Here is a 57,671-nt window from a genome sequence, read left to right as displayed (position 1 = left end):
TTTGAACGGTAGATCACTTGGAAAAGATAAACCAGGTACGGTTTGGAATGAAATGCAGTGCGAATGGCTAGTCCCCTATGAAGAAGGAAAGCTCGAAGCTATAGCTTACCAAGGCGGGCGCCAAGTAGCAAAAGATGAAATGGTCACAGCAGGAGCACCTTCTCAACTAAGAAATTCATACGAAAGGTTAATAGGAGAAGGAGGTTTTGAAGATTATTTCATTATTACTACCGAAGGTGTAGACAGTAATCACAATTTATATCCTTATGCCGAGAACAGGATATATTACCACTTTGATGATAGCATTCGATTGGTTTCACTAGAAAATGGAGATCCCGTAGACTCCGTGAACCAAGTAAAGTCCAAATATCGCAAAATGTTCATGGGTAAATCTCGAGCTTTTCTTCAATCAACAAATAAACCTGAAAACGCAATGGTCACTATGGCCGCAATTTTGGGTGACAAGTCCCTCTTTAAATCTAATAAAATTGCAATCGTTGCGGAACGAATTAACTTAAATGGTGAAAAAGTTGCCAATAGATTAAATATTAAGTATACCATTTCTGGAAAAGACCCAATAACGGAAGGACAAAACTACATCAAGCCTTTTGAGGTAACCGATAAAACTACGGTAAGGGCCGTAATTATTGAAAATGGCAAGGTATTATTATCTCTGACGGAAACTTTTGGGAAGGAAGAAGGTTTTTTCATTGGTGATGAAAAAACCGTAAATCCATGGAAAGGTCGGGGTTATGCACTTCAGGCTGAGGACGCTACATTTGATGGCGCAATTAAACAGACCATTGGCAAAGATTACAGAGGTGAAGGTTTTTTAGATTTTAATGGAAATGAAGGGTATGTAAAATGGTTTCAGGAAAATGATGGTGATGCGGAGGAATACATTCTAACGTTCAGATATGCTCATAATTTTGAAAACAGTAAATGCCCGATGACTTTAAAGGTCAACGATAAAATGATCAAAGTAATTGAATTTGAACCCACAGGTTCATTAAATGAAGTGTGGAATAGTATCACGGTAAAAGTACCTTTTCAGGTGGGTTCAAACTATATTGAACTAAAATCAACTGGTTCCAAATCACCAAATATTGACTTAGTAACGATAGAATAAGTAGTATCTAAAAGTAATATTCGCGATTAAAGTGGGCAATGGAAAGTCAGTATTTTCTTCAGTAGAATTATGCTAGGATTTAAGCATCGAACGAGTACCATCCTATTAAGACAAAGTCTATTAAACTATATGGAGAGTGAAGCCTTCGATCCAGTTTCGACTATAACTGCCAACCAGCTAGGAACTTTGAAATTGGAGTAATATCAACTCGCATTATGTAGAAAAGGTTAAATTATATACAAGAAGCTAAGTTTATCACATTATAATTATTAATTTAAGTACAATGGCCGCCAATATTGGTCCTGAGCGTTGGATTGGGATTTAAAAAAGTTTGGTTAACAGCATCGTATATAAAAACAAGGTTAGACCAAAACACTATACGACCATTGGTGATTTTTTTAAGCGGAACACCTATAAATTACTCCGATTTCAAAACTGCTTATTTACCAAATTAACGCAGTATTTTACATATATAATGCAAAATAGTCCATAGCTTTATATTATAATTCTTATTATTATTGGTCTTCTATTCAAAAAAATGAAAAAGCATGAAAAATAAAGCATATTTATTCCTATTGATAATGGGGGCACTTGTGCTTGTTAGTGCCGTTTGGATGATGCTAAAACCTTCGGATACCGTAGATTTTAGTGCCGATATAAAACCCATCTTAAACAAGAACTGTATTACCTGCCACGGTGGGGTTAAAAAAAGTGGTGGTTTTAGCCTATTATTCGAAGAGGAAGCCTTTGCCAACACCGAATCCGGAGAGCCCGCCATTATTCCCGGCAATGCTGCCAAAAGTCCTTTTATACAGCGCCTTACCGAGAGCGACCCGGAGCTGCGCATGCCCTATAAAAAGTCTAAACTTTCGGAGGAGGAAATAGAGCTGTTGACCAAGTGGGTAGACCAGGGAGCCAAATGGGGCAAACATTGGGCCTATACCTTACCAGAAAATGTAGACATTCCGGAAGCTACCCAATCGGCAGGTATATCTTCCGATGATTCCGGAGGGTTTATTAAAAATGATATAGACCACTTTATCCTAAGAACCTTAGAAAATAACGACTTGGAACCAAGTCCGCCAGCCGATTTAAACGTTTTGGCAAGAAGAGTGTCCATGGACCTCACTGGAATTCCACCGGACGATTCCTTATTTAATGATTTTATCACGGGCAAAATTACCTACGAAAATATGGTGGACGAGCTCTTGTCCCGTGATGCATACGGTGAAAAGTGGGCCAGTTGGTGGTTGGACCATGCGCGTTATGCGGACACCAAAGGCTATGAAAAAGATCTGGGTAGGACCATGTGGCAATATAGGGACTGGGTCATAAAATCCTTGAACCAGGATATGCCCTACGACCAGTTCACCATAGAGCAATTGGCCGGTGACCTTTTACCCGACCCTTCTGTCGATCAGTTGATAGCTACCGCTTTCCATAGAAATACGATGAACAATGACGAAGGAGGTACCGAGGATGAAGAATTTAGGGTTGCTTCCGTAATCGATAGGGTGAACACCACCTTTGAAGTATGGCAGAGCACCACCATTGGGTGCGTACAATGCCATAGCCACACCTACGACCCCTTTAAAAACAAAGAGTACTACAACCTCATGGCATTCTTTAACAATACCAGGGACGAAGACACCTCTGAGGACGAACCCAATTTAAGGTTTTACTCCGAGGAACAACAGGGGGAAGTGGACAAAATATACCAATGGATCTCCAAAAACGAGAATAAGGAGGTTGCCAAGGCCTATAACAATTTCCTACAATATTCGGAACCCATTTACCATGCCCATTTGGCCAAGAATTACACCAACGGAAATTTGGCGGACACAAAATGGCTGGCCTTAAGGGACAATGGCTCCTGCTACCTTCCAGATGTTTATACCCAAGGTGCCGATTATATGTACCTAAAGTATTCCTCTGGAATAGATGGCACCAAAGTAACCATTAGAAAAGACAATGCGGATGGAGAGATATTGGCCCAATTTATTACGAACAAAACCAAGGGCAGGGAAATACAAAAGATCCCTTTCCAAAAGACCAACGAGAAACTAAACCTCTATATTGAGGCCAATAACGACAAGATTTCTCCAAAAAGCCCAACCAGTTACATCTCATGGTTTGCATTTCTTCCAGAAATAAAGGCCAAGAAAAATTCTGGATATGCCCAAATTGATGACAGTTTTATGAAGCTGTTGAATACCAATACCCCTACACTGCCTATTATTATAGAAAACCCTGAATACCTAAAAAGAACCACCCAAGTTTTTGAACGGGGCAATTGGCTAATGAAAACAGACACCGTTGAACCTGCTACCCCACAAAGCCTCAATGCATGGAACGATGCCTGGCCAAAAAATAGACTGGGACTATCCAAATGGCTGGTCAGCAAGGAAAATCCGCTAACAGCTCGTACGTTGGTCAATAGGGTATGGCAGCAGATCTATGGCCGTGGTATTGTAGCCTCTTTGGAAGACATGGGATCACAATCCGACCCGCCTACCCACCCCGAATTATTGGACTGGCTGGCCTTAAGATTCATGAACGAACACAATTGGAGCATAAAAGCATTAATAAAGGATATGGTAATGAGTGGCACCTACAGGCAGAGTTCAAAAAACAATGCCAAACTATACAATTTGGATCCTGAAAACCGACTCTATGCCCGTGGCCCTAGAATTCGATTGAGCGCAGAACAAATTCGCGATCAGGCCCTGGCCGTATCCGGACTTTTAAGCACTAAAATGTACGGTCCAAGTGTTATGCCGCCACAACCAGATGGTATTTGGCAAACGGTATATAACGGTGGCAATTGGGTGGAAAGCCAAGGGGAAGATAAATACCGAAAGGCAGTATACACTTATTTAAAAAGAACCAGCCCCTACCCCTCCTTTCTCACTTTTGACGCAGGGAGTAGGGAAGTATCAACGGTACGTAGAACGGTGACCAATACCCCACTACAAGCCTTGGTTACCCTTAACGATCCCGTATATCTGGAAACTGCCTATCATTTGGCCAAAATTATGAGGCAGGGCAAGAATGTGGACTCGAGCATACGGACAGGATATAAAAAAGCTGTTTTGGCGGACATTAGCGAGGAAAAATTAAGCGCCTTAAAAGAATTGTACAACAGTTCCCTTTCCGATTTTCAAGAAAAACCAAAGAATATTAAGGAATTTATTCCATTTGAAACCGACACAGATGCCAATTTAGCAGCATTGACCGTAGTGGCCAATGCGATCATGAACTTGGATGAGTTTTTAACAAAATCGTAGTTATGAACAGTTTGGACCGATTAATAAAAGAAAAGTTACAACGGGAAATACAGGCCAAGACCCGCAGGCACTTCATTAAGGATTGTGTTGCGGGCATGGGCGGTTTGGCCCTAGGCTCATTTTTTATGTCCTGTAATTCCTTTTTGGGAAACAAGGACAACGCAAAGATCGCCTTAACCGAAAGGGACATCAACCCCTTGGCTTCCATGGCACCTCCTTTTCCTGCCAAGGTTAAATCCGTTATTTATTTGCATATGGCGGGCGCTCCTTCCCAACTGGAAATGTTCGACTATAAGCCTACCCTACATAAACTGAACAATCAGGCCTGTCCCCAATCCCTATTGGAAGGTAAAAAATTTGCATTCATCAGGGGAGTTCCAAAACTTTTGGGACCACAGGCGGAATTTAAGCAGCATGGGGAATCCGGTAATTGGGTCTCCAACTTTCTGCCGCACTTTTCCAAAGTCGTGGATGAAGTGGCTTTCCTTAAGGCTGTAAATACGGACCAATTCAATCACGGGCCCGCCCAATTGTTCATGCATACGGGAAGCCCTAGGTTGGGCAGACCTAGTATAGGCTCCTGGGTCACCTATGGCTTGGGGTCCGAAAATCAGAATTTGCCAGGATTTGTGGTACTTACCTCTGGAGGAAAAACACCGGACGCCGGAAAAAGTGTTTGGGGAAGCGGTTTTTTACCCTCGGTCTACCAAGGGGTCCAATGCAGATCCAAAGGAGATCCGGTACTATATATAGATGACCCTAAGGGCATCACCAGAAATCTTAAGAAAAGTACCATAGATGCTATAAACAACATCAACAAAAAAGAGTTTGACGAATATTCCGATCCCGAGATCCTGGCCAGGATCAATCAGTACGAAATGGCCTACCGTATGCAGACCGCAGTACCGGAGGTAATGAACATCAACAATGAACCGGAACATATCAAGGAAATGTATGGCGTACAACCCGGAAAGGAATCCTTTGCCAACAATTGTCTCTTGGCCAGAAAACTCGTTGAGGATGGGGTACGCTTTGTGCAATTGTTCGATTGGGGATGGGACAGTCACGGAACTGGTCACGATACGGCGGTAGATTTGGGCCTCAGGAATAAATGTACCGAAATAGACAGACCCATGTCCGCCCTTCTACTTGATCTTAAACAAAGGGGATTATTGGACGAGACCTTGGTAGTTTGGGGTGGCGAGTTCGGCCGTACCCCGATGCAGGAAAATAGGGAGGGTCAGGAAATGGCCTACAAGGGAAGGGACCACCACGGAGATGCCTTTACTATGTGGATGGCCGGAGGCGGCATAAAAAAAGGTGCCAGCTGGGGGCTCACGGATGAAATTGGGTTTTCTGCCTTGGAGGGCCAAGTCTCAGTACACGATGTTCACGCCACTATGATGCACCTTCTAGGTTTTGACCACGAACAATTTACTTTTGACTTTCAAGGAAGGCCTTTCCGTCTTACGGATGTAGAAGGGCATGTAATACACGAAATTCTGGCCTAAATCACAAATCAACCAAACCAATAAAATGCGATTATTTATCATACTTTTTGGATCCTTACTATTTTCCTATGGTCAAGATAAGGTTCTATTTTTTCAAACCGATTGGGGAAACCAATTGTCCTTGGATGCCTTTTGCGAACGGGCCAAGACCTCGGGATATGACGGAGTGGAATTATGGCTGCCCACGACATCCGATAAACAGGAAGCCTTAAAGGGCGCCTTGAAAAAACATGGCCTACTTTTAAATCTGTTACATGGCACCAATAAGGGATTGCCATTCAAGGAGAGTTTGGAACAGTACAAAAGTGTTCTGGAGACCTTAATGTTATGGAAACCGGTACTGATCAATAGTCAGACCGGCAGTGATTTTTTTACAATGGAAGAGAACAGGGCGTTCATTGATGCGGCCAATACCATAAGCGCCAAACACAACATTCCCGTTTATCACGAAACCCATAGGGGTCGTTTTAGTTACAATCTACCGGACACCAACAAATATTTGAACCTAATTCCTGATCTTAAACTTACGCTGGACATTAGCCATTGGATGGTAGTACATGAATCCCTCCTACAGGGCAAAGACGAATTGTTGGGGGAGGTCATAAAAAAATCCAACCATATCCACGCCCGTATCGGTTATGCCGAAGGACCTCAGGTAAATGACCCAAGGGCCCCTGAATGGACCAATGCCTTGGAGAGACATTTGGGCATATGGGAACAAGTAATCCGCAAAGGCTGGAAGGAAAATAATGGCGTTGTAACAGTGACTACAGAATTCGGGCCTGCAGATTATATGCCTACCCTGCCCTATACCCGTGTACCGGTTTCCGATCAATGGCAGGCCAATGTTTTTATGATGGAGTCCTTAAAGGAACGCCTAAAATTGAACAAATAATTTATGGAAGTTATTCAACAATTGATAGGGCGCTTACACCCCCTTGTAGTGCATTTACCAATAGGATTTATTATTGCCGCCCTATTATTGCAATGGTATGATAGAAAGAATAAGGAATGGTCCAAAATAATTGGACTCCTGTTTCAATGGGCATTTATTTTCGCCACCATAGCCTGTATAAGTGGCTATCTGCTTTATAAAGGCGAAGGATATTCCTTTGATACGGTAAAATTTCATTTATGGCTGGGCATTCTAACCGCCTTATTTTCTTTGTTGATGTACCTTCGATTGACAGCCTCTTCAAAAATCGAATTCATAAAGCGGGTACCAGTGGTCCTTTTGTCGTTCTCATTGCTATTTCTGATATCGTTCACCGGGCACCTTGGGGGAAACATTACACATGGATCGGATTACCTCATTGAACCTCTACCCAACAGTATAAAATCGCTATTGGGTGTTGGACCGGAAGTTTATGAACCCCCTACACTGCAAGAAGAAAATTGGGAAGAGGCCATACTTTATACAGACCTTGTGCAACCTATCCTCAATAATAGATGTGTAAGCTGCCACAATGAGAAAAAAGAAAAAGGGGAATTGCGTTTGGAGGAAGAAAATGGCATTCTTAAAGGCGGGGAGAGCGGACTTATAATAGAGCCGAATGATCCGGAAAAAAGCTCACTGTACGCAAGATTGATATTGCCGTTGGAACATGAAGACCACATGCCTCCAAAAGACAAGGATCAGCCCTCCAAGGAAGAATTGGATATTATAAAAATCTGGATAGCCAATGGCAATTCCTTCAACAAGAGCATTGGGGAAATAGGCTTAAAAAAAGAAGCAATTCAATCTTTCTTTCCAAAAGCAAAAGACGATACTTACCCGGATGTAGAAGTTGCCGAAATTTCACAGGATACTATTGCTGTTTTAAAGAAAAAGGGCTTTCACGTGGAACGGATAAGTGGGGAAAGCAATTTTATAAAAATCTCCTGTATCAATAAACCTTCCTTTTCAGACAAGGATTTTGATTTGCTATCCTCGGTTAAGAACCAAGTAGTTTACCTTGATCTAGGTGAAACCCAGATTACCGATGCCATATTTGAAAAAATAAGCACCTTGCCCCACCTAACGGTATTAAAATTGGACAATACTCCAATAACAGGAAAGAATATAGAAACCTTGGAAAAACTGGAGTATCTTAAAAACCTGAACCTGATGGGGACAAATTTTGAAGAGGCACATCTCCAAAAATTAAAAAAGTTCAAAAAATTACAGATAGTGTATCTGTTCAATACCCCTGTTAAAAAACCAGATCAAATAATCAACCCACAAGAAGGCGAATTGCATATAGATTACGGAGGTTACGACCTTCCTAAAATAGCCACGGATTCCATAGTTTATTAGTTTGGCCAACAACTTGCTACAATCAGCGTTAAAAGATTGATTTACATCGAAATACTGAAATAAGAACGTCCTTTCTACGTTAATACTAATAGATCCCAAATCTATTTAGTATGAAGCACTTCTACGCCATTATTTTCATGTCAATATTTGCGCTTTCCTGTACCAAGGAGGACGATAAGGAGGGCAACATTCCCGAAGAGGAAATAGACTTGACGGCCTGTTTTACGGTAAGCACGGATACCATAGCCCTTGGAGAAACTTTACAATTGACCAATTGTTCCGAAAATGCCGTTATTTTTTCCTATGATTTTGGCAATAATGAAATAAGCAACCAAGAAAGCCCTTCCGTAACCTATCAGCAGGGAGGCAGTTATACCATTACCCTTGTTGTCTACGATGACCAAAAACATAGTAAAACCTTTACCAAAACAATTTTTGTGGAAACCCCAGTCGAATCCTATTACAGGTTTCCAGAAATTCCCCTTGGATACAATGGGATACCAATAGAGATGGGCATTGACCCTGTGAACGGCAATATATTCTATCTGGAAAAAACCGAGGATCTTGTAAACCTGACCATGTCCAAATTCTACTACAAAGAAATTGGCATGGATCTTATACCAACCTCCAATTTTATAGCCGACCAACAATTCAACACTGAAAATGCCTATGTCAACTTTCTGGGCAACGGTAATAAGAACATCCATTTTTCCCGTACGCTTCCAGAATTATACGGGTCTCAGGAAATTACCCTCAATAACAATTGGGCCCTAACATCTACCTTAAGTTCTGCTACCAAATACCTTTATGGTTATTTGAAGGAGGATGTAAATTATATATTCTATGGAACGCAAAAAGACAACGGCACCTATAAAGCAGTTATTGAAAAAAGGAATGCGAATGGTGATGCCTTCGATGTACAGTTTAAAACTGTTGGATCCAATAATGCCGTGCTGACAGACATGATCAAGACAACCAATGGATATATAGCTTTTGGAGCCACCTTCAACAAGAATAATACCCTACCCTTCATTAGTAATTATAGCCCAATTCTGGTTTTTTTCGACACTAATTTGGCCGTAACAAAAACGGTAGTCCTCAGTAATTCCGTATTGGGAACGCATATAACCGAAGCCAACCTTTTAAATGGCTCCTATCACCTCATACAATTGTCCAACGGCAACCTGGCCACCTATGGAAATGGCGAGCTCAACGTAATGGATTCGGACGGAAACCAACTTAAAACCCACTATTTCAATGTGGACAATAAAATACAAGCAATGATCTCCTTGGGAGATACCTTTGTAATCTCAACTGGTGATGGCTATTTGCGCAAATTCGACCCAACCGGTACTGAAATAAAGAAATTACAGTACAAGGGAACCTTTATTCCTGAAATACTGGAAATAAACAATAGATTATTTTTTGTGGCCGGTTACCGAACTACCGATACTATACTTACCATAGGTGAACTGGCCGTCATAAAAATATTTTATGGCGCGGTGGACAAGGACCTAAATTTGGTACACTTGGAGACGATTTTCAATTAACAAGAATCAAAGTCAAAAAAACTAAAGCAACTAATCAGTTTACATTTTTATAAATGGCAGAAATAACCTAGTTTAGAAGACCATAAACCTCCCATATGGATTTGAGCAAAAAATTAGGATTATTCTTAGGCCCCATCTTTTTTTTTATTCTTTTAAACTTACCCCATACCCTGGTCTCCGAAAAAGGCGATGCCGTAATGGCCGTGGCAGTTTGGATGGTAGTCTGGTGGATAACCGAAGCCGTTTCCATTTCAGTGGCGGCCTTGCTGCCCCTTATATTGTTTCCCCTATTAAAAATCATGCCCATCAACGAGGTAGGTGCCAACTATGGTAGTCCCATCATTTTTCTGTTTTTTGGAGGCTTCGTAATGGCTTTGGCCCTGGAAAAAGTAAACTTGCACAAACGTATTGCCCTCAATATCATAAAAATTACGGGTACCACACCGAACAAGGTAGTCCTGGGGTTTATGATCGCTACGGCAGCTTTAAGCATGTGGATCAGCAATACGGCAAGTACCGTGGTTATGCTTCCTATTGCCATGTCCGTCATTGGGCTTTTAATAAACGACGCCGATGGCTTTACCAAGGACGATCGTAATTTTGCCCTCAATGTAATGTTGGGGATTGCATTCTCTGCAAACGCAGGAGGTATTGCTACGGTTATTGGCACCCCTCCAAATTCAATTTTAATTGGTTTACTGGAAAACGAATACAATATTGAAATCTCCTTTCTTAAATGGATGGTTATTGGATTACCATTTTCAATCATCCTGGTAACCATATGTTATCTTGTCCTTGTAAAATGGTTTTTTCCCAATAAGCAATTAAAATTTACAGGCTCCAAGGAGATTATTCAGGAAGAATTAAAAAAATTGGGACCTACGAGCCGTAAAGAAAAAATGGTGCTTACCATCTTTGGAATAACGGTCTTCCTATGGATTTTTAGAACACTGATCAACAGTATATTTCCGTCCCTGGGACTATCGGACACAATCATAAGCATGATAGCCGCGGTTTCCCTTTTTGCAATTCCATTTAACCTTAAAAAAGGTGATTTTATCATTGGTTGGAGCGATACCGAAAAATTGGCCTGGGGAATTTTGATATTATTCGGTGGTGGACTGGCCCTGGCAGAGGGCATGTCTACAAGCGGTATTGTAGATATGGTGGCAAATGCTATTTCCACTAGCGAAATAAGCATACTATTTACGGCATCCCTGCTAATTCTATTAATGCTTTTCATGACAGAATTAATGAGCAATGTAGCCTTGGTTGCAGTGCTTGCCCCAGTAGTTGCAGGTATAGCTATAGGTCTTGGGGTTCCTGTACTCTATTTATTGATTCCGGTAACTATAGCGAGTAGCTGCGCCTTTATGCTGCCCATGGCCACCCCTCCCAATGCCATAGTTTTTGCCAGTGGGTATATAAAGGTATATCAAATGGCACGGGTAGGAATTGTACTTAACCTTATCTCTGTGTTATTGCTGATCCTATTGTTTCAATTCGTAATCCCCATGATTTTCTGAGTCAGAGGTTACATTACACTAAAAGTAACGGAAAAGTCATAACAAAAGTAAAGCCTTTGCTACCACAAAGACTTTACACATGCTAAATTCAATTAAACTATAAAAAGAAATTCTCTATTAAAATAGACTAGTAAAATCTAAAAATGTTACAGACTGTCGGTGATTTTTTTTCTTTTTACTGATATAATACAAGAATTGGTGTCCTTAGATTCAGAAAGACCCATAATTCCGTTAATTATTTTATAATTGGGCAATAATCCAAATCCACTTCCAGAATTTAAATTATTTTTAGTTCTTTGAAAGATTACAAGAATTCATAAAAATTGCCCGGAATATGATTAAAAATTTACTCGCGAAGGCGTTATTACCATTTTTGCTTATAGGATGCTACCATACTGCTGAAGCACAAATCTTTAAAAAGAAGAACACAAAAACCGAATCTTCCGACACCAAGGAAAAATCTAAAAAAGGAGAAATAGAATCCTATGAAAAGGTAATCACCAAAGATGCAAAAACGGATAAGGGCCTTTTTGATGTGCATATAGTAGAAGATAATCATTACTACGAAATACCGGACTCCCTTTTTAACAAGGAAATGCTCATGGTTAGCAGAATTTCCAAAACGGCTACCGGCATTGGCTTTGGAGGGGGAAAAATAAATACCAAAGTACTTAAATGGGAAAAGTTACCTAAAAAGGTCCTACTTAGGGTAGTAAGCTATGATATTGTTGCGGCCGATTCACTACCGGTAAGTGAAGCCGTGGTAAATTCCAATTTTGAACCTGTTCTGTATTCCTTCGATATAAAGGCATTTAAAAAAGATAGCTTGCATCCCGCCACAGTAATCCAAGTGAACGATCTTTTTGAGAAAGATGTAAATGCGCTAGGCATGCCGGAACATTACCGTAAAGAATATAAGGTCTCACGTTTGGATGACTCCAGAAGTTATATAAGCACCCTAAAAAGTTACCCCCTAAATATTGAGGCAAGACATGTAAAGACCTATGTGGCAAGTAATCCCCCTTCCAATGAAAGTTTGGGGTCCATTTCCATCGAAATAAACAATTCCATGATCTTACTCCCGGAAGAACCCATGAAACGCCGTTATTTTGATAAACGGGTAGGGTGGTTTGCCCGGGGCCAGGTAGATTATGGGCTGGATGCACAAGAGAGCAAAACCGTGCGTTTTCTAGACCGTTGGAGGCTAGAAGTGAAGGATGAGGATATTGAAAAATTTAAAAACGGCGAACTTGTAGAACCCAAAAAGCCCATTGTGTATTATGTAGATAGGGCTACACCTAAAAGTTGGGTTCCCTTTATAAAGCAGGGAATAGAGGACTGGCAAGTTGCTTTTGAAGCGGCCGGCTTCAAAAACGCCATTTTGGCCAAGGATCCCCCAACTCCCGAAGAAGACCCGGAATGGTCGCCAGAAGACGTGCGTTATTCCGTAGTTCGCTATTTGGCCTCTCCTATTCCCAACGCCAATGGACCGCATGTAAGCGACCCTAGAACTGGTGAAATATTGGAATCCGATATTAACTGGTACCATAATGTAATGACCTTGTTAAGAAATTGGTTTTTTGTACAAACAGCGGCCATTAACCCAGATGCCAGGGGTGTTGCCTTTAAGGATGAGGTTATGGGTCGTCTAATTAGATTTGTGTCAGCGCACGAGGTTGGCCATACACTTGGACTACCACACAATATGGGCAGTAGCGTAGCCTATCCTGTAGATTCTCTCCGCTCTGCTTCCTTTACCAAAAAGTATGGTACGGCACCTTCTATTATGGACTATGCCCGCTTTAACTATATTGCCCAACCCGGAGACGAGGGTGTGGCCCTAATGCCAGATATTGGAATATACGATAAGTATGCCATTGGTTGGGGATACCGACCTATATTGGACAAATCCGACAAGGAAGAAAAGGAAACCTTGGACAGTTGGATTCTAGAACATGCGGGCAATCCGCTATACCGCTTTGGACACCAGCAAGTGGGGGATGTAGTTGATCCCAGTTCACAGACAGAGGATTTGGGGGACGATGCTATTAAGGCAAGTGCGTATGGCATTGAAAATTTAAAGAGAATAACTCCAAAATTAATTGACTGGACGTCCGAAAAAGGTAAGGAGTATGATGATCTAGACACCATGTACGGCCAGGTAATTTCCCAATTCAATAGATATATGGGACATGTCAGCAACAATATTGGCGGTGTTTATGAGCATTATAAGACCTATGATCAGGAAGGAGCCGTATACACTCCTGTAGATAGGGAGCATCAAAAAAACTGCCTGCTATTTGTTCAGGAACAATTGTTCCAAACCCCGGAATGGCTGATCGTACCCAACATTTTTAATAAAATAGAGTATTCGGGTTCCGTAGAGCGCATAAGAAGCCTACAAGTTAAAACGCTGGATAATATTTTGAGTTTGGGAAAACTGGCCAGAATGATAGAGAACCAAACTCTCAACGGCACAGATGCGTATTCCCTATTGGAAATGATGGGCGACCTTAGAAAAGGACTATGGTCCGAAACCCGAAATGGGAAGAAAATTGACACCTATAGAAGAAATCTTCAGAAGGCACATATTGAAAGGCTGGCCTATTTGATGACCGCTGAAAACGAAAGCAAAAAGGGAGATTTCGGAGGATACCAAAAATCCACCCCAATCAATACTAGTCAGTCCGATATTCGATCCATTGCACGGGCGGAGTTGAATATTCTTAGAAGCGACCTTAAAAACGCAATCAACAGGACTGTAGATCCTATGAGCAAGTATCATTTACAGGATGCAGTGGAACGGATCGAATTGATTTTGGATCCCAACAGTTAAATGATCATAACTCAAGGAATACCTTAAAAGTAATAAAAGTAACTTTGAACATAAATGGATAGGGCTATCTTTAGGGATAGCCCTTTTTTAGGCCTAATTCACAGATTTTTCCGTTGAACGGATACCTTTTGACGATTAAATGTAAAATTTAACAATATTTATTTTCCGCCATTTAATATTTTTCCTACTTTCAGACCTTTATTAATACCCCCCAATCTATGTCTTATAAAATTAAAAGCTTATTGTATTTTGTTTGTTTTGTAGCGTCGGCTGTCTTGTACTATACCTTGGAGCCCGAAAATAACAATAAAAACAATAGGGATTCGGCCGAAATCATACAGTTACAATCCGATAATTTGGATCTTGACCATAAACTCGCAAAACTGGAAAAAATACAGGAATAAGCCCACCTGTACATTTCATTGAATTTCATGACCACAAATATTGGTCTTTTTACAACAGCTTTAAATAGGTTTCGCAACATTGGTCAATTTGGAGGCAATAGATTATATATCTTAGAGGTATAATAAAAAACCCCAAATCTATGTCCTACAAAATAAAAAGTCTCTTATATTTTATTTGTTTTTTGGTATCTGCATTGGTTTACAATAATCTTTCCGATAATACCGAAGTAAATAAAGACCTTATTTCCATCGAGAAATCAGAAGTGACCATCGAAGCTTTGGCCGATAACTCAGATAATCAATTCATAAACGTACAATAACAACAATCCAATAATTTGTTTTGAAAAAGGGCATAAACCTAGGTTTATGCCCTTTTTTATTGGCCAATACCTCTAATTGCAATCCAGAGGGATCCCATAATTTCTGTCGCTATAACAACTATACTTCCCATATTCACATAGGCCATCTGTTAAAATTGCCCTAAAACAAGCGTTTCCATTAAACCAATCCTATATCATATTGTCCTATATACAAAACAGTAAATAATAAATAATATGAAAAAATTAATTGTATTAGTGGTATTAATGGCCGGGATAACCGCCATGGCACAAAAACCAGAAAGGGAAAGAGGCGACAGAGGTCACAGAAGCGATATGAGAGATATGACTCCTGAACAAATTGCCACCCTGCAGACGAAGCAGATGACCTTGGCCCTAGACCTCACAGAAGCCCAACAAAAGGAAATTCAAAGTCTAAACTTGGAAAATGCCGTAAAGCGTTCAGAGAAAATGAATGAAATGAAGGCTAGAAAAGAAAGCGGTGAGGCCAAAAAATTAACTTCTGAGGAGCGTTATGCCATGAAAACAGCCATGCTGGATCATCAGATAGCCCAAAAAGAAAAGATGAAGAAAATATTGAGCAAAGAGCAATATATGAAATGGGAAAAGATGAAAGAAAACAGGGAAGGTCATAGAAAAGGCAGAGGAATGGACGGCAATGAGAAAAGGTCCGGAAAGAAATAAAACTTTTTTCCCTCCAGAATATGGAAGGCTAAATAGACAAAGTAGTGTCTATTTAGCCTTTTGTATTTTACCGATCAATGTAGATCTTTGGCAATATTGGAGAGTGCAGCAATGGTCTCATCCAAATCTTCATAACTTAGGGCATCGTTTAAGAAGTAACTCTCAAACGCACTTGGCGGCAAATATATTCCCTGATTTAACATACCGTGGAAATATTTCTTAAAAATGGCATTGTTCCCTTTGGCAGAGGATTCAAAATCCACCACTGGTTCTTCTGTAAAATGTATTGAGATCATGGATCCGAATCTATTCATCTGAAAAGGAATATTATTATCGGTCAATACCTGTGCCATTCCCTTCCCAAGGTATTTGGTCTTATCGGCCAAACTTCTAAAAACTTCAGGGTTATTGTTCAATTCGGTCAACATGGCCAATCCGGCACTCATTGCCAAGGGGTTTCCACTCAGTGTTCCTGCCTGATAAACCGGACCATCCGGAGCCAAATGCCCCATAATCTCTTCTCTGGCCGCAAAAGCACCAACAGGCAATCCACCTCCAATTACCTTTCCAAAAGTAACAATATCGGCATCTACGTCCAATACCTCCTGGGCACCCCCTTTTGCCAATCTGAATCCGGTCATAACCTCGTCAAAAATCAGCAATATATCCTCTTGGTCACAAAGTTCACGCAATCCCTTAATAAAATTTTCTTCCGGAATAATACACCCCATATTACCAGCTACGGGCTCAATTATAATGGCGGCAATTTCTCCTTTATTGGCAGCAGCCAAGGCTTTTACACTTTCAAGGTTATTATAAACCGCCAAAAGAGTATCCTTTGCAGTGCCCTGGGTAACCCCTGGACTATTGGGACTACCAAAGGTAACCGCTCCACTTCCGGCTTGAATTAAAAATGAATCCGAATGACCGTGATAGCATCCGGCGAACTTTATTATTTTGTCCTTTCCAGTAAATCCCCTGGCCAAACGAACGGCACTCATACAGGCTTCCGTACCACTGTTTACAAAACGAATCTTATCAATATTCGGAACCATGGAAACCGCAAGCTTTGCCAATTGGGTTTCTATTTCTGTTGGCATTCCGAAGGAGGTACCCTTTTTTGCCTTCTCAATAACGGCATCTATTACGGGAGCATAGGCATGACCCAAAATCAACGGACCCCAAGATGCAATGTAATCTATTAATCTGTTACCATCTTCATCGTACAAATATGCCCCTTTGGCTTCCTTTACAAATACAGGATTTCCCCCAACGGCCCTAAAGGCCCTAACAGGGGAATTTACCCCTCCAGGAATATAACGCTGTGCTTCAGCAAACAAAGCACTGCTTCTTCTATAAATCATAGATTATCTAATTTTTTCAGATTTTACCGTCAATTTTTGGCCTTCTGCCAAATTGCTATTGTTCATATTGTTCAACTTCATCAATTCCGGGATGGAGACAAAGTAGCGTTTGGAAATGGAATATAGGGTATCTCCCTTTTGCACTACATGAATTTTATGTTCGTACTGTTTCGGTTCCTTTTTTACAATGCCCCCTGACTTTACAACCGTCCTGTCATATTTATCCAATTCATAGCGCTCTATGAGTGCGATCAACTTATGGGGATATTTACGATCCGTTGCATAACCGGCCTCTTTTAAACCGTAGGCCCAGCCTTTATAGTCATCATGGTCCAAATTGAACAAAAAAGCATACCTGGCCCGGGAAGATAAGAATATACTGTGGTCCCTAAAGGAGTACATGGGATGATTATATTTCCTAAAACATTCCCCTTTTTCATCATCATCATGAAAATCATAATCCCCTTCCCAACCTGTATGGCATTTTATTCCGAAGTGATTATTGGTCTTGGCGCCCAGGACCCCTCTTCCCGCTCCACTTTCCAGGATGCCCTGTGCCAAGGTAATGCTTGCAGGTATCCCATAAGCTTTCATTTCAAATTGGGCGATTTCCGCAAAGGTCTCAATATATTCCTCGGTAGAATTGACCGTAAACTTTACAAATTTGCCATTGTCCTCTGGCAAGGCATAAGCATCCTCACTTTTGGATTCGCTTACGGGTTTGGTCTCCGGCCTAGTCGTAGTTGAAGTAGTCCGTGGATCTGGCTTTTTAGCATAGGTCGTTCTCTTTTTAACACCGCAACTCACTAGGAACAAACCCAAAATTGTAGTTATAGCTATTCTTTTTATCATACTTTTATTAATGGAAGATTCTTCTTTTTCAAAACTAAATTCATTCCTGTTATCCCCTGTAAACCACCACTGTGTATTGCCAAAATTTTGGTTCCTGGTATAAAATAATCATTTTTCACCAAATCCAAAATGCCGAACAAAAGCTTTCCCGTATAAATGGGATCTGTAGGAATATTGGTCTTTTCTTTAAAATAATTAATAAACTCTATAAGCGCTTCAGAAACTTTGGCATAACCCCCAAAATGATAATCGGTATTGATTTCCCAGTTTTCTTTGGCTGTAAAATTACGAATATCTTTCTTTAAAAAATCACCTTTCAGTGCGGGAAAGCCTATAATTCTCTGATAACTAAGGGATGAATTGATAATCCCGGCCAAGGTTCCACCTGTTCCTACACTAGAACAGAGCACATTAAAATCCCGGTCCTGTGGCGTCAATATTTCCTCACAACCCTTAACGGCAAGCACATTGGTACCTCCTTCGGGAATCAAGTAATAAGGGCCCAAATCCTTATCCAACAGCTTCAAAAATGTGGATTCCGATTTGCGCCTATAAGCCTCCCTAGAAATAAATCTAAAATCCATTCCATGCCGATGGGCCTCCGCCAAGGTTGGATTAAGCATCCAATTTTCACTTAATTCTTCCCCCCTAATTACACCTATGGTCTTAATACCGTATAAATTTCCAGCATAGGCAGTGGCGGCAATGTGGTTGGAATAGGCGCCACCAAAAGTTAAAATGGTATCCAAGCCCCTTTGCTTGGCCTCCAAAATATTGTATTTAAGTTTTCGGTATTTATTGCCAGAAATAAACGGGTGTAACAGGTCTTCCCTTTTTACCACCAAGGTAACCTGTTTTTTACTTAAAATAGAAAGGTCTACTTCCTGATTTATTCCCTGCACGCCTAAGGCTTTTGGCCCCAAAGATATTTAATAAAACTAAAAGTCCCTCTTTCCTGTAGATAATATAAATTGGTTTCATTATCGTAGGCCTCCCTTTCAAAGCTGATATTTTGATAGGCCTTATAAGCATCAAAATACATAAGATACCTAATAATACCTTCCAACAGATACAAAAAATAAAAGGGTACTATCAATAGTTCGCGTTGCTGTCTTAGGTGTATTTTTTCGTGATTAAGTAGCGTGGCGTCCTTTTTTAAAGAAGAGTTCTTCAAAATAATGAAGGGCCAAAAGGAGAGTCCCACATAGTTCTTGTAAAAAACATGTTTAAAAACTAAAATCATTCTATCGGATAAATATCACGCCTATCAAAGATAACAGGGAGCTTCATAAAATCTTTTCATAATCGACTTACTACGAACAAAATAGGTTCAAATACAAAAAGTATGCTAAACTCTGTTAAATTACCCCCACTTAACTGACCACCTTAAATTATTTGGCATAAATCCCATAAATTTACGTCAATGAAGAAAATTATACCATTGGAGGAAGGGGATTTTTACCTTTCAGAGGAAGGATACAAAGTTTTTACAAAACAATATCACCTAAAAAGGGGGTATTGTTGTGAAAGCGGCTGTAGACATTGCCCCTACGGCTACAATCAAAAAACTAATGCACAGCACCGAAACTAAGGTATTCGGCATGATTTTTGAGCTCAATTAGATTGAATATCACAAGTACTAATTCAAATATAATAGCTATGAAAAAAATTAAACTTTTAGTCGTTCCGATCTTGGTACTGCTCTTCGCCAGTTCCTGTACATCGGTACGTGTATTATCGGATTATGATAAAGAAGCAAATTTTAATTCGTTCAAAACCTATGCCTTTTATAAAACTGGGATAGACAAGGCCCAGATCTCCGATTTGGACAAAAAGAGAATATTAAAGGCCATTGATGCCGAAATGAGCTCAAAAGGTTTCGTGAAATCTGAAAATCCCGATATGTTATTAAGCATTTTCACCAAGGAAAGACAACAGGTAGATGTGTACAGCAACTATTGGGGCGCCGGCTTCTACGGATGGGGTTGGTCTCCATTTTATTGGGGATCTCCATATTACGGAGGAAACAATGTTAGCACAAGGACAGAAGGATCCCTATATATAGACATCATAGACGCCAAGAACAAGGAACTGGTCTGGCAAGGTAGGGGTGTTGGCACCTTGAACAACATTAGAAATATGGAAAAGAAAGAGAAAAGGATACAAGAATTCGTTTCTGAAATATTGGAAGCCTATCCTCCCGGATCAGCTATGAATTAAACATTTGCCCCTAAAAAACTCCCATTACTTAGAGTATATTTGGGTAAGTTTTTAGATTAAATTCTCCCAAATTCCCTTCATATTCAGAAGGGAATTTTTTTTAGCCACATTCCAAAAATTGATGCCGTAAAAACATTGGCTGCCATTAACATATTTTATTGGTCCATTACCTTGATTAGTCATATAATTACTCGAGTTGATACTTGGGGACCATGGGTGCATTTTGTATCTTTAAGAAGGATTAAAACACCATCTATGTCTTTTAAAAGCAACTACATTCTGGATAAGCTTCCCAAACATTTGAAGCAGTATATAAAACCGCAGAATTATGAGGATTATTCCCCTATAGATCAGGCGGTTTGGCGTTATGTAATGCGAAAAAATGTAGATTATTTAAGCAAGGTGGCCCATAAAAGCTATTTGGAGGGCCTAAACAAAACGGGGATTTCCATAGATTATATTCCCAATATGTACGGTATGAACCGTATTTTGAAGGAAATAGGATGGGCGGCCGTGGCCGTGGATGGCTTTATTCCCCCTTCTGCCTTTATGGAATTCCAAGCTTACAATGTTTTGGTAATAGCTTCGGATATTAGACAATTGGAACATATTGAATATACCCCCGCACCCGATATTATACACGAAGGAGCTGGGCATGCCCCAATCATTGCCAATCCGGAATACGCAGAATACCTGCGCAGGTTTGGGGAAATAGGATCAAAGGCCATTTCCAGTGCCAAGGATTACGAACTATACGAGGCCGTAAGACATTTGTCCATTATAAAGGAGGCCGAAGGCACCCCTCAAGAAGAAATAGATAAGGCCCAAAAGAAAATTGAAGACCTGCAATTGAATATGGGGGAACCCAGTGAAATGGCCCTGATTAGAAACCTTCATTGGTGGACCGTGGAATACGGGCTGATCGGCACTGTGGACCAACCAAGAATATATGGTGCGGGTTTACTTTCCTCTATTGGGGAAAGTGCTTGGTGTATGACCAATAAGGTTAAGAAGATTCCGTATTCCATAGAGGCAGCACATACTTCCTTCGACATAACCCAACCTCAGCCCCAGCTTTTTGTTACTCCGGATTTTGCCTATCTAAACCAAGTGCTGGAGGAATTTGCCAACACCATGTCCTTGAGACGCGGTGGCCTAAGTGGCCTGGAAAAACTTATCAACTCCAAGGAAATGGGTACCGTGGAGCTAAGCACAGGCCTGCAAATATCTGGGCATTTTGAAAGTGCCATTGCCCATGAAGGAAAACCGGTCTACCTACAGACCAAAGGCAATACAGCCCTTGCCTACCGTGAAAAGGAATTGATAGGGCACGGCATTAAACAACATCCCAAAGGTTTTGGTTCGCCCATAGGAAAATTGAAAGGTATAAATCTTGCTATAGAGGATATGAGTCCCCGAGATTTAAAGGCCTACAATATCTATGAAGGTGAAGTGGTAGAGCTCGAATTCATCGGAGACATTAAAGTTTCCGGGGAAATTATTACGGGCACCAGAAACCTAAAGGGAGAAATTATTCTGATTACCTTGACAAATTGCACGGTTACCCACAAAGAAAAAGTGCTCTTTAGACCAGATTGGGGACTTTATCATATGGCCGTAGGAGAAAACATTGTTTCCGTTTTCAATGGACCCGCGGATTTGCAGAGTTTCGATCTGGTTACGCACAAAGTAACCGACACCACCATAAAATCGGTCAAAACTGAAAAAAGGAAACAATTGGAACAGTTATACAAGCAGGTCAGGGAATTCAGGGAAGGTAAAAACGTAACTATCTCCAGAAACAAGGTTTTCCAGGAAATAAAAGCCAACCATCCAGAAGATTGGTTGCTTGCGGTTGAATTGTACGAATTGGCAAAAAATAATGACGATATAAGTTTTGCCAAAGAACTGAAAGCTCACTTGGAAGCCCTTAAACACCAAAAACCGCAATTGGGACATCTAATAGACGACGGATTTGGTCTGGTGGACAAAAACTTGGTAATTTAAAGAGCAATATTATTTTCAATTGTAATCCCTATATTTATGGTCCGACCATTAATCGACCTAAAATGAAGCTATTACCCTATTCCCTGTCCATATTTTTTTTCCTATCCATGTTCATAGGCAGTTCCCAAACCAATTATGAAGAAAGCAAGGTCCCTTCCTTTGAGGTGCTCGATCCGCTACTGACTTTTAGCGGTTATACAATTAATTCGGTAAAAAAATGGGAAAAAGTAAGAAGGCCAGAGCTACTTCGTTTTTTTGAGAACGACATATACGGTAAGTTACCCAAAAAACTTAAGATAAACTCCTATGCCATTTTAGAGGAGGACAACAATGCCCTTAACGGAAAAGCCAAGCGCAAGCAGGTAGAACTTACTTTTAAGAAGAAAGGCAAAACTTTGAGTTATACCATTTTACTCTATCTGCCGAAAAATAAAGTAAAGGCTCCCATTTTTTTGGGCTATAATTTTTATGGAAACCATACCATCACAGAGGATAAAGCTGTAATAATTTCATCGGCTTGGGCCAATAACAATGAATCATTCGGGATCGAAAACAACACCTTGACCGAGGCGTCTAGGGGAAAAAGAACCCATCGCTGGGCAGTGGAAAAAATATTGGATGCCGGTTATGGCCTGGCTACCATTTATTATGGTGAAGTAGACCCGGATAAAAATGATTTCTCTGACGGTATACATCCCCTCTTGTATCAACATGGCCAAAATCAGCCCAAACCTGCCGAATGGGGCAGTATTGCTGCTTGGAGCTGGGGCATGGTAAGAGCGTTGGATTATTTTGAAAAAGACGCTGATATAGACGCTTCCAAAGTGATTGCCTTCGGCCATTCGCGACTGGGAAAAACATCGCTTTGGGCCGGAGCCACGGACGAAAGGTTTGCCGGGGTAATTTCAAACAACTCTGGCTGCGGGGGCGCCGCCCTTTCCAAACGTAAATTTGGGGAGACCATAGCGGTCATAAACGATAGGTTTCCACACTGGTTTTGTGACAATTTCAATCAGTACGGTGACAATGAAGAGGCCTTGCCCGTGGATCAACACCAACTTTTGGCCCTTATTGCACCAAGGCCGCTCTATGTTGCCAGCGCAGAAGAGGATCAATGGGCCGACCCCAGGGGCGAATTCCTATCCTCACATTATGCCACGCAGGTTTACCACTTGTACGGGAAAAAAGGAATAGAAACCAAGGAAATGCCAATGCCAAATGAACCCATCCACAATACCGTCTCCTACCACATAAGAACAGGCAAGCACGATGTTACGGACTATGACTGGGAAAACTATATTAAATGGGCAAATGCCTTTGTGAAATAATGGCAATCCATTCCATTCAGAACCAATTTATTCCAACAACTTTAATTCCTCAAAATTTTGGATGTCCCTATCCCCATAAGTCAACGTCCAACCCATGGAATTGGTAAGCACCAGAAATTTGGACAGCTCGCTAAGGAGTCGGTTCTGTGCATTGGACCTTAATGTAGAGGCCTCTATTTTTTTCAGTAGGGATGCGTTAACATTGCGTTTTATTTTGTTGTAGTCTTCTGCATTGAACTGGTTTAGATAATCCGAAGTAACATCGTAGTATTCAAAATCTGGGTTAATCTTAATTTCCGGTTCCGGGATACTAATTATGCGCAACGTCTTGGTTTCCTCGTCAATGTCAAATTTTATCAGACTTAGGTCATAGGCAACGGTCACCTCGGCATTGACCACCACCAATGCTTTTTTATCGGCAGTAATCAAGGGACCAAATAATTGCTGGGAATCTTTATAGTTGTATACCTCGGCAAAGTGCCCTTCGGTAACGATCAATTTGGAAACGTTATTGATCTGTTCCTGAATAAGCATTGAATTCTCCTTTAAAATGGACTTCTTCTCTTTCTCCTCCGAACAGGAACGAAAAATAAGCACCGCTGCCAATGTCAGGATTACTCCTATCAATATTTTCTTCATGTACTAAAATTTCATAAAAGGATATTCCTTTTGAAGGTTCGCAATTTTTTTATCAAGTGTCTTAAGGAACTCCTTGTGTTTTTCCGATTCTTGGCTAAAAGGTCGGTGATGTAGTCCTTTTTGAACAGCCACCACTTCATCCATGGCGCTATAGGAATTTTCCAAAATCCATACGGTTTTAAATTTTTCCCAGATATAGTTAACCGCCAGATCATTAGGATGCACCATATCATTCCCGTAAAAGCGATAATCCCGAAGTTCGTCCATCATTAGTTCATAACTCGGAAAATACGAGGCATTCCCTGTTTTTATTATATGGTGAACCGCACTAATCAAATGTGCCTTACTTTGTTGATTTTCCACAAAACCATCCTTTAGGTGACGTACTGGGGAAACCGTAAAAACAATCTTGGCCTTTTCATTTACCACTCCAATTTGATGTATAATTGCCTCTAGACTTTGATTGATTTGTTCTATTGACAGTAGTTGTTTCTGAAAAGCTAACTGAGGAACCTTATGGCAATTGGCAACTTCCTTTCCACTCTCCTTCAATTGATAGGTCCAAGCTGTCCCTAAGGTTATAAATATATGGGAAGCTTTGGCTATCCATAATTTGGTTTCCAATAAGCCCGAATTTAGGCTACCGAGTAATTCCTCCTTTGTAACAGAGGACAAATCGGAATGTGCGTCATAACACTGCCAGCGCTCGTTCAAAAAAAACACCTCTTCCTCCGTGTATTGCTTCTGTTGAATAGCCCTAGAAATTAAATTTTCAATGGCCAAAGGATGAAATAAAATTCCGAACGGATTCTGTAATGCCCGAAATTTATAGTAAGCTAGCTTATCCCCTATATTGTTGGCAAAACAAGACCCCAACACTACAAGCTGACTACTATAATCAATTTGATTTGTAGCTTTATTAAGAGGTACTTGTGTTTGAAGTTTCATGATTCAATTTTAAGCATTGCCAACCTAAGGCAACTCCAGGCCACTTTAGGGTTATAAGACTATTGGGATTCCTATTATCGTCCTAAACAATATAGGCCTTGGCTTTCTCTAGCACCTCTGCTATACCAGCTGGATTCTTACCTCCGGCAGTAGCAAAAAACGGTTGTCCGCCCCCGCCACCTTGAATGTACTTTCCAAGCTCCCGCACTATGGTTCCGGCATTTAATTTCCTCTCGGCTACCAACTCTTTGGAGATATAGCAGGACAAAAGGGCTTTCCCATCGTTCTCCGAAGCGAAAAGTAAAAATAGGTCCTTCCTATTCTGGCCCATCTCAAAGGAAATGTCCTTTATTCCTGCGGCATCCAAATCCACCTTCTTGGCCAAGAATTGAATTCCGTTTACTTCAACAAGTTCATTGAGCAACTCTCCCTTCAAATTTTTAGCTTTCTCTTTTAAGAGGTTTTCCACCTCTTTCTTCAATCTTAAATTTTCCTCCTGCAATGCAGCCAAAGCCTTAACAGGTTCCTGGGAATTGTTCAAAAGCTCCTTAATCTCCATCAAGGTATTATTACTTTCGGAATAAAAGTCCTTGACAGCATCGGAGGTTATAGCCTCTATTCTGCGTATGCCTGCTGCCACGGCCCCTTCCGACCTAATTCTAAAATGCCAGATATCGGCCGTATTCCGTACATGGGTACCCCCACAAAGTTCTATGGATTGACCGAAGCGAATGGTTCTGACCGCATCGCCATATTTCTCCCCGAACAGCGCCATTGCCCCTTGCTCCAAGGCCTTTTCCATGGGCACATTTCGTTGTTCCTCCAAAGGTAGCGCATTGCTTATGCGCGCATTAACAAAACTTTCTATGGCTACCAATTCATCCGTAGTGAGTTTCGCGAAATGGGAAAAATCGAATCGCAGGTATTTGGAATGCACCGCCGAACCTTTTTGTTCCACATGCGTTCCCAATATTTCACGTAGGGCCTGGTGCAATAAATGCGTAGCCGTATGATTACATTCGGTTCTCCTACGCTGTTTTTCATCTACCACCGCCTTAAATTTATCCCCAGTATTCCTGGGTAAATTTTTTGCAAAATGAACAATCTCGTTGTTTTCCTTTTTGGTATCCAAAATGTAAACCACATCTCCATTGGGGGCTTCCAAATACCCCTTGTCCCCAACCTGTCCCCCACCTTCGGGATAAAACGGGGTTAGGTTGAATACGATCTGATATTGCTCCCCTTCTTTTTTGGAAGTTACTTTTCTATATTTTACAATTTTTACCGAAGTTTCCAAATTATCATAGCCCACAAATTCCTGCTGCGGATCTTCGGCAAGCACGATCCAATCTTCTTTGGACACTTCGGAAGCCGATCTGGAACGGTCCTTTTGCTCCTTCATGGCAGTTTCGAAACCTTTTTCATCCAGCTCATAACCCCTTTCACTTAAAATAAGTGCAGTAAGATCTATGGGGAATCCGAACGTATCGTATAGCTCAAAAGCTTTTCTGCCGTCTATTTTTTTGTCTTTATTCTCAGCTACAATATTATCCAACAATAATAATCCCTGGTCCAAAGTCTTTAAAAAGGAATGTTCCTCCTCCTTGACCACATTTTCTATCAACTGTCGTTGGTCCTTAAGTTCAGGAAAGGATTTCCCCATGGTTTCGGAAAGCACCTTTACCAATTGGAACATAAAAGGTTCCTTGGTGTTTAGAAAGGTAAATCCATAACGTATGGCCCTTCTTAAAATTCTGCGGATTACGTAGCCCGCGCCTGTATTACTGGGCAATTGTCCGTCTGCTATGGAAAAGGATACCGCCCTGATATGATCGGCAATTACCCTTATGGCAATATTAATATCTTCGTCCTTTCCATATTTGGTATTGGTGATGGTCTCTATCTCCCTTATAATAGGTGTAAAAACATCGGTATCGTAATTGGATTGCACCCCCTGCATTACCATACACAAACGCTCAAAGCCCATTCCTGTATCTACGTGCCTGGAAGGTAAGGCCTCCAATTGTCCGTTGGCCTTCCTATTGTACTGCATAAAAACCAAGTTCCAAATCTCCACGACCTGTGGATGATCTTGGTTTACAAGAGCAGCCCCAGACACCTTTGCCTTTTCCTCGGCGGAACGGATATCTACATGTATTTCGGAACAGGGCCCACAAGGTCCTTGGTCTCCCATTTCCCAAAAATTATCCTTCTTGTTCCCAAAAAGTATCCTGTCCTTGGCCACTATTTTACTCCAAAGCTCCAAGGCTTCCTTATCTTGCCCCAGTTGGTCGGCATCCTTACTTCCTTCAAAGACCGTTACGTAAAGGCTGTCCTTATCAATCTTACACACCTCGGTTAAAAACTCCCATGCCCAGGCAATGGCCTCGGCCTTAAAGTACCCGACTGCCGGACGGGCAGGATCCCCAAAACTCCAGTTCCCCAACATTTCGAACATCGTATGATGGTAGGTATCCTTCCCTACCTCTTCCAAGTCGTTATGCTTTCCACTTACCCTAAGACATTTTTGGGTATCGGCCACACGATTGTACTTGGGTACTGAGTTTCCCAGAAAAAACTCCTTAAACTGATTCATGCCCGCATTGGTAAACATCAAAGTTGGATCATCCTTGATAACCATTGGTGCAGAAGGAACAATTTTATGGGATTTTTCCTTAAAAAATTCTAAAAACTTGGCTCTAATTTCTTGGGATTTCATGTAAATTGGTAAGCTTTTTATATATTTAACGGTTGTTAGAAAACAATTTGCAAATTTGCAAGTTATCTATAAACATGACCACAAAAATAGGATAAATTAGATACATGTCTAAGGTAAAATATTATTACGACCCGGACACCCTATCTTACCGTAAGATAGAACCCAAAAAATCCAGAAGATTTAGAAATATTGCTCTATTTTTTCTAGGGTCGTTTCTATTTGGATTTTTAGGCCTAATATTACTTTTGAATACCAATTTGGTAAACACCCCGCGCGAACTTTCCTTGGCAAGGGAGGTAAAAAACTATGAACTTCAGTTCGAATTGCTGGGCAAAAAAATGGAGCAGATTGAAAATGTGCTGGCGAATATTGAAGACAGGGACAATAATATCTACCGATTATATTTTGAGGCCAACCCCATACCCGAAGAACAGAGAAGAGCTGGATTTGGAGGGGTAAACAGGTACAAATCCCTGGAAGGATTCAACAATTCCGAAATGATTATCGCCACCACCAAAAGGCTGGACATAATTCAAAAACAAATGGTGATACAATCCAAATCCTTGGATGAGATTACCAAACTGGCAGAGGAGAAAGAAAAATTATTGGCAGCAATCCCGGCCATACAGCCCATAAAAAATGAAGACCTTACACGGATGGCATCAGGATACGGTTGGCGTTCGGACCCATTTACCAAAGCTAGAAAAATGCACTGGGGTATGGATTTTACCTCACCAAAGGGAACGCCTATTTACGCTTCCGGTGATGGTACGGTTACCCGTGCGGACAATAATGCCTCAGGTTACGGCAAACATATAAGAATAGATCACGGTTATGGATATATGAGCCTTTACGGTCATTTAAGTCAGTATAACGTCAAGGCCCGCCAAAAGGTAAAAAGAGGGGACCTAATCGGTTTTGTGGGTAGTACCGGTAGATCGGAAGCGCCCCATTTACATTATGAGGTTTGGAAAGATGACGAACGCATTAACCCCATTAACTTCTACTACGGCAGTTTAACCGCGGAAGAATTCGAAAATATGTTGAAATACGCGAACCAAGAAAACCAATCCCTGGATTAATGCATATAGATCTTCCGGAAAAACGATATTATGGCATTGGTGAAGTGGCCGAAGCCTTTGATGTGAACACCTCGCTTATCCGTTTTTGGGAGAAGGAGTTCGATGTGCTTAAGCCTAAAAAAAACGCTAAGGGCAATAGAAAATTCACCCCCCAGGACATTAAAAACCTGCAACTTATCTATCATTTGGTAAAAGAACGGGGTTTTACCCTAGAAGGAGCCAAAATCCATTTAAAGGAGGATAAATTAAAGACCTTGTCTACCTTTGATGTAATTCAAAAATTGGAAAAGGTCAAGGCAGAACTGATCAAAATAAAGAACCAACTATAATTAACACTAAATACACCGATCATGAAAAAATGGTTAATTCCAGTAATTATTCTTGCTGTTTTAGGAATAGGCTTGTACCAATGGGCCGTGGGTTTTAACAACACAGCTGTTAAACTCAAAGAGACCTCTACCCAGGCATGGGCCAATGTTGAAAGCGCCTACCAAAGACGTAACGATCTTATTGGCAACCTCGTTAAGACGGTACAAGGTGCGGCAGATTTTGAAAAAGGCACCCTTACCGCTGTGATAGAGGCCAGGGCCAAAGCTACTTCGGTCAGCATAGACCCCACCAATATTACCCCTGAACAACTTGCAAAATTCAATGAGGTACAAGGCGGACTTAGCGGCGCCCTGAAAAGTCTTTTGGTAACCGTAGAGCGTTACCCAGACCTTAAGGCCAATCAAAATTTTCTGGAACTACAGTCCCAATTGGAAGGCACCGAAAACAGAATAAACATAGAACGAAATCGCTTTAACGAAAGCGTCTTGCCCTATAACAATCACATAAAAACCTTTCCAAATTCTGTATTGGCAGGTCTATTTAATTTTGATGAACTGGCGTACTTTAAATCGGAAGCAGGTGCGGAACAGGCTCCAGACGTGAATTTCGAATTCAACTAAAACAAGATGTCCAAAGTAGAAGATTTTTTAACGGCCAATGAGGAATTGGAAATAGTGAATGCTATTGTAGAGGCCGAAAAAAATACTTCCGGGGAAATAAGGGTACATATTGAGCCCATGTCCAATAAGCCCCATTTTGAACGTGCCCAAGAAGTATTCCACTATTTAAAAATGGACAATACCAAAGAAGAAAATGGGGTATTGATCTACATTGCCGTACACGACAAGAAGTTTGTGATTTATGGCGATAAGGGCATAAACCGGGTAGTACCCGATAATTTTTGGGACAACACCAAAACGATTCTAGAAAATCATTTTAAAAAAGGCGATTTTAAACAAGGTATCATTGAAGGTATACTCATGGCCGGCAAAGAATTGGAAACCCATTTTCCATGGCAACACAACAACACCAACGAATTAAGCAATGAAGTATCTAAAGGGTAGTCTTTTATTCCTGGTATTATGCAGCTTCTCCATAACTGTTGCCCAATTTAAAATTCCCGAAAAACCAAAACTTCAGGATCAAACCAGTGTTTATGATTATATAAATTTACTTTCTGCCGAACAAAAAACTAGCCTGGAACAAAAGTTGATCCGTTATTCGGACAGTACCTCCACCCAGATCGTAACCGCCATTATCTCCTCTACCCAAGGGGAAAACATCAACTTTCTAGGTGCTAACTGGGGACATGCCTGGGGAATAGGACAGGCCAAGGAGGATAACGGCATTTTAATTCTGCTGGCCAGGGACGACCGTAAGATTGCCATCAATACAGGTTATGGTATAGAACCGCTCTTAACGGACGCACTTTCCAAACGTATTATAGAAACCGTCATTATCCCAGAATTCAAGAAGGGCAGCTATTATGACGGACTCAACAAAGGAGCGGATGCCATTTTTAACGTGCTCAATGGAGAATTCAAGGAAGATCGCAGTTTTGACAAAAGTCCTGGATTCCCATTTCAGACCTTACTCCCATTCATCATTTTTATAGTGATTCTCATTATACTTTCCAACAAGGGGAGAAGAGGTGGTGGCAAAGGAGGCAATCGTAAGGGCATGGACCTTTGGGACATTATTGTACTCAGCAATATGGGCCGGGACGGCTATAGATCAGGGTCTTCGGGCGGTGGTTTTGGAAGTGGCGGCGGCTTTGGAGGAGGCTTCGGTGGCGGCGGCTTTGGTGGCGGTGGTTCTTCAGGGAGTTGGTAATGATTTAATGTACTAATATATCAAGGAATTAATGTAGCAATTACTTAATTTGAAAATGAGTTAATTTGAAAATTTGGTAATAAGCGATCGAGAGTTCGATGTAAAAACTTAAAAATCAAAAGCCGTCAAATTGAGTGGTTTTTCATAGTGAAACGAAGAAAAACTGTATCGAAATTAGGCTTTTGATCGAAAATTCACTTGTCTTCGATACGATTTTCTACCAAAAATCACTCTGACTGACGTAAATTTTCTAATAGACAACTCACGTTAAGTTAATTTGGTGATTTGAAAATAAACCTTCCAAACCAGAAACCTTTCAAACCAGAAACCCTTCAAACCAGAAAGTCTTCAAACAAAAGCATTAATTGTAATAACGCCTTCCCCTTGATCCCATATCGGGTTTTTTGCCCCCAAACTGATCAAACTTATAGGTAAAGCTTGCCATAAAATACTGCTGCAGCACAGTACCTTGATAGTCCTGAATAAAATCTTCCCCTGTAGTCCTACGGGTATTTATATTTTGATCCAACAAGTCATAGGCCAACACTTTAAGGGTTCCTTTATCTTCCAATATTTGAAGTCCCAGACTCATATTCCAAAAAAGGGCATCCTTTCTAAATCCTGGACCAACATTGCCATTATAACTATATTGAAGGTCATTGCCCCAAATTAAATTTTTAGGCCAGTAAGAGGTAACCCTAAGATTGGCATTTTGGGAAGTATATTCCACATCCTCTATATTATCCAGATTGTAGGTGGTATTGTTGAAAGAAATACCATAGCCTGGTTCAATTTCCAGAACCTCTTTATAATTATAGGTGGTAGATACATAAGGCGTTACATCAAACCTTTTGGCCTTAAGTTCCACTCCATTGGTAAAACTAACCTGCCTACCGTAACTTAATCGTGGCCTTACATTAAATTTTAAGGTATAAAGGCTATCCTTTTTGATCTGCTTGGAATAACCAACTCCACCGTATCCGCTGTAATTACCATCTATATTGGTATATCTGGTGGTCCTCAGAAAATTCTCATCGGTAGTTGATATGGCAGAAACCCTATCCTTTTGTATATCCAGCCCCGTATAGAAAAAGACCCCACTGCGTTCTTTCCAATTATAATTATTGTAGTTTAGATCTATTCCATGATTCACACTTGGCAATAAATTGGGATTACCAATCACTACGTTCAAAGGATTGTTTACGTTGGGCACTGGCTGCAACTGACTAACCGAAGGAAGACTAAGTCGGGAGTCATAGCGCAAATAAATCCGACTATTTTTCCCCAAAGAATACCTTAATCTACTCCTTAGCAACAAATTTTTGTACGATTTGGAAAAGGATGTCCCTTGCAGGAAGTCCTGATTATCCAGCTCGGTCATTACATAAGAGGCGTTAACCCTTAGGTTTAGCTTATCCCCGTTATGGCGCAAGCCCAAGAAAGGAGACTGTTGAATATTTACGAAGTTGAAATCGGAACTCAAAGCCTCGTTAAACTGGCTATACCTATTATCATCTACATCATAGTCCATGACATCCTTGGTATTGTCCCTGTGCTCATTCTTAAATTCGTAGCCAATATCCAGGAACAGCTTAGTAGTCAAAGGCTGTCTATAACGGGCTTCCAGTTCATAGGAATTGTTTTTGTTATTGATATCGGACAGCTGATCCACGTTCTCTACACTGGGATCGTCCCCAAATATTTCCCTAACGGAATTAAGGTTGGAAGTGCTTTTGTTTTCGGAATTATCATTGGAAAAGGTAAAAGTGATCAGTTTGCCAATCGTATCCAACTTTTTCATTACACTCAACCTATTGGAAAAATTTCTTTGAAAACCGTCATTGACCGTAATACGGTTATTGCTGTTGATCAAATCTCCCTCCTCATCCGTAGAAAATGTATTATTCCTGTTCACAGAATTGGTCCTATTGACACTCATGGAGGGCTGTAGGCTAACGCGAAGGGTTTCATCTACATCATATTCAATATTTGCAGCCCCTCGATTGGAATTGGTAGACCCCTCAAAATTAGATTCGTTTTCCGTAAAGTATCTGCTGTCCGGTAAAATATTCTCCCGGGATGTTTTTTGATCGTTGTAGGAATCACTGTATCCAAAAAAGTAATTGGCATCTATCTTGTACTCTCCCTTTTCCGCATTGGCATAACTGGTGCCTAAATTGGAAGAGGTGGTAATACCATTTCCAAAGTTATTGATCAAGCCAGATTCCTGCGCACCGGAATACCCTCCATTGGTATTCCCAACCATATCGTAAATCTCGTCATAGGAAAATCCGGAATTGTTAATATTATTGGAACTAGCAATAAAACTCAATCTTTTCTTATTACTAAAATAATTGAGCAGTCCGTTGAGCTGATACCTTTCATCAGTACCATAGCCTGCCGCCATTCTTCCCATATACCCTTTATTCTTATCTTCCTTTATGGTTAGGTTAATGGTTTTGGTTTCCCCTTCCCCTTCTTCTCCACTAAACTCCTGCTCTTTGGTCTTGGTGTCCGAAATCTGTATCTTACTTATGATATCCTTGGGCAAACTTTTGGTTGCCACCTTGGGGTCGTTACTAAAGAATACCTGGCCATTTACCAGGACCTGATCTACTTCCTTTCCGTTAACAGTAATCTTGCCATCACTATCCACTTCTACTCCGGGCAACTTCTTCAATACGTCCTCTACGTTAGCATCGGGCTTTGTCTTAAAGGAATCCGCATTAAATTCCAAGGTATCCTTTTTAATGGTAATCGGCACCCTATCGCCCACAATCAGGACTCCTTCCAACTCTTGCGCCTGCTCCTCCAATTGCACTTTTCCCAAATCTACCTGAGATTCCAGTTTAACCTTTATATAATGTGGCTTATACCCATTATAGGAGAAGAATACGTTTACCTCCTTAAGACTGGTATCCCCTTCCAATTCAAATACTCCTTTTTGATCGGATACGGTGTATGACACCAAAGCACTGTCCTTTACAGATTCAGCATAAATGGTCGAGGCCTCCAACGGGGCCTGGGTAATGGCATCTACAATCTTCCCGCTCAATACAAAATCTTGGGAAAAAGAAAGGCCAAAAAATAAAATGGAAAATAGGATAGAAAGGTGAAATTTCTTCATTTGGTAAAAATGTCTCGGATTTTTGGTAGTATGGTAAGCCCCCAAAAATAACCCTTGACCTTCTACGACCCAAATGGTTAACAGAACTTTAAGACCTCGTATTTAGAAATACCCCAATACAGGTAAAGTTTCCTATTTCTTCCTCATAAATACCGTTACCGGCACCCCTGTAAAATCAAAATTCTCCCTTAATTTATTCTCCAGAAAACGCTTATAAGGTTCCCTTACATATTGTGGGAGATTACAGAAAAAAGCGAACTGTGGATAAGGTGTAGGCAATTGGGTACAGAATTTTATCTTCACATACTTATCCTTATAGGCGGGCGGAGGATAATTTTCTATAATGGGCAACATAATATCGTTCAGTTTTCTGGTCACCACCTTTTTTTGCCTGTTTTCATACACCTGAACGGCCGTTTCTATGGCCTTGAAAATCCGCTGTTTTGTTAAAACCGAGATAAATAGAATGGGCACATCCGTGAAGGGTGCTATGGCCTCTTTAATCTTCTGAGTGTAATGTTTAATAGTATTGGTCTCTTTGTCTTCAATCAAATCCCATTTGTTAACCAAGATCACTATTCCCTTATTGTTACGCTGTGCCAACCAGAAAATATTTTCTACCTGTCCGTCAAAACCACGGGTGGCATCCAACATAAGAATACAGACATCCGAGTGCTCAATGGCCCTAACAGATCGCATTACGGAATAGAATTCCAGATCTTCGCGTACTTTCGCCTTACGACGGATACCGGCAGTATCCACCAGATTAAACTCAAACCCAAAGCGGTTGTATTTGGTATCTATACTATCCCTAGTGGTACCGGCAATGTCCGTAACAATGTACCTCTCTTCCCCAATTAGGGCATTGATAAAGGATGATTTTCCAGCGTTGGGTCTACCTACTACGGCAAAACGAGGCAAGTCGTCCTTCTCCTTTTCTTTTTCCGGTAATACCTTTACCAAATCGTCCAACAAATCGCCCGTACCACTTCCGTTTATACTGGCAATGGTATAATACTCGCCAAGGCCCAAGGAATAGAACTCCACGGCATCCTCGGCTCTTTTACTGTTGTCCACCTTATTGACCACCAAGAAAACGGGCTTATTTACACGTCTCAACAAATTGGCTACATCCTCATCCATTCCGGTAACCCCAGATTCCACGTCCACCATAAAGATGATGGCATCGGCCTCATCTATGGCCAATTCTACCTGCTTATCTATTTCCTTTTCAAAAACGTCATCGCTCCCCAACACATATCCGCCGGTATCGATCAAAGAAAATTCCACACCGTTCCAATCACTCTTTCCGTAATGACGATCTCGCGTAACCCCACTCACGGCATCAACAATGGCCTCTCTTCTTTGAATTAATCTATTGAAAAAGGTTGATTTGCCTACATTAGGTCTTCCTACAATGGCTACTATAGCACTCATACTTTTAATTTGATGCAAAAGTACTATTTATATCCGAAGAAAAAACAGTATCTTTTATCCTAATTATCAGCCTAATAGTTTGAAACCCCTACCCAACGAAATTGTACTAAGACCAAGGTTCCAGCTTAACCTAAAGGGTCCGGCCCAACCCATTCTACAATTGTTTCAAGAAGTGGACAAGCCTCCTTTTATCGTTAAAGTATCCGATCATCATGTTTTTATAAAATTTAATAAGGCGGAAACCCATTTTTGGTCGCCGCAATTACAGATCGAGATAGTAGACCAGGAGGACGGAAACAGCACCATTTATGGCTTGTTTGGACCGAATCCTACCTTATGGACGTTTTTCATGTTTGTCCATTTTGGCGTGGCCACCTTATTTATCATTTTTGGGGTTTGGGCCTATTCCAATCAGGCTTTGGGTAAAGAAATGGGCCTTCAGATCGGTTTGATGGTCTTAATGGTCTTGGCCTGGATTGTGCTTTATATATTTGGAAGGATAGGGAAAAGAAAGGGCAAGCCCCAAATGCATCAATTGCATGAGTTTATGCTAAGGCATACCAAAGGTTGAAAGTTCAAAGTTTCTGGTTGAAAGTTTCTAGTTTAAAGTTTCTAGTTTAAAGTTTCATGGTCTTAAAGTAGATTGAACGTAGTCAAAATCGAATAGAGTCAGAAAGAAAAACTATTGAATGTGGCTTCGGCTCCGCTCAGCCACCAAGCAATAATCGGAGAATGTTATTCATCCAAATAAATATCTAGAGTTACCAAACCGCACCAATGGTCCGACCTAAAATGTTCGACTTCTAGTCGTCCAGAAAATAGACTCTGTCGAAGTGACTATTACAAAAAATAATCCCCGAGTATACAAGGCAGATACCCGGGGATTACCTACAATACACTTTATAATCTATTTTATTTCGTAAATCGCTACGGTGTTGGAAACTTCATTGGTGATAATTACCAAGGCATTTCCTGTTGGGCTATTTTCCTCTGAAATAGTCACCAAACCTTCGGGGGCAATATCCGAGGCATCAAAAAGCCAGTTTACGTATTCCGGACTATTGGGGTTGGTAATATCATACACCAAAACACCCCCTGTACGCTCCAAACCTACAAACAACAAGGTAGAGTTGCCCACCTTTAAAGTAGTTACAGATTCCGGTTCGGCACCTTTATCATCACTTCTTCCATCTGCCTCGCCCTCATCGGCATTAAAATAAGACGGGTTAAGTTCCAAAGTCCTTCTTCCAATTTCATCCGCACTGTCATATACCAAAGTTCCTGAAGTAGACCAGATGGTAAAGGACCTTCCTCCGTAGGCATATATTTTATCAAAGTCACCATCGCCATCGATATCACCATTGGCGGTGGTAATTTTTAACCTTCCCAAATTTTCCTCCATTTGTAGATCAGCGGCATTAGGGAAAACAGTTGGGTCCAAGATTACATCTTCTACCCTTTCCTCTTCGGAATATCCATCGTAATCCCTAGAATCCCCTTCATTGGCCGTAATAATATAATCCATTCCATCTAGCTTGGTAAAAGTAATGGCATCCGGCATATAGAATCCAAACACTGGCCAATTCTGAAAGTTCCCTACCACGTCATCCTTATTGCTGGCGTCCATCTTATTTTCCCCAAAAGAATAATCCTTTACACCTAGACCAAAGACATTGGCAATGGTCTTATTCTTTAAATCGACTACGGCAATACCATTATTTTCCTGAAGTGTTACATAGGCAAACTTACTATCGTCCGAAACTGCTATATATTCCGGTTCCACATCCTGGGCAATACTTGCCGACGGACCAAAAACCCTAAAATCGTTCCCTATTGAAGCCGCACTATAGGAAGTAAAAAACATAGTGTTAACTTCATTTTTTTGAACGTCCACTACAGAAATGGAACCCTCTGGATCTACCGAATAATCAGCATTTGGCTCCCCTTCATTGGCAGAAATTATATATTTCCCATCAGGACTAAAAGCAACCATGTCTGGCAATGCCCCTACATTATACGTATTTACCAAGGCTTGGGACTCGGTATCATAAGTCTGTACCGTACCATTCATTTGCTTATTGGCATTTTCTACGGCCACAGCCAAAAGTCCGTCGTGAACCGCAACACTGTTTGGCGTTCCCGCCAATGAAATTGAGCTCAATTTCACCGAGGAGGAAGGAGATGAAATATCCCAAACCGAAACTTCGGACTGAACTGGATTTACGATAAACAATTTGTTGGTCTTTGGATCAAAGGCACTGATTTCTGCAAAACCTTCCTCTCCGGCACCGTTGGAAAACCCACCTATTTTGGCGAATGTAAGGGTTGATACATCTACATCGTCATTACCGCCACCATGGCCAATATGATCTTTGATACAGGAGGTGAATAGCGTTCCACCTACGAAAAGTGCTAAAAGTGTTTTTTTCATTTTCTTTGGTTATTTATTTAAAACCAAAGATGAAAACCAGCTATAAGCTAAGCGTAAAATAAATAATAACTAATTGTTAAGGATCTAGCTTAAATGTTGTGGGTAAAGAGAATTAAGAAAATTTTACCTCCCTAGAAACGAACCGTTAGAAAACTACCCCTGGTTGTAGCCAAAGCGCTTCAACTGATTGGGATCACTTCTCCAATTCTTGTTTACCTTAACATAGAGTTTCAAATGCACCTGTTTATCGAAGAATTTCTCCAGGTCTTTACGAGCTTCCACCCCTACCCTTTTAAGGGCACTACCCTTATGGCCTATAATAATACCTTTCTGGGAATCGCGCTCCACCATGATGACGGACCGCATGCGGATGATATCCTCATCTTCAAAAAATTCCTCGGTGTCGATCTCAACGGAGTATGGAATTTCCTTTTTATAGAATTGAAGGATTTTTTCCCTAATGGTTTCGTTTACAAAAAAGCGTTCCGGCTTATCGGTTAATTGATCCTTGGGATAATAAGGTGGGGCTTCCGGCAGCAATTCCAAAATTCGCATAAAAACCTCCTTTACATTAAAATTCTGTAGGGCAGAAATGGGATGTATTTCGGCCGTTGGCAATTGTTCCTGCCAATATTGAACTTGTTCTTCCAGGATTCCTTGTTCGGAAACATCAATCTTGTTCAACAAAAGCAATACAGGAATGGTACTATTTTTAATTTTTTCGAAAAAGCGCTCGTCCTTCAAGGCCTTTTCCCCAATTTCGACCATATAGATAAGTACATCGGCATCTTCAAAGGCAGATTTTACAAAGTCCATCATAGAGGACTGCAATTCATAGGCGGGCTTTATGATCCCTGGAGTATCGGAAAGTACCACTTGAAAATCATCTCCATTGACAATTCCCAAAATACGGTGCCGGGTAGTTTGTGCCTTGGAGGTGATAATGGATAATTTTTCCCCTACAAAGGCATTCATAAGTGTGGATTTCCCCACATTGGGATTTCCTATAATATTTACAAAACCGGCTTTATGCGACATCTTCCCTTTTTAACTTTAATAAGTGCAAAGGTAGTGGAATCCTTCCATCTATATCATAATTAAGCCTAAAATTACATATAGCAGCACTGTTACTAAACCGCCGATCAAGGCATAGGGCAATTGGGTATTAATATGATCTATATGATCGCTGGCAGAAGCCATGGAGGAGATAATGGAAGTGTCGGAAATAGGCGAACAGTGGTCCCCAAAAACCCCACCTCCTAAAGTAGCGGCTACTATTAGTGGCAGTGGTGCGCCATGGATTTCAGCCATCGGCATGGAAATCGCCATCATTATAGCAAAGGTGCCCCAGGAAGTCCCGGTTGAAAATGCTATAAAGGAGCTGATCACAAAAATAACTGCCGGTAAAAAAGCGGGAGACAACCAATCCTTGGACCAGTTTGCAACAAATTGTCCGGTACCCAAGGCATTACAAGCGTCGCCAATAGCAAAGGCCAATAGCATTAACAAAGCCAGTGGCATCAATTCACTTATACCCTTCAATACCAGATCTATCATTTCCTTGGTTTTCATAATTTTTTGGGACCTATAGAGCACCATGGCAACCAAAATCGCTGTAAGAACTGCGTATAGGACCGAGGATGAGCCGGAACCCTGGCCAATCGCCTTAAACACATGATCTCCAAAAGAAGTTGCACCCTCCACGGCATCCCATCCCGTGTAGGAAAGATAGAAAGGCATCATGACTACCATGGTTGCCAAGGGAACGATCATATTATAAGCCCTGGCCTTGATCCCTTCTTTGGATTCAAAGGAGGTTACCTCACTGGACAACATAGGTTTGGCGTTATCATTCAGCAATTTGCCCGTTTCCCTAGTGCGCTTTTCCGCTTTCGACATTGGTCCAATATCCTTTTTGGTAATTATTACCACGAAAACTATAACTATTGCCAAGATGGGGTAAAAATTAAAAACTATGGACGAAAGCATGGTTCCAAACGGATTTTCGATACCCTGCGTAAGCAAAAGTCCCATTATAAATGCTCCCCATGCATTAAAGGGAATTAAAATAGAGGAGGGGGCGGAACTGGAATCGGCGATATAGGCCAATTTTTCCCTGGGGATCTTCAGTTTATCGAAAACCGGACGATATAGGGTGCCTACCGTTAAGGAACTAATACTTGTTTCTACAAACAACAAAATCCCCGTAAACATGGCCATAAGCTGCACTACTACCCTACTATAGCCACTTTGTTTTTTCTCAAAATAAGCTATCACCTTATTAAGCTCGTTAATAAATCCTTCTACCCCTTTGGAGTATTGTATAAACAATAGCAAAGCGCCTACTAGGGCACTGAACATTATGGTTCTGGTATTCCCGGGAGACTTAAAAACATTGACCATCCCTTCAATGGCTGCCAAGGTACCGGTAAAGAAATTCCAATCATTGATGATCACCCAAGAGAACCATATGCCAAAAAGTAGGGCTATATAAACTTGTTTGGTTCTGAGCGCCAGTACAATAGCGATTACAGGTGGTAAGATTGAGAGAAAACCATAGTTATCCATAGATGATAGGGCGAATTAAAGGTGACGGATTTTAATTAAAATCGATACAAAATAGAAAGATTTTGGACAATGAGGACTACAACTATCTATTTTTAAATGTTTGATAAAAATTTAGTCTCATTTTTAATATTTAATTGAAAATAGATTTGGGAAATCATAAAAAGCATGTATCTTTGCAGTCCGAAATAATTCAGTCAGCATTATGAACTGAGGGTTTAGAGCCAAGTTGACTATTTTGGAAACGCACATCGCGGGATAGAGCAGCATCCTTCGACTACGCTCAGGACAGGGTACCTACTCTGACTGGAAAAATATAAAATGACAGTACCTTTAAGGTACATTGAACATACATCGCGGGATAGAGCAGTAGGTAGCTCGTCGGGCTCATAACCCGAAGGTCACTGGTTCGAGTCCAGTTCCCGCTACAAAGAAAACCAGCTAGAAATAGCTGGTTTTTTTGTTTTGCGCAAAAGCAATGCTCGCATTGGCTTTGAAGCAAAACGAAAGAATAGGGCGCGGAGCGACCTTGGTTTTCTTTGTAAAGCCACCCACATGGCCCTTTCCGCAGCACAGCGGAGGAAAGAATCCAGTTCTCCCACAACTCTTAAAATTGTTTCCACATTAAATTTGGCGTAGTAGCCTTTCCTTGTAAAGCCACCCCCATGGCCCTTTCCGCAGCGAAGCGATTGTACAGGATATCTATAACTTCTGTTAACTCTGTGCCTTAGCCAATATCATAACCCCACTATGCACTAAAGGAGCTATCTTTTTCGGGCATAACGCCAAAGATTTTCTTTCTATGATTGACCCCCCAATTCTGCAATTCCAAGATAACTTTTCCCAGCGTTTTAGAATGTTCTGTAGGAGTATATTCCGTTCGAACAGGAAAACCATTTAAAACGGTTCTAATAATCAACTGATTTTCTTCCATATCCTTCAATTCCTTTGATAGCACTTTGGTACTTAACTTTGGAATACTTCGTTCTATTTCTCTAAAGTGCTTATTTCCTTCCCAAATGGAAATTAGGATTAAAAGTTTCCATTTTCCACCTATCACATCTAAAGTGTCCCTTACCGGTAACAGTGCTGACATACACTCTTTATGTTCCTTTTTTTTCATCTCTATTAATTTAATGATTACCTAAAAGTAACTGGTTACCAAAAGGTAACTGATTACAAACGGTTATCAAAAATAATTACTTTCGCCGTATAATTAACAATCAATAAATGAAAAACAAGATTCTTACAGTTTTATGTATCCTATTCGGATTAATGATGATCAATTCAGGTCTAAACAAATTTTTCAACTATATGCCCATGCCTGAACTGTCTGAGGAAATGATGCAGATTATGGGCGGATTTCTGACAATAAAATGGATTTTTCCTCTTGTTGCAATTACCGAAATCGTTGGCGGGTTTTTAATAGCAATCCCAAAAACAAGAGCCCTGGGAGCCTTAATAATCCTTCCCGTTATGGTTGGAATATTTGTCCACCATTTAGTACACGACCTATCGGGAATTGGAATCGCTGTAATATTATTCGCAATTAATATTTGGGCAATTGTTGCCAACTGGAGAAAATACGAACCAATCATAAAAATGCAATAGAAAAAATCAACTAAAGGAAAATTCAAACCAATTAATTTTTAGTGGGTTAAAACTCTTGTGCCAACAATATTCCCTATTAATCCTAGATGATATTTAATACCTATTACAGGATTCTTTGTCGCATTCTATAACACCTTAGAACACCATACATCACCATAGGGTGAAACCATATTCACGTAAGGTTATACATAAAAAGCCACTTACCTTAAGCGGGCTATCCTATGGTACTGCTTTGGTGATGACCAGGTGATAGTATGATGAATTTCACTGCATGGGCTATGGTTAAACAAGGGTTTCCAAATATCATAACAATATTTAATATTTGATTACTAGCTAGTTACACAATTATAAGATTATTTATGTAGAGGGTGAAAGTGTGGCTGTGGTGTTTTTTTCACTTCAAGTAAGCTAATTTCATTTTACGTTATAAAAAAAAGGAACAAAGGCCCCAAAAGCAGCATAATTTATAAGTTGCATATAAATCTGGGGCTATAAAAATTCAAGATGATTTTTAATTGTTAACTTTAAAAAGGCCAATAGTTAAATCACCCAAAATGAACCCACTGAAAATAGTCCTTGTCTTTTTATGTTTTACCTTTTCGTTCCATTGTCTTTGCCAAAATAGTACAACTTCCATCAAGGTTACGGTGACGGATCAAAATACAGGAAAGCCAACTCCGGTACGAGCTAAAATCACCGATTCTGTTGGATATGTGGCCGGTATCCCCAAGGAGGCTATTTCTATTATGTACGGAAGGGACGACAAAGCGGAACGCTACGGTTTTCAACCAGATAGCACCTATTATATTGATGGCCATTTTAATATTGATCTACGCCCTGGAAAATATAAAATTACCCTATCAAAAGGGTTTGAATATTTAGATCAGGCGCATACTATCGAAGTTAAGGAAAGTGGAGGCAACACTTTTAGTTTTGAGATGAAAAGGTGGGTTAAAATGTCAGATTTAGGTTGGTATTCCGCCGATGACCACATTCATATTCGCCGGTCTCCAAGAGAAAACCCACTAATCTTGAAATGGGTCGAAGCCGAAGGGCTAAATGTGGGGGTCTTACTTCAAATGGGAGATTTCTGGGCAACCTATTTTTCCCAATATGCATTTGGGGAAGATGGGACATATGGAGAGAATGAAAGCTTACTTTCCACTGGCCAGGAGGACCCAAGGACTCACCAAATTGGTCATACAATCGCCTTGGTAGCCGATGATTTTGTTCGGCAACAAAAAGACTATTACGAATACGACAAGATATTCGATAAGGTTCATGAATTGAACGGGATAACTGGGTATGCCCATCAAGGTATGTCCTTTAATGGCTCAAGGGGTATGACGTTAGATGTGCTAAGCGGCAAAGTGGACTTTCTTGAACTGCTCCAATTTTGTGTCAATGGGGGCCCTCTGCTAACCCAAAATTACTACCACTTTCTGGATTTGGGCTATAAACTTACGGCAACGGCAGGATCCGACTTTCCCTGGTGTGGCCTTGGTCCTTCATTTGGCACCAACGACCCTAGTTGGAATGCCCGAATTGGCAATGTAAGGTTTTATACTTGGATAGATGGAAAATTTGAATATGCATCTTGGAAGAAAAATCTAAAGGAAGGACATACGTTTGTCTCGTCCGGCCCTATGCTTGTTTTTAGTATCGATGATCATCTCCCAGGTGATGAAATTAAATTGTCGGCACCGCAAAAAGTCTCCATTAAGGCAAAAGCTTTAGGAAATAAAGACCAAATTCCACTTTCAAAGTTGGAGATAATATCCCATGGAAAAGTGTTGAAAGAAATAACTCCTAATGGGGAGGTTCAATCGTTGGAAAACATGGAATTGAACTTTGATCTTGAAGTAGAAAAAGGGACTTGGATAGCCGCACGCTGTTATGCAGGCCCAAATCAAGTTGCCCATACTACACCCATTTATATTACTGTAAATGACGGGGGTTTTCACAACCCAGAAACATTCGATGACTACTTGTCATTAAACGAAAAGTATCTGGATGAACTTGAAGCGGAATTGGAGCAACCCAACGATCGGGTAGATATGAGTGCTTGGAGGTATCGTAACCCGCTACAAAAAAGAATTGCCGAAACACGAAAAATCATTGAAACATTGAGAGAAAAATAGAAGTCCGGATTAAAGATTGTACATCAAGAGTTCTTATCCGATACGCTCAGAAATGTTTTTCAAACGTAAACGTAAAATTGTTTGTGATGGCGTTAAATTATATTAAAAATAATAAACCGGCATTGAATTCACAACACCGGTTTAAACTCAACTAACTCAATTCTCTTAATTATTAGACACTACCCCTAATCATATATTTCTATTCCCTATTTGCATATAACTGGGCCATCAATCCCATTCCCATTTGGGCAATTACCCTATAATTACCTTGTTGTAATTGTAACCCTCCCCTATTGTCCTGGGAAACTTCCTTTAAAAGACCATCAGGGGTCAAATAGTTTTGCAGTGCCGTCCAGCACTTTTCAGCATACTGTCTGTAAGTTGTGGGCAAAAAACCTTCCTTTACCCCGATCAAAATAGCGGCGGAAATCCCAGCAGACCCTGAGGTGTCGGGTGCATTTTCGGCATCCATAAACCCGTTCCATAGCCCATTTTCCTTTTGCATAGAAATGGCATTATCTACCCCTTCCTTGAATTTATTGATAATCTCCCGATCTTGAATTTCTCCCTTTAGTTCGGATAGTGTTCTGGCAAAACCCAGTAACGTCCATGCAGCCCCTCGTGCCCAGTTCTTATAGCTATATGATCCCTTATCACTATGATACCTTAGATTTAGATTACCATTTTCTATCAGTACAAACCGATGTTTTAGTTGTTCGAGCGCTCTCTTTTTTAAAGCAGGATCATTCCAAACTTTACCTATCACGGCCATTGGGTAGGCCACAGTATAACATCCTTCGGCGGTTACCGTAGGCCCATCGGTGACCATACCATTTTCTTGGGCATAACTATCCCAGGCCTCTATGACCGTTTTTAATATGGGGTGGTCCGGATGAATCCGGGCCAGGGTTGCATATGGGATGGTTGACTCTATCCCATCAATTTTGTTATCTCTGGGGTCGTTCCTAGAGTTTTCATACTTTAAATTCTCCCCCTCAAAAAACAAATCAAAATGTTCCTTAATTGCCGTCAGTGCCTTCTCCTCCCCTTTCAAGGAATATAACTGCCATAGGCCATCCAGTACGGTACCTTCCCGCCAACCAAATGCCTGAACCGAATCAATCGACATAAAGAAATTTAAAAAATCAGGAACTGTACCCTTTTCACTAGGGGACAATAGGAAATGCGGGGTGAATACATTATTACCGACCTCAGTTGAAGGTTGATTAAAAAAACCAAAAGGTTTGGAGGTCAGAAGCTTTACTTTTATACCGTATTTATTGATCAAAGAAATATGTTTACTATCTATCTTCAATTCATAAGGAACCAGTACCGAAGAATGCCTGATATCAAGAATCCCTAACTGGGTTTCCCCCTCATCTGGAACAAATACCTGTAAGATGGCCTGGTCCCACATTTCCAGTGCAACCGATATGCGTAAAAAAACATATGCATCCCGGGGCAATTGCTTGGATTTCAACAACACTTCGTCATCAGGATTAAGTACGTGCGGAGACCATCCAAATGCAATCCTTTTATCACTCGGAATTTTAGCAGAACTACCTATAACACTCAAGGGAACCCTGATTGCCCCATTCCATTTTTCTTGGATGGAAGAAGAACAAAGCGTTAAATTTGGAACAACAAAAAGCCCCAATCCTACAGGTGGTACTGTTTCTAAAAATTTTCGACGTTTCATTTTTTGGATAGTTGGTTATACCTAATTATTTTATGGACAATTAAGTGCGTTTGCCATTTTGCTCTTTAAAAGACGGTGCTACTTTGAGGCAACCCTTCTTAAGTATCGAGCCGTTTTTTTGGATACTTCCTCCGGTCTGTATTTTATTTTTTTTGGTGATTTCCCAAACAACTCCTTAAACCAAACACAGGCGGCCAAGTAGCATCCATTTTCGTTGGCATGGAACCGATCATTTGAGCTCCAAAGATCGATTTCTTCCCTTTTCTTGAAAGATCTATTAAAGGCGTCACCAGATGGTAAAATGGGCGAACTGTAACGTTTGGACAGGACTTGATAATTTTTCTTCAGCCCGTGGTACATTTGCTCCGACGTAATCCCAAAGTCCGTCAAACGAGGACAATCCTGAGCATAGGCCCAGGTTTCATGAATGTAAATTTTGGCCCGGGGAGCATATTTTTTTACGTAATTACGAATTTCATCCGCGTAGGGCTGGTAGGTTTCCGCCTTAAAACTAAGATGGCTTACCTGTTGAATGGTAACAATATCCCAATCATTGGTTAGCAACCATTCTTTTAAAGTCTTGCCATTATGAGGTTTAAGTGACGGATCCAATTCACTTTGCCTCATAAGGTCAGCATGTTTTTCCAAATGGCATCCCCCAATATTTGCCTTCCCAATAATAATATTGCAGCCTTCTACCGATTCTGTAATTTGTTTCAAATATTTGCAGGCATTATCCGCAAAACTATTGCCAATGGTCAAGATCCGGATGGTATCCGATACCCTTGTTGAAGGATCTTTTGCAAATGCTTTACCTGGATGGGTAAAAAATGCCACTGACAGAATTACATAAAATTTGAAAGCTTTCTTTATCATAGGTGACTCATATAGATTTTGATTATATTAATTCCGAAATTCTCATCAAATAACTGATTTAATGTATGTTAACGCCGAATAACTAATTTACTCGAACTGAATCATCTTTAATTCAATTGTTCCTATCGAGCGTCCAGGTTTAGTTCGAATCTGCGTTTTGAATTCAACATGGGCAGTATTTTTATTTGTAAAATGTTGCGAATTGTTAATCATGAATGTTCGATTACCTTTCATTTGAATGGCATCGGGATTGGGTTCATCGTTTATTACAATTTTCCAATCCTTAAAGGCAAGTCCATATCCACCGGATTCTGCATTTTCAAATCCACGGTCATGGGTAATGTATTGGAACTTCAATTGGAACTGACCTACTTTATTTACTAAGTGCGGTGTTAAATCAATACTGAAATCTTCCCATTCTTCGGAATAGGTTTCATTGTCCCAACCACCAACAGTTATTGGCTCGTTAGCCAAATTGACATCGGTATCTGACCTAAATAATTCGATATTATAAACGGCAAAATTGATAATTGATGGAGTTGCAATAGCTTCAGATATTCGGAGCCTTACTTTGGAAATTGTTAATGGGGGAAATTCCTCAATTCGTTTACTGCCTACAGAGGTACCCTCTTTCAAGGTTTTCCATGTGCCTTTTGAATATCCCTCAATCTCAAATTTACGTACCCGTTGCCCCTTCAAAATTTCTTCTTGTATAATGGCACAATTAACGTTTATTGATTTTTTAAGGTCAATCTCCAGTACATTCCCCTTTCCCGAAACCGAGGCTATAGGTTTATCGAACCTTCTGGCAATTTCCTTTCCGAATGCCTTGTAGCGTTTTACATGCGTTTTTGGAATCAACCCGGTCGTATCAGGAGTAGCATTCAATAACAATGAACTTCCACGGCCCACTGATTTTTTGTAAACATCCATTAAATCAGCTACACTCATTATCATATTGTCCGTGTTGGGAGCCCAGAACCAGCTGTAGGAACGATCGTTCATCAAAAAGGGAACATCTACCTCTACAGGGGCATAGGCTTCACCCTCAGGGTCGGAAGACAGTGCCGTTGATTGCCCTGTGGCCAAATCGGAGTTGTCAAGAGTATACCAATTGGGGTATGGAGCAATTCCCCTTTCGTTGCCCACCCAACGGATGGTCGCCTGGGGACCCTGAAAAATTACGGCATCACTGGCATGTTCTTCAAGAATATCGGCGATGTCTATCACACAGCTCCCATCAAACCATACTTCTTTCATTGGTCTGTACTTGGACAGGACTTCGGTCAATTGCTGTCGGAACACTTTATTATAAGCTTCCTGCTTACTAGGATCTTTGGTACGGCCACCACTTCCTAGGCCAGCTCCCCAAGTTTTGTCACCGGGATAAATATATACGCCAAGCTCCAGTCCGAATTTGTCACACGATTGTGACAGTTCCTCAAGTACGTCGCCCTTTCCGTCTTTCCAAGGTATATTCTTCACACTATAATCAGTAGTATCGGTCTGCCACCAACAAAATCCTCCGGAATGTTTAGCAACAAACACTATCATAGTCGCCCCCCAAGATTTGGCTACTTCACACCATTGGTTAGTATCGAGTTTGGATGGATTTAGCCTCCCCATCGGAAGAGAATTATCATCTTGGCTAAGTCCCGTCCAGGTATTCGGTGCGAAATGGATGAACATGAGCCTTTCGTTCTTTTGCCAATGTGCTTGGGGACCCGATGGCAGCGAAATCATATTCTGGGTCACCCGATAATCGGTTGCCAGCAAGGCGAAATCCACAATGGGCTTTGGATTTTGAAGACTGTGGGGGTGATGCCCTACCCCAGGTTTATGAATAACATTGATCATACCCCCTGCTTCCTTTATTTTTTGTTCAAAGGGGAGTGTGTTTTCAGAAACAGGTACTACAACATCTGCATCACCCACTACATGCAACATTGGAAATCCAGCCTTGGCGATCTTTTGCGTTAGATCCATGGGATTCCCTTTGAATTTCAAGGCCTCCCCTTCCGTTCCAAAGCTAAAGTCCCGCTTGAAAGTATCCCATGTTTCCGCACTGCCCTTAGATCGTCCTTTGCCCCCAGGCCAGCTTTTCAAATCAAGGACCGGGGCATCCGCATAAACTCCCGAAACTCTTTCCGGATATTTTGCCGCCCATCGATAGATATATACTCCGCCCCTACTCATTCCTTCCATCACTGATTTCTTTGCCAGACCAGCCTTGGTAAGTAGTTGATAAAAACCATCCCAAATGGATAAAGCCTTATCGTTACCGAACATTTCTGCAACATCGCAATAAACTAAATGGAAGCCTCTTTCCAGCAAAGCGATGTCTGCCTGCGGCTCGTGTCCCCAGAAGCGGGCGCGCCAAATCCAAGGCTTGCCTATAGCGGTCTGTTTGGGCATAACAATTTTAGCATTGCGCTCCTTGAAAATAAAATCGTGTCCCTGAAAACCATGGAAATTAAAAGTACTAACATCCTTTGGCAAATACGTGGAAAAATCCACTGGTTCAATGGTTTTCATTTTGACCAATTCACTTATCCTTCTGGCAATGACCTTTGCACCTGCTACCGACGGATGGACCTTGTCGGGGAACAGCTCTGGAGATTCGATCATTAAATTATAGAGGTTTATTATTTCGCTTCCCGTGTCATAGGCCACCTCCCTGACCATGGGCAATAGTTTTTCACGCACTAACTGTGCCGTTATACCGATACTGTCATTGGAAAATACAGGAACAGGCAATAATAAAACGACCCGCGGATTGCTCGGCAACTTTTTAAAGGATTCGATCAGATCTTTGTAATCCTGAATATAATCATCCAAATGCCCCCTGTTGATAGGTTTGGTATCATTGGTACCCAACTTGATGAACACCCAATCTGGCAGGAAATCCATCGCTTTTTGATAAGCCTCCGTTTTCCAGTAGGACAGATTGCCCTTGCGCAACAAAGTTGTACCGCTGACCCCAAAGTTTTGTACATCGTAACCATCGCCCAGTATTGACCCCAGTTGCGCCGGATAGCTGTTAACCTCCCTGTTATCTATCTTGGCGCCATAGGTTATACTATTGCCTACACAGGCAATTTTTCGTTTTTGACCATTTACGAAAATTGAAAATTGAATCGTAATGAACAAACATAATCCTATTTTTAAAAAATTCCGTTTCATTGAATTATATGGATTAGAGTGTATCCAGTTTTTGCTAGTTATTTTTTCTTAATCAGAAAATTCAGATTTGCATTTGCACACTATTCCCTGTGCATATTTTACTTTAATCCTGTATTCTAGCTACGAAGAGTAGAGCAAATCAAAAACAATTTAAACTTAATTTAGGAACACCTACGGAAGCGGTCACTTTGAGCCTTATGCCTAATAGCGCTTGAGGGGTCAGTACTTCGATCCTCTTATGGCCTATACTCTGGCCATTACTCAATAATTCCCACCCTTTGTTGGTTTTTCCATAAATAACGTATTCCCTGACCCGCTCTCCTTTAGGTATATCTTCCTTTATCACAACATGATTTACTTCCTGTGGTCTGTTGAAGGTTATTGTCAGTTCGTTTCCTTCTCCGGATATAGACCCTAAAGACTTTGAAAACTTTTGATCAATTGTTTCACCGAACTTTTGAAGTCTTTCAAAATCAGCCTCTGGGACCAAGCCCCTGTCATCAATTACGATTCCTAGTAACATATTTGTGTTGCGGCCCACAGTTTGAACATACCTTTCCATCAAATCATCCACACTCCGGATGGTCCTCTCTTCTCCTTCCTGCCAGAACCAGCCTCCCTGAAAAGCATGTCTACGTAAAGGGAAATCTGCTTCTCCTGGGCACCAATATTTACCAGCAGGATCTCCGTTCAAGCCTTTAATTTGAACCATACCGGTCGCAGTAGTCGTAGAATCCGCTGTTGCCCAACAGGGATAAGGAGCTACACCATCTTCATTTCCCACCCAACGGATGTTGTTCTCGTATCCGAATGGACCCTGAAAAGCAATTGCGTCAGGTTGGTATTTTTCAAGGAGAGAAAGCATGTCAATCCCACCTTTTTCTGGTGGCAAAACTCCTCCATCGAACCAAATTTCAAATAGTTCCCCATATTGACTCCATAATTCCGTGAGCTGGGTCTTCACTACTTCATTGTATCTTTTTTGCTCCTCAGGATCCCCGGACAAAACCAATCCCGGATTATCAACGTGAAAATAAGCATTGGCGGAAGCACTGGCATACAAGCCAGGCTTCACATCATATTTCTTACATGACGCAATAAAGTCTTTTACGATATCTCCCTGCCCATTCTTCCATGGTGAATTTTTTACGCTGTATTCGTGGGCTTTTGTCGGCCAAAGGCTAAAACCGCTACAATGTTTGGCAACTAACACGGCATAGGTCGCCCCTGCAGCTTTAGCAGACCGAATCCATTGGTCGGTGTCGAGTTTCTCGGGATTAAATACCGACGGGTCAGGTTGATAGTTCCTTGTCTTGCGCCATTCGTAATCGGGCTCGAACACTTGGACATCGAGGTGAAAAAGTGCACCGACCTCTGCATCTGCCCATTCTATTTGGGACTGGGTCGGCAAGACAAGATTATTCTCTCTTTTGCAGGATGACCCGCTTATAAAGACAATTAAGAAAAAAAATGTGGATTTTATAATGTTCATATCGGAAAATAATGATTTATAATTTATTCAATTTTTCGGGATTTTAAATTTACACAGATTCGTAAGTTCTTTTGGAATCTACATAACTGCCATAAAACATTCTATTTTTTCTCGGATAATCCCCTATGATGAAGACATCCGCCCAGAAATAGAACTATCAATAAGAGACTATCATTAACGTTCCCAATCCATTAAATTTTTAGAATTTAATTTGTGTAATAATAATGATCTATGGTTCCCCATAAAAGGATGAATTTCAGTCGCCCGTAATTGAAAACCCCTTTCTGCCCGATGACAAAACCCAGTTGCTATATCTTCAAATAAACCACCTTTGTTATCAAGCATTTTTGAACCATACTCCGTTTTTTTTAAGGTTATAGTTTAAATAAGATAGTGAAAAGAATACACCTTGTTTTGTTTAGATTTCATCAGGATAAGGAACTGGCTTACCAGAAGACTTATTAATAGGAAGTGTTGCATCAACTTCTCTCAAGAAACTCCCCAACTTTGAAGCTAGTTCTTTTACTTTTTCAGGGTATTGTAGAGCCATATTGTATTTTTCGCCAATATCATTCGGGATATTAAACAATTCAAAATTATGATCCTTATACCAATATACTAATTTCCAGTTTCCACTTCTGATTGTACTGGTTGTGCCAATTCCTGGACCTCTCCCTCCCCATTTATTTGGAAAATGCCAGAACAAGTCGCGTCCGTCGGCAGTTGTCCCTTCCTTTTTTAACATTGGCACAAAGCTCTTTCCATCAACTATCTGTTTTGTTTGGTATTCTTCAATCCCAGCAATTTCCAAAATAGTAGGAAAATAATCATCAATAACTAAATACTCTTTACATACCGATCCTTCCTCAACTACTCCAGGCCATTTCACGATCATGGGTTCACGTATGCCTCCTTCATAGGCTGATCCTTTACCACTATTGAGCGGAAAAGAGGAACCTCCTACACCACCGTTATCCGACATAAAAAGAATTACGGTGTTATCACCTATACCCTTTTCCTCCAAAAAACTCATCAACTCTCCCAGACTTTTATCCATACCTTCCGTCATAGAAGCGTACAAAGCGGCACTTTCATCCAATCCCATATCAATATATTTCTGATAAAATGGTTTATGAGGTGCCCAAGGTTGGTGTACCGCATAATGAGACATATAGAGGTAAAATGGCTTCTCTTCTTCCAACGCTTTACCCACAGCGTCTTTAGCCTCAATAGTAAGCACATCAGTTAAGTGAATATCCTTCCCATGGTACTCATTCATCCCGGGAACATCCCAAATTAAATCGCCATTCCTCCATGCAGCGCTAAAGTCATGAATACCTTCAAAGGAGCCAACCCCTCCTGCAAAATGTCCAGCAATATTAATATCGAACCCAAGATTCAAGGGGTTAGCCCCTGGGGTTCCTTCTGCCCCCCAATGGGCTTTGCCACAATGAATAGTAAAATAACCGTTCTTTTGCAGTATTTCAGGTAAGGTTGTTGCCGAGATCGTCCTTGAAATGTTGTCTACGCTTGCCGGCTGCAGCCCATTTAGGTTCCAATCAGGAAATTCTAATAAATCATCTTTAGCATCAACTGTCTGATTCTTCCGCAATGTCCAGTTGGTTACTTTGTGGCGAGCGGCGTTCATTCCTGTCATTAAACTGGTGCGTGAAGGGGAACAAATACTATTGGCATATGCTTGGGTAAACATCATCCCTTGCGATGCCAACTTTTCCATGTTAGGGGTATGGAACTTCTGGTTCAAATGAGTTTTTTCTTTCCAGAACGGTAAGGATGTATCTTGCCAGCCCATGTCATCAACTAAAAAAAAGATAATGTTGGGAGGCTTGGATTCTTTAAAATCCTGCGCAACTGAGAATATTGTAAAACATAATATCATTACAAGTATGGGTTGTCTAACTCGGTTTTTCAAACTGTTCATTCTTAAATTTTTAATGATCTATTCTTTTCAATTCGGCTACAATAACATCGGAAATCTATTTTATTCCGAACTATTCCAGAATTCATCAAATTCAGGATTAGTACCTTTTTTGTCCCCTCTCCCTTCACAGGTATATCTCAAAGCGGTGTTGTCTTCAGGGTACCGGTCATTATCGTGAGCAGGCTCTACCCATTGAGCGAAATTTAAAGGAACCGAGAAAAGCCCCGGTCCCGTTAAAAACTAGCTCAACAACCTCTAAATTTTTAAAATCTTTTTCCAATTGTAAAATCAAAGACTTTACCATCCAGGGTTTTGTTGCAAATTCGGGTTTAATTGAAGTTCCCTTAGTGGCAAAGGGAACAAGTAATTTTTTGGTGTTTCAAAAGAACGTGCTGATTCTACTTCAGCTTGGATGAATCCATCGGAATTTATCATTACATCGGTCCCTGGTGTAAGTTCGGGGTAAGCACTTTGCTGAAACAACGCACCTAAAACCGCTTTTGGCAAATCATTTTCTGCTGTTTTCCAGCGAATAATGTCATCATATCGGAAACCTTCCCCTGCCAATTCTACTCTTCTTTCCCTTCTAATTTCCCCCCGCATATCTAGGGAATTGGCAGCAGCGAATGCATTGGTCAAAGAAGGCATACTCACACCTGTTCTGCTTCTAAGTTGGTTGATTGAAATGTCCAAATCAGAATCGCTAATAGCATTTTCAAGTTCATACACCGCTTCGGCATAGTTCAACAATACTTCCGCGTATCTCATCAAAATAACATCCGTATAAATAAAGGTTACGATTTGTGCAAGGGGATCACCTGGTTTTTTTGGCCAATACCCAGTGGCCGTCCGTGTCAAATCAGGAACTAATGGTTGCCCGTCGAACATGGTTCCCGGTTCCCAAATGGCCGCTTTCATTCGCGGATCCCTGTTCTTAAATTCAGACTCCAATGAGGTGTAACCTTGAAAAAGGGTTGATCGGTCAATGGGAAGTCCATCAGTACATAAATAAGAATCCACTAAATATTTTGTAGGATCTTGCAAGGCATCAATGAGATGCCCCCTACCTCTGGGGCTTACTCCCGTTTGTGTTTCATCATATCTAATGGAAAGCATTACTTCAACATTATCCTGATTTTCATTAAAAAATAACTCCTCCAATGGTGCTTGGAACACTTCATATTCCCCATCATTTATTACTTGCAATGCCGCATCTCTGGCAACGGTAAGTAAATTGTTGGCATCGCCTCCACTATTATGGAATTTAGCCCAAGTACCCTCATAAAGGGCCACTCTGCTAAGATATCCCAAGGCCACCCCTTTTGTTATCCTTCCCTCATCGGCAGAGTTCAATTCACTTTTTTTCGGCAGGTTGTCGGCCGCAAAGTTTAAATCCGAAATGATTTTGTTAACAACGGTTTCCCTACTGTCTTTTGGGAGCAGAACATCTGAAAACTCCAAGGTCATATCGACATAAGGAACATCACCATATCTTTTCACCAATAGCGCATGATAAAATGCCCTGAAAAAACGAGCTTCGGCCACATAGCGATTTTTCACCGGCTCATCGACTGCTGAAGTTGCCGCATTTTCAATAAGATCGTTGGCCCTTCTGATGCGGGTATACGCATTGGCCCAAATATTACCATCTGTATTGGAGGGTTGCAATGTTCCGTTACTTACGGTACTTCCGTTGTAATAATCTATGGAGTTCACGTCTGTGGTCGTACTTAAATCAATGTCACCATATAGATCATTTGCGGCAAGCTTAAAATCGTTTTCCGATAACCAAAACACATTTGACGAAATAGTATCCAAAGGTGTTTTATCCAGAACTTTATCACAGCTGCAAAAAAGGAAGATTACAGCTAATGTCAAACTATATATATATTTCATGTTGTTTGTTTTATATTAAAATGTAAAGTTCAGGCCTAAAGAATAACTCCTGTTCAAAGGATAAGATCTACCGGCCTGATTGGAAACTTCTGGATCAAACAAAATTAAATCTGTTTTTTCCCATAGATTTTCTCCACTAAAGTAGATTCGAGCATTACTAAACCCAATCTTGTTTAATACCTGTGGAGACAGCGAATATCCAAACTGGAGGTTTTTTAACCTTATATAGGAAGCATCCTGTACCCAATAGTCTGAAAACTGAAAATTAAGATTTCCTGCATAGGGCCTAGGAAAACGTGCCTCCGTATTATCAGGTGTCCAGTAATCGTGTAATTCTGCAAAGGCCCAGTTATCCCAGGGATTTATAAATGGACCAACGGCATCGACGTTTAAATAATAATTTCTTTTACCTACCCCCTGAAAGAAAAGAGCAAAATCAAAACCTTTCCACTCTGCTCCCAAATTAATGTTATATAGCTTACGCGGTGTTAATGAACCAATATATTCAACATCATTTGGCTGACTGATGGTGCCATCCTCATCAATATCTACATATTTTATATCCCCAGGCGCCACATTAGAGTTTAACGTGGCACTATTGTTCACTTCTTCCTGTGTTTGAAAGAGTCCATCAGTCCGGTATGCAAAAATGGCATTTACGGGATACCCCTGAATATTTCTTATCCCAGAGGAAAGGTTTGCAAATTCTTGATCTAAACTGGTAATCTCATCTTTTTGATCGGAAAAATTAAACCCAATATTATAGTTTAGACCAATACTATTAACATTATCTTTCCAATTAACCAAAAATTCATATCCCTTGGTTTCCAATTGACCATTGTTACTGGTGGGAACCGAAATACCAATTATGGACGGTATTTCTATGGGTATGAGCATATCTTCGTTTTTCTTCACGTAGTAGTCAAATTCGGCCGTCAACCTGTGGTCAAGAAATCCCAGGTCTATTCCAATATTGGTAGATTTTACCGTTTCCCAACTCCTTTGCTCGGAAGGTAATCTTGGATTCCATGCCTGCTGTCCCAAACCTCCAAGGAAGGGAATACCACCATTTGAAATATTGTACACGGGGATATGATCGTAGAGCCCTATCCCAGATTGGTTTCCTGTTTCTCCATAAGAAGCACGTATTTTGATATTTGAAAATATTTGTTGTGATTGCATAAAAGGTTCATTGCTTAGCCTCCATGCCAATAACGTCGATGGAAATAGACCCCATTTGTTAAGATCGGAGAATCTGGAAGAGCCATCCCTTCTGAACGTAGCCTCAAAAATATATCGGTTATAAAAATTATAATTGAACCTCCCGAAGTAAGACAATAGTCCCCACTCCCCTGCACTCCATGAATTTGTGGAAGTTTCTTGATCCCCTAAACTCAGAGCAGGCAATTCATTACCAAGGATATTGAACCGTTGTGTGGAAGTGTTTTCAGAATAATTTTCCTCAACAGAGGTCCCCGCCATAATATTAAAGGCGTGCTCACCGACCGATTTGGTATATCTGACAATCAACTGTGTGTTATAGAACCTGTTATAGGTATTGTTTAAAATAACCCTATTAGGCTGATTCACCCACCTAGGCACCCCCCCCGGATCTACAATTTCTCCGTCCGTATCATTTTTAAAATATCCGCGACCGAATAATGTTCCTTTGGCCCAACCCACATTATACCCGACCAATCCTTCAAGGGTGAAATCTTCGGTAACATTCCAGTTAAGTCCAATTCTACCTTCAAACCTATTGTCAATGTTTTCATCAAATCCCGCTTCTCTCAACAATTGCAACGTATTCTGCTGGAATCTATAACGGGAGTAGTTTCCATTTGGATCAAATAATTCCTGATTCCTTCCATTATCAAAAACACTTTCAATAAGTGTCTCAAAAAGAGATGATTGCAATTGATCGGTACTGGTAAAACTAAGATTGGTGGTCAAAATCAGTTTTTCGGGAATTAAATCGTTGGTCAGATTCGCTCTTATACTATAACGGTCAAAGCTATCGGGGCCATACTTTGAGAAATAACCGTTTTGATCCAGCCATGAAACGGACATTCGGTACGTATTTCTTTCTCCACCTCCACGGATAGATAACTCATGGGATTGTTGGAAGGATTGATCATAAAAATAATCTACCCAATCAAAATCACCTGTAAAAAAGAAGTCCCTGGCATTGTTCTGATTGGGTACTGCGGTTACGTTGGGATCTGCCAGTGCATCCAAAACATATTGTGGGTATAAAGCTCCCTGACCTGCGTTCGCAGTAGCAAAATTTCCAAAGGTGGCCGATTCCAATGGAGACATTTGTTCCGGTACAATAGTGGGCTTTTTGATACTTGCATTCACATTATATTGTACAGTCAATGCCTGATT

General features: G+C 40.8%; 43 protein-coding genes and 1 tRNA gene (2 of these 44 running past the window's edge). 24 read left to right on the top strand and 20 right to left on the bottom strand.

Annotated elements, in window-relative coordinates; genetic code table 11:
* The 11 genes from BUA60_RS05925 to BUA60_RS05875 all read left to right on the top strand — a co-directional run.
* Positions 1-1,129, top strand: the final stretch of a protein-coding gene (locus BUA60_RS05925) for a glycoside hydrolase family 2 TIM barrel-domain containing protein (protein WP_072860749.1). Its footprint begins 1,937 nt before the window's first position; the window shows 1,129 of its 3,066 coding nt (coding positions 1,938-3,066); its start codon lies beyond the left edge, outside the window; it ends in the stop codon at positions 1,127-1,129.
* A gap of 548 nt (positions 1,130-1,677) precedes the next feature.
* Positions 1,678-4,416, top strand: a complete 2,739-nt coding sequence (locus BUA60_RS05920; protein ID WP_072860748.1) for a DUF1553 domain-containing protein — start codon at positions 1,678-1,680, stop codon at positions 4,414-4,416.
* Positions 4,417-4,418: 2 nt separating this feature from the next.
* Positions 4,419-5,927 (top strand): DUF1501 domain-containing protein, encoded by a 1,509-nt coding sequence (locus BUA60_RS05915; RefSeq protein WP_072860747.1) that lies wholly within the window; start codon positions 4,419-4,421, stop codon positions 5,925-5,927.
* Between the two features lie 25 nt (positions 5,928-5,952).
* A complete protein-coding gene (locus BUA60_RS05910; protein WP_072860746.1) occupies positions 5,953-6,822 on the top strand; it encodes a sugar phosphate isomerase/epimerase family protein in 870 nt (289 codons plus the stop codon).
* 3 nt (positions 6,823-6,825) lie between these two features.
* Positions 6,826-8,223 carry a c-type cytochrome domain-containing protein gene (locus BUA60_RS05905; protein ID WP_072860745.1) on the top strand — a complete coding sequence of 466 codons (1,398 nt, stop codon included), beginning with the start codon at positions 6,826-6,828 and terminating at the stop codon, positions 8,221-8,223.
* Positions 8,224-8,333: 110 nt separating this feature from the next.
* Positions 8,334-9,773 (top strand): PKD domain-containing protein, encoded by a 1,440-nt coding sequence (locus BUA60_RS05900; protein ID WP_143153120.1) that lies wholly within the window; start codon positions 8,334-8,336, stop codon positions 9,771-9,773.
* A 95-nt stretch (positions 9,774-9,868) separates the two neighbouring features.
* Complete coding sequence (locus BUA60_RS05895; RefSeq protein ID WP_072860743.1) at positions 9,869-11,299, top strand: SLC13 family permease; 1,431 nt, start codon at positions 9,869-9,871, stop codon at positions 11,297-11,299.
* A 334-nt stretch (positions 11,300-11,633) separates the two neighbouring features.
* On the top strand, positions 11,634-14,135 hold the full coding sequence (locus BUA60_RS05890; protein ID WP_072860742.1) for a zinc-dependent metalloprotease: 2,502 nt from the start codon (positions 11,634-11,636) through the stop codon (positions 14,133-14,135).
* Positions 14,136-14,353: 218 nt separating this feature from the next.
* Positions 14,354-14,539: a hypothetical protein gene (locus BUA60_RS05885; RefSeq protein WP_072860741.1), complete on the top strand. Its 186-nt coding sequence runs from the start codon at positions 14,354-14,356 to the stop codon at positions 14,537-14,539.
* A gap of 140 nt (positions 14,540-14,679) precedes the next feature.
* Positions 14,680-14,859 carry a hypothetical protein gene (locus BUA60_RS05880; protein ID WP_072860740.1) on the top strand — a complete coding sequence of 60 codons (180 nt, stop codon included), beginning with the start codon at positions 14,680-14,682 and terminating at the stop codon, positions 14,857-14,859.
* A gap of 234 nt (positions 14,860-15,093) precedes the next feature.
* Positions 15,094-15,561 carry a hypothetical protein gene (locus tag BUA60_RS05875; RefSeq protein ID WP_072860739.1) on the top strand — a complete coding sequence of 156 codons (468 nt, stop codon included), beginning with the start codon at positions 15,094-15,096 and terminating at the stop codon, positions 15,559-15,561.
* Positions 15,562-15,635: 74 nt separating this feature from the next.
* Here the strand turns inward: BUA60_RS05875 and hemL are convergent, their stop codons facing one another.
* From hemL to BUA60_RS05855, 4 genes are read right to left on the bottom strand one after another with little or no spacing between them, the layout of a single operon-like run.
* On the bottom strand, positions 15,636-16,925 hold the full coding sequence (gene hemL / locus BUA60_RS05870) for a glutamate-1-semialdehyde 2,1-aminomutase (RefSeq protein ID WP_072860738.1): 1,290 nt from the start codon (positions 16,923-16,925) through the stop codon (positions 15,636-15,638).
* A 3-nt stretch (positions 16,926-16,928) separates the two neighbouring features.
* A complete protein-coding gene (locus BUA60_RS05865) occupies positions 16,929-17,777 on the bottom strand; it encodes a glucosaminidase domain-containing protein (protein WP_072860737.1) in 849 nt (282 codons plus the stop codon).
* Positions 17,774-18,679 (bottom strand): 1-aminocyclopropane-1-carboxylate deaminase/D-cysteine desulfhydrase, encoded by a 906-nt coding sequence (locus BUA60_RS05860; protein ID WP_084532490.1) that lies wholly within the window; start codon positions 18,677-18,679, stop codon positions 17,774-17,776. The genes BUA60_RS05865 and BUA60_RS05860 overlap by 4 nt, the downstream gene beginning before the upstream one ends.
* Before the next feature lie 2 nt (positions 18,680-18,681).
* Positions 18,682-19,020: a hypothetical protein gene (locus BUA60_RS05855; RefSeq protein ID WP_072860736.1), complete on the bottom strand. Its 339-nt coding sequence runs from the start codon at positions 19,018-19,020 to the stop codon at positions 18,682-18,684.
* A 180-nt stretch (positions 19,021-19,200) separates the two neighbouring features.
* Between BUA60_RS05855 and BUA60_RS22980 the strand changes: the two genes are divergently transcribed.
* The 4 genes from BUA60_RS22980 (at position 19,201) to BUA60_RS05840 (ending at position 23,332) form a co-directional block, all read left to right on the top strand.
* Positions 19,201-19,368 carry a C1orf53 family protein gene (locus tag BUA60_RS22980; RefSeq protein WP_178346967.1) on the top strand — a complete coding sequence of 56 codons (168 nt, stop codon included), beginning with the start codon at positions 19,201-19,203 and terminating at the stop codon, positions 19,366-19,368.
* A 68-nt stretch (positions 19,369-19,436) separates the two neighbouring features.
* Positions 19,437-19,997, top strand: coding sequence for a DUF4136 domain-containing protein (locus tag BUA60_RS05850; RefSeq protein ID WP_072860735.1), 561 nt, complete (start codon positions 19,437-19,439; stop codon positions 19,995-19,997).
* 255 nt (positions 19,998-20,252) lie between these two features.
* On the top strand, positions 20,253-22,004 hold the full coding sequence (locus BUA60_RS05845; protein WP_072860734.1) for an aromatic amino acid hydroxylase: 1,752 nt from the start codon (positions 20,253-20,255) through the stop codon (positions 22,002-22,004).
* 62 nt (positions 22,005-22,066) lie between these two features.
* On the top strand, positions 22,067-23,332 hold the full coding sequence (locus BUA60_RS05840; RefSeq protein ID WP_072860733.1) for an alpha/beta hydrolase family protein: 1,266 nt from the start codon (positions 22,067-22,069) through the stop codon (positions 23,330-23,332).
* A 27-nt stretch (positions 23,333-23,359) separates the two neighbouring features.
* Here BUA60_RS05840 and BUA60_RS05835 read toward each other — a convergent pair whose 3' ends face one another.
* The 3 genes from BUA60_RS05835 to alaS all read right to left on the bottom strand — a co-directional run bounded on the left by BUA60_RS05835 (position 23,360) and on the right by alaS (position 27,638).
* Positions 23,360-23,971: a DUF4230 domain-containing protein gene (locus BUA60_RS05835; protein WP_072860732.1), complete on the bottom strand. Its 612-nt coding sequence runs from the start codon at positions 23,969-23,971 to the stop codon at positions 23,360-23,362.
* A 3-nt stretch (positions 23,972-23,974) separates the two neighbouring features.
* Entirely contained in the window at positions 23,975-24,919 is a 945-nt protein-coding gene (locus tag BUA60_RS05830) for a GSCFA domain-containing protein (protein ID WP_072860731.1), read from the bottom strand.
* An 82-nt stretch (positions 24,920-25,001) separates the two neighbouring features.
* Positions 25,002-27,638, bottom strand: a complete 2,637-nt coding sequence (alaS, locus tag BUA60_RS05825) for an alanine--tRNA ligase (protein WP_072860730.1) — start codon at positions 27,636-27,638, stop codon at positions 25,002-25,004.
* A gap of 104 nt (positions 27,639-27,742) precedes the next feature.
* Here alaS and BUA60_RS05820 point away from each other — a divergent pair, with 104 nt between their 5' ends.
* Genes BUA60_RS05820 through BUA60_RS05800 form a run of 5 tightly spaced genes read left to right on the top strand, consistent with a single transcriptional unit; the run spans position 27,743 to position 30,883 of the window.
* Positions 27,743-28,720 (top strand): M23 family metallopeptidase, encoded by a 978-nt coding sequence (locus BUA60_RS05820; RefSeq protein ID WP_072860729.1) that lies wholly within the window; start codon positions 27,743-27,745, stop codon positions 28,718-28,720.
* Positions 28,720-29,049, top strand: coding sequence for a MerR family transcriptional regulator (locus BUA60_RS05815; protein WP_072860728.1), 330 nt, complete (start codon positions 28,720-28,722; stop codon positions 29,047-29,049). Before BUA60_RS05820 ends, BUA60_RS05815 begins: the two co-directional genes overlap by 1 nt.
* 21 nt (positions 29,050-29,070) lie before the next feature.
* Entirely contained in the window at positions 29,071-29,670 is a 600-nt protein-coding gene (locus tag BUA60_RS05810; RefSeq protein WP_072860727.1) for a LemA family protein, read from the top strand.
* A gap of 6 nt (positions 29,671-29,676) precedes the next feature.
* Positions 29,677-30,114 carry a TPM domain-containing protein gene (locus BUA60_RS05805; RefSeq protein WP_072860726.1) on the top strand — a complete coding sequence of 146 codons (438 nt, stop codon included), beginning with the start codon at positions 29,677-29,679 and terminating at the stop codon, positions 30,112-30,114.
* On the top strand, positions 30,095-30,883 hold the full coding sequence (locus BUA60_RS05800; RefSeq protein ID WP_072860725.1) for a TPM domain-containing protein: 789 nt from the start codon (positions 30,095-30,097) through the stop codon (positions 30,881-30,883). Before BUA60_RS05805 ends, BUA60_RS05800 begins: the two co-directional genes overlap by 20 nt.
* Positions 30,884-31,244: 361 nt before the next feature.
* On the opposite strand, the gene BUA60_RS05795 is transcribed toward BUA60_RS05800, so the two are convergent.
* Both BUA60_RS05795 and der read right to left on the bottom strand, forming a co-directional pair.
* The gene (locus tag BUA60_RS05795; protein ID WP_072860724.1) at positions 31,245-34,010 is read right to left on the bottom strand and encodes an outer membrane beta-barrel protein; all 2,766 of its coding nucleotides are present in this window, start codon (positions 34,008-34,010) and stop codon (positions 31,245-31,247) included.
* A 132-nt stretch (positions 34,011-34,142) separates the two neighbouring features.
* Positions 34,143-35,447 carry a ribosome biogenesis GTPase Der gene (gene der / locus BUA60_RS05790; RefSeq protein WP_072860723.1) on the bottom strand — a complete coding sequence of 435 codons (1,305 nt, stop codon included), beginning with the start codon at positions 35,445-35,447 and terminating at the stop codon, positions 34,143-34,145.
* A gap of 79 nt (positions 35,448-35,526) precedes the next feature.
* On the opposite strand from der, the gene BUA60_RS05785 reads away from it, so the two are divergent.
* Positions 35,527-36,018 (top strand): GTP-binding protein, encoded by a 492-nt coding sequence (locus BUA60_RS05785; protein ID WP_072860722.1) that lies wholly within the window; start codon positions 35,527-35,529, stop codon positions 36,016-36,018.
* Positions 36,019-36,354: 336 nt separating this feature from the next.
* On the opposite strand, the gene BUA60_RS05780 is transcribed toward BUA60_RS05785, so the two are convergent.
* From BUA60_RS05780 to BUA60_RS05770, 3 genes are all read right to left on the bottom strand, one after another.
* Positions 36,355-37,878, bottom strand: coding sequence for a choice-of-anchor I family protein (locus tag BUA60_RS05780; RefSeq protein WP_072860721.1), 1,524 nt, complete (start codon positions 37,876-37,878; stop codon positions 36,355-36,357).
* A 153-nt stretch (positions 37,879-38,031) separates the two neighbouring features.
* Positions 38,032-38,916, bottom strand: coding sequence for a GTPase Era (gene era / locus BUA60_RS05775; protein WP_072860720.1), 885 nt, complete (start codon positions 38,914-38,916; stop codon positions 38,032-38,034).
* A 48-nt stretch (positions 38,917-38,964) separates the two neighbouring features.
* Entirely contained in the window at positions 38,965-40,446 is a 1,482-nt protein-coding gene (locus BUA60_RS05770) for a Na+/H+ antiporter NhaC family protein (RefSeq protein ID WP_072860719.1), read from the bottom strand.
* A 352-nt stretch (positions 40,447-40,798) separates the two neighbouring features.
* Here BUA60_RS05770 and BUA60_RS05765 point away from each other — a divergent pair.
* Positions 40,799-40,871, top strand: a tRNA-Met gene (locus tag BUA60_RS05765).
* A 320-nt stretch (positions 40,872-41,191) separates the two neighbouring features.
* Here BUA60_RS05765 and BUA60_RS05760 read toward each other — a convergent pair.
* On the bottom strand, positions 41,192-41,566 hold the full coding sequence (locus BUA60_RS05760; RefSeq protein WP_072860718.1) for a winged helix-turn-helix transcriptional regulator: 375 nt from the start codon (positions 41,564-41,566) through the stop codon (positions 41,192-41,194).
* Between the two features lie 107 nt (positions 41,567-41,673).
* Here BUA60_RS05760 and BUA60_RS05755 point away from each other — a divergent pair, with 107 nt between their 5' ends.
* Entirely contained in the window at positions 41,674-42,054 is a 381-nt protein-coding gene (locus tag BUA60_RS05755) for a DoxX family protein (protein ID WP_072860717.1), read from the top strand.
* 554 nt (positions 42,055-42,608) lie between these two features.
* Entirely contained in the window at positions 42,609-44,195 is a 1,587-nt protein-coding gene (locus tag BUA60_RS05750; protein ID WP_072860716.1) for a CehA/McbA family metallohydrolase, read from the top strand.
* Positions 44,196-44,394: 199 nt separating this feature from the next.
* Here BUA60_RS05750 and BUA60_RS05745 read toward each other — a convergent pair whose 3' ends face one another.
* From BUA60_RS05745 to BUA60_RS05715, 7 genes are all read right to left on the bottom strand, one after another.
* A complete protein-coding gene (locus BUA60_RS05745) occupies positions 44,395-45,894 on the bottom strand; it encodes a glycoside hydrolase family 88 protein (protein ID WP_072860715.1) in 1,500 nt (499 codons plus the stop codon).
* A 78-nt stretch (positions 45,895-45,972) separates the two neighbouring features.
* Positions 45,973-46,770: a DUF4886 domain-containing protein gene (locus BUA60_RS05740; RefSeq protein ID WP_072860714.1), complete on the bottom strand. Its 798-nt coding sequence runs from the start codon at positions 46,768-46,770 to the stop codon at positions 45,973-45,975.
* Positions 46,771-46,857: 87 nt separating this feature from the next.
* Complete coding sequence (locus BUA60_RS22975) at positions 46,858-49,953, bottom strand: alpha-L-fucosidase (RefSeq protein WP_072860713.1); 3,096 nt, start codon at positions 49,951-49,953, stop codon at positions 46,858-46,860.
* A gap of 139 nt (positions 49,954-50,092) precedes the next feature.
* Positions 50,093-51,445 carry an alpha-L-fucosidase gene (locus tag BUA60_RS05730; protein WP_072860712.1) on the bottom strand — a complete coding sequence of 451 codons (1,353 nt, stop codon included), beginning with the start codon at positions 51,443-51,445 and terminating at the stop codon, positions 50,093-50,095.
* A 418-nt stretch (positions 51,446-51,863) separates the two neighbouring features.
* Positions 51,864-53,387, bottom strand: a complete 1,524-nt coding sequence (locus BUA60_RS05725) for a sulfatase (protein ID WP_072860711.1) — start codon at positions 53,385-53,387, stop codon at positions 51,864-51,866.
* 297 nt (positions 53,388-53,684) lie between these two features.
* Positions 53,685-55,283 (bottom strand): RagB/SusD family nutrient uptake outer membrane protein, encoded by a 1,599-nt coding sequence (locus BUA60_RS05720; protein ID WP_072860710.1) that lies wholly within the window; start codon positions 55,281-55,283, stop codon positions 53,685-53,687.
* A gap of 15 nt (positions 55,284-55,298) precedes the next feature.
* On the bottom strand, positions 55,299-57,671 hold the 3' portion of the coding sequence (locus tag BUA60_RS05715; RefSeq protein WP_072860709.1) for a SusC/RagA family TonB-linked outer membrane protein. It continues 978 nt past the right edge of the window; only the last 2,373 of its 3,351 coding nucleotides appear in the window; the start codon falls outside the window, past its right edge; its stop codon occupies positions 55,299-55,301.

It is taken from the genome of Arenibacter palladensis (assembly GCF_900129275.1).
Lineage (GTDB): Bacteria > Bacteroidota > Bacteroidia > Flavobacteriales > Flavobacteriaceae > Arenibacter > Arenibacter palladensis.
This window is presented reverse-complemented; position numbering and strand designations above follow the sequence as displayed.

What these genes read in the sequence shown, in the direction of transcription:
- BUA60_RS05920 (WP_072860748.1), top strand. Translation starts at nt 1,678, where the DNA reads ATGAAAAATAAAGCATATTTATTCCTATTGATAATGGGGGCACTTGTG.
- BUA60_RS05915 (WP_072860747.1), top strand. Translation starts at nt 4,419, where the DNA reads ATGAACAGTTTGGACCGATTAATAAAAGAAAAGTTACAACGGGAAATA.
- BUA60_RS05910 (WP_072860746.1), top strand. Translation starts at nt 5,953, where the DNA reads ATGCGATTATTTATCATACTTTTTGGATCCTTACTATTTTCCTATGGT.
- BUA60_RS05905 (WP_072860745.1), top strand. Translation starts at nt 6,826, where the DNA reads ATGGAAGTTATTCAACAATTGATAGGGCGCTTACACCCCCTTGTAGTG.
- BUA60_RS05900 (WP_143153120.1), top strand. Translation starts at nt 8,334, where the DNA reads ATGAAGCACTTCTACGCCATTATTTTCATGTCAATATTTGCGCTTTCC.
- BUA60_RS05895 (WP_072860743.1), top strand. Translation starts at nt 9,869, where the DNA reads ATGGATTTGAGCAAAAAATTAGGATTATTCTTAGGCCCCATCTTTTTT.
- BUA60_RS05890 (WP_072860742.1), top strand. Translation starts at nt 11,634, where the DNA reads ATGATTAAAAATTTACTCGCGAAGGCGTTATTACCATTTTTGCTTATA.
- BUA60_RS05885 (WP_072860741.1), top strand. Translation starts at nt 14,354, where the DNA reads ATGTCTTATAAAATTAAAAGCTTATTGTATTTTGTTTGTTTTGTAGCG.
- BUA60_RS05880 (WP_072860740.1), top strand. Translation starts at nt 14,680, where the DNA reads ATGTCCTACAAAATAAAAAGTCTCTTATATTTTATTTGTTTTTTGGTA.
- BUA60_RS05875 (WP_072860739.1), top strand. Translation starts at nt 15,094, where the DNA reads ATGAAAAAATTAATTGTATTAGTGGTATTAATGGCCGGGATAACCGCC.
- hemL (WP_072860738.1), bottom strand. Translation starts at nt 16,925, where the DNA reads ATGATTTATAGAAGAAGCAGTGCTTTGTTTGCTGAAGCACAGCGTTAT.
- BUA60_RS05865 (WP_072860737.1), bottom strand. Translation starts at nt 17,777, where the DNA reads ATGATAAAAAGAATAGCTATAACTACAATTTTGGGTTTGTTCCTAGTG.
- BUA60_RS05855 (WP_072860736.1), bottom strand. Translation starts at nt 19,020, where the DNA reads ATGATTTTAGTTTTTAAACATGTTTTTTACAAGAACTATGTGGGACTC.
- BUA60_RS22980 (WP_178346967.1), top strand. Translation starts at nt 19,201, where the DNA reads ATGAAGAAAATTATACCATTGGAGGAAGGGGATTTTTACCTTTCAGAG.
- BUA60_RS05850 (WP_072860735.1), top strand. Translation starts at nt 19,437, where the DNA reads ATGAAAAAAATTAAACTTTTAGTCGTTCCGATCTTGGTACTGCTCTTC.
- BUA60_RS05845 (WP_072860734.1), top strand. Translation starts at nt 20,253, where the DNA reads ATGTCTTTTAAAAGCAACTACATTCTGGATAAGCTTCCCAAACATTTG.
- BUA60_RS05840 (WP_072860733.1), top strand. Translation starts at nt 22,067, where the DNA reads ATGAAGCTATTACCCTATTCCCTGTCCATATTTTTTTTCCTATCCATG.
- BUA60_RS05835 (WP_072860732.1), bottom strand. Translation starts at nt 23,971, where the DNA reads ATGAAGAAAATATTGATAGGAGTAATCCTGACATTGGCAGCGGTGCTT.
- BUA60_RS05830 (WP_072860731.1), bottom strand. Translation starts at nt 24,919, where the DNA reads ATGAAACTTCAAACACAAGTACCTCTTAATAAAGCTACAAATCAAATT.
- alaS (WP_072860730.1), bottom strand. Translation starts at nt 27,638, where the DNA reads ATGAAATCCCAAGAAATTAGAGCCAAGTTTTTAGAATTTTTTAAGGAA.
- BUA60_RS05820 (WP_072860729.1), top strand. Translation starts at nt 27,743, where the DNA reads ATGTCTAAGGTAAAATATTATTACGACCCGGACACCCTATCTTACCGT.
- BUA60_RS05815 (WP_072860728.1), top strand. Translation starts at nt 28,720, where the DNA reads ATGCATATAGATCTTCCGGAAAAACGATATTATGGCATTGGTGAAGTG.
- BUA60_RS05810 (WP_072860727.1), top strand. Translation starts at nt 29,071, where the DNA reads ATGAAAAAATGGTTAATTCCAGTAATTATTCTTGCTGTTTTAGGAATA.
- BUA60_RS05805 (WP_072860726.1), top strand. Translation starts at nt 29,677, where the DNA reads ATGTCCAAAGTAGAAGATTTTTTAACGGCCAATGAGGAATTGGAAATA.
- BUA60_RS05800 (WP_072860725.1), top strand. Translation starts at nt 30,095, where the DNA reads ATGAAGTATCTAAAGGGTAGTCTTTTATTCCTGGTATTATGCAGCTTC.
- BUA60_RS05795 (WP_072860724.1), bottom strand. Translation starts at nt 34,010, where the DNA reads ATGAAGAAATTTCACCTTTCTATCCTATTTTCCATTTTATTTTTTGGC.
- der (WP_072860723.1), bottom strand. Translation starts at nt 35,447, where the DNA reads ATGAGTGCTATAGTAGCCATTGTAGGAAGACCTAATGTAGGCAAATCA.
- BUA60_RS05780 (WP_072860721.1), bottom strand. Translation starts at nt 37,878, where the DNA reads ATGAAAAAAACACTTTTAGCACTTTTCGTAGGTGGAACGCTATTCACC.
- era (WP_072860720.1), bottom strand. Translation starts at nt 38,916, where the DNA reads ATGTCGCATAAAGCCGGTTTTGTAAATATTATAGGAAATCCCAATGTG.
- BUA60_RS05770 (WP_072860719.1), bottom strand. Translation starts at nt 40,446, where the DNA reads ATGGATAACTATGGTTTTCTCTCAATCTTACCACCTGTAATCGCTATT.
- BUA60_RS05760 (WP_072860718.1), bottom strand. Translation starts at nt 41,566, where the DNA reads ATGAAAAAAAAGGAACATAAAGAGTGTATGTCAGCACTGTTACCGGTA.
- BUA60_RS05755 (WP_072860717.1), top strand. Translation starts at nt 41,674, where the DNA reads ATGAAAAACAAGATTCTTACAGTTTTATGTATCCTATTCGGATTAATG.
- BUA60_RS05750 (WP_072860716.1), top strand. Translation starts at nt 42,609, where the DNA reads ATGAACCCACTGAAAATAGTCCTTGTCTTTTTATGTTTTACCTTTTCG.
- BUA60_RS05745 (WP_072860715.1), bottom strand. Translation starts at nt 45,894, where the DNA reads ATGAAACGTCGAAAATTTTTAGAAACAGTACCACCTGTAGGATTGGGG.
- BUA60_RS05740 (WP_072860714.1), bottom strand. Translation starts at nt 46,770, where the DNA reads ATGATAAAGAAAGCTTTCAAATTTTATGTAATTCTGTCAGTGGCATTT.
- BUA60_RS22975 (WP_072860713.1), bottom strand. Translation starts at nt 49,953, where the DNA reads ATGAAACGGAATTTTTTAAAAATAGGATTATGTTTGTTCATTACGATT.
- BUA60_RS05730 (WP_072860712.1), bottom strand. Translation starts at nt 51,445, where the DNA reads ATGAACATTATAAAATCCACATTTTTTTTCTTAATTGTCTTTATAAGC.
- BUA60_RS05725 (WP_072860711.1), bottom strand. Translation starts at nt 53,387, where the DNA reads ATGAACAGTTTGAAAAACCGAGTTAGACAACCCATACTTGTAATGATA.
- BUA60_RS05720 (WP_072860710.1), bottom strand. Translation starts at nt 55,283, where the DNA reads ATGAAATATATATATAGTTTGACATTAGCTGTAATCTTCCTTTTTTGC.